Annotated in this window: 55 protein-coding genes and 1 pseudogene (1 of these 56 running past the window's edge); 24 read left to right on the top strand and 32 right to left on the bottom strand. The window is 64.6% G+C overall.

Annotation, left to right across the window (positions count from 1 at the left end; genetic code table 11):
* The 4 genes from HJ536_RS18695 to HJ536_RS18680 all read right to left on the bottom strand — a co-directional run.
* Positions 1-795 carry the 5' portion of a DUF1403 family protein gene (locus tag HJ536_RS18695; protein WP_177158953.1) on the bottom strand. 90 nt of this gene lie to the left of the window's left edge, so the window shows 795 of its 885 coding nt (coding positions 1-795); its start codon is at positions 793-795; the stop codon falls past the left edge of the window.
* Positions 796-940: 145 nt separating this feature from the next.
* Positions 941-1,933, bottom strand: coding sequence for a TniQ family protein (locus HJ536_RS18690; RefSeq protein WP_265575610.1), 993 nt, complete (start codon positions 1,931-1,933; stop codon positions 941-943).
* 62 nt (positions 1,934-1,995) lie between these two features.
* Positions 1,996-2,934: a TniB family NTP-binding protein gene (locus tag HJ536_RS18685; protein ID WP_177158925.1), complete on the bottom strand. Its 939-nt coding sequence runs from the start codon at positions 2,932-2,934 to the stop codon at positions 1,996-1,998.
* Positions 2,925-4,571: a Mu transposase C-terminal domain-containing protein gene (locus tag HJ536_RS18680; RefSeq protein WP_177158924.1), complete on the bottom strand. Its 1,647-nt coding sequence runs from the start codon at positions 4,569-4,571 to the stop codon at positions 2,925-2,927. The genes HJ536_RS18685 and HJ536_RS18680 overlap by 10 nt, the downstream gene beginning before the upstream one ends.
* A 151-nt stretch (positions 4,572-4,722) precedes the next feature.
* On the opposite strand from HJ536_RS18680, the gene HJ536_RS18675 reads away from it, so the two are divergent.
* Positions 4,723-5,838 carry a tyrosine-type recombinase/integrase gene (locus HJ536_RS18675; RefSeq protein ID WP_177158923.1) on the top strand — a complete coding sequence of 372 codons (1,116 nt, stop codon included), beginning with the start codon at positions 4,723-4,725 and terminating at the stop codon, positions 5,836-5,838.
* An 11-nt stretch (positions 5,839-5,849) separates the two neighbouring features.
* On the opposite strand, the gene repC is transcribed toward HJ536_RS18675, so the two are convergent.
* From repC to HJ536_RS18640, 7 genes are all read right to left on the bottom strand, one after another.
* Complete coding sequence (gene repC, locus HJ536_RS18670; protein ID WP_177158922.1) at positions 5,850-7,142, bottom strand: plasmid replication protein RepC; 1,293 nt, start codon at positions 7,140-7,142, stop codon at positions 5,850-5,852.
* A 241-nt stretch (positions 7,143-7,383) separates the two neighbouring features.
* Entirely contained in the window at positions 7,384-8,331 is a 948-nt protein-coding gene (repB, locus tag HJ536_RS18665) for a plasmid partitioning protein RepB (RefSeq protein WP_228028813.1), read from the bottom strand.
* Between the two features lie 23 nt (positions 8,332-8,354).
* Positions 8,355-9,539, bottom strand: a complete 1,185-nt coding sequence (repA, locus tag HJ536_RS18660) for a plasmid partitioning protein RepA (RefSeq protein WP_177158920.1) — start codon at positions 9,537-9,539, stop codon at positions 8,355-8,357.
* A 119-nt stretch (positions 9,540-9,658) separates the two neighbouring features.
* The gene (locus HJ536_RS18655) at positions 9,659-10,078 is read right to left on the bottom strand and encodes a DUF736 family protein (protein ID WP_228028812.1); all 420 of its coding nucleotides are present in this window, start codon (positions 10,076-10,078) and stop codon (positions 9,659-9,661) included.
* 352 nt (positions 10,079-10,430) lie between these two features.
* The gene (locus HJ536_RS18650; RefSeq protein WP_177158919.1) at positions 10,431-11,003 is read right to left on the bottom strand and encodes a hypothetical protein; all 573 of its coding nucleotides are present in this window, start codon (positions 11,001-11,003) and stop codon (positions 10,431-10,433) included.
* A 105-nt stretch (positions 11,004-11,108) separates the two neighbouring features.
* Positions 11,109-11,567, bottom strand: a complete 459-nt coding sequence (locus HJ536_RS18645; protein ID WP_177158918.1) for a hypothetical protein — start codon at positions 11,565-11,567, stop codon at positions 11,109-11,111.
* A gap of 55 nt (positions 11,568-11,622) precedes the next feature.
* Complete coding sequence (locus HJ536_RS18640; RefSeq protein ID WP_177158952.1) at positions 11,623-12,768, bottom strand: IS256 family transposase; 1,146 nt, start codon at positions 12,766-12,768, stop codon at positions 11,623-11,625.
* 182 nt (positions 12,769-12,950) lie between these two features.
* On the opposite strand from HJ536_RS18640, the pseudogene HJ536_RS18635 reads away from it, so the two are divergent.
* From HJ536_RS18635 to HJ536_RS18590, 10 genes and pseudogenes are all read left to right on the top strand, one after another.
* A pseudogene (locus HJ536_RS18635) lies at positions 12,951-13,738 on the top strand (IS5 family transposase); the annotation flags it as partial.
* Positions 13,739-13,847: 109 nt separating this feature from the next.
* Positions 13,848-14,225 (top strand): hypothetical protein, encoded by a 378-nt coding sequence (locus tag HJ536_RS18630; protein ID WP_177158917.1) that lies wholly within the window; start codon positions 13,848-13,850, stop codon positions 14,223-14,225.
* Between the two features lie 3 nt (positions 14,226-14,228).
* Positions 14,229-16,394 carry a NosR/NirI family protein gene (locus HJ536_RS18625; protein ID WP_177158916.1) on the top strand — a complete coding sequence of 722 codons (2,166 nt, stop codon included), beginning with the start codon at positions 14,229-14,231 and terminating at the stop codon, positions 16,392-16,394.
* A complete protein-coding gene (gene nosZ / locus HJ536_RS18620; RefSeq protein WP_177158915.1) occupies positions 16,387-18,306 on the top strand; it encodes a TAT-dependent nitrous-oxide reductase in 1,920 nt (639 codons plus the stop codon). Before HJ536_RS18625 ends, nosZ begins: the two co-directional genes overlap by 8 nt.
* Positions 18,306-19,622, top strand: coding sequence for a nitrous oxide reductase family maturation protein NosD (locus HJ536_RS18615; protein WP_177158914.1), 1,317 nt, complete (start codon positions 18,306-18,308; stop codon positions 19,620-19,622). Before nosZ ends, HJ536_RS18615 begins: the two co-directional genes overlap by 1 nt.
* Entirely contained in the window at positions 19,591-20,481 is an 891-nt protein-coding gene (locus HJ536_RS18610; RefSeq protein ID WP_177158913.1) for an ABC transporter ATP-binding protein, read from the top strand. The genes HJ536_RS18615 and HJ536_RS18610 overlap by 32 nt, the downstream gene beginning before the upstream one ends.
* On the top strand, positions 20,481-21,305 hold the full coding sequence (locus HJ536_RS18605) for an ABC transporter permease (protein ID WP_177158912.1): 825 nt from the start codon (positions 20,481-20,483) through the stop codon (positions 21,303-21,305). The genes HJ536_RS18610 and HJ536_RS18605 overlap by 1 nt, the downstream gene beginning before the upstream one ends.
* Positions 21,302-21,826 (top strand): nitrous oxide reductase accessory protein NosL, encoded by a 525-nt coding sequence (locus HJ536_RS18600; protein ID WP_177158911.1) that lies wholly within the window; start codon positions 21,302-21,304, stop codon positions 21,824-21,826. The genes HJ536_RS18605 and HJ536_RS18600 overlap by 4 nt, the downstream gene beginning before the upstream one ends.
* A 2-nt stretch (positions 21,827-21,828) precedes the next feature.
* Positions 21,829-22,710, top strand: coding sequence for an FAD:protein FMN transferase (locus tag HJ536_RS18595; protein ID WP_177158910.1), 882 nt, complete (start codon positions 21,829-21,831; stop codon positions 22,708-22,710).
* 11 nt (positions 22,711-22,721) lie between these two features.
* The gene (locus tag HJ536_RS18590; protein WP_177158909.1) at positions 22,722-23,132 is read left to right on the top strand and encodes a c-type cytochrome; all 411 of its coding nucleotides are present in this window, start codon (positions 22,722-22,724) and stop codon (positions 23,130-23,132) included.
* A gap of 39 nt (positions 23,133-23,171) precedes the next feature.
* Here the strand turns inward: HJ536_RS18590 and hemN are convergent, their stop codons facing one another.
* Positions 23,172-24,524, bottom strand: coding sequence for an oxygen-independent coproporphyrinogen III oxidase (hemN, locus tag HJ536_RS18585; RefSeq protein ID WP_177158908.1), 1,353 nt, complete (start codon positions 24,522-24,524; stop codon positions 23,172-23,174).
* A gap of 124 nt (positions 24,525-24,648) precedes the next feature.
* On the opposite strand from hemN, the gene HJ536_RS18580 reads away from it, so the two are divergent.
* The gene (locus HJ536_RS18580; protein ID WP_177158951.1) at positions 24,649-25,785 is read left to right on the top strand and encodes a cytochrome-c peroxidase; all 1,137 of its coding nucleotides are present in this window, start codon (positions 24,649-24,651) and stop codon (positions 25,783-25,785) included.
* Positions 25,786-25,792: 7 nt separating this feature from the next.
* Here the strand turns inward: HJ536_RS18580 and HJ536_RS18575 are convergent, their stop codons facing one another.
* From HJ536_RS18575 to HJ536_RS18525, 11 genes are all read right to left on the bottom strand, one after another.
* Positions 25,793-26,008 (bottom strand): hypothetical protein, encoded by a 216-nt coding sequence (locus HJ536_RS18575; RefSeq protein WP_177158907.1) that lies wholly within the window; start codon positions 26,006-26,008, stop codon positions 25,793-25,795.
* Entirely contained in the window at positions 26,005-26,718 is a 714-nt protein-coding gene (locus tag HJ536_RS18570; protein ID WP_177158906.1) for a CbiX/SirB N-terminal domain-containing protein, read from the bottom strand. Before HJ536_RS18570 ends, HJ536_RS18575 begins: the two co-directional genes overlap by 4 nt.
* Complete coding sequence (locus HJ536_RS18565; protein ID WP_177158905.1) at positions 26,702-28,261, bottom strand: cytochrome D1 domain-containing protein; 1,560 nt, start codon at positions 28,259-28,261, stop codon at positions 26,702-26,704. Before HJ536_RS18565 ends, HJ536_RS18570 begins: the two co-directional genes overlap by 17 nt.
* Complete coding sequence (gene nirJ, locus HJ536_RS18560) at positions 28,236-29,465, bottom strand: heme d1 biosynthesis radical SAM protein NirJ (RefSeq protein ID WP_177158904.1); 1,230 nt, start codon at positions 29,463-29,465, stop codon at positions 28,236-28,238. The genes HJ536_RS18565 and nirJ overlap by 26 nt, the downstream gene beginning before the upstream one ends.
* A 1-nt stretch (position 29,466) precedes the next feature.
* The gene (gene ahbB, locus HJ536_RS18555; RefSeq protein WP_177158903.1) at positions 29,467-29,949 is read right to left on the bottom strand and encodes a siroheme decarboxylase subunit beta; all 483 of its coding nucleotides are present in this window, start codon (positions 29,947-29,949) and stop codon (positions 29,467-29,469) included.
* A gap of 11 nt (positions 29,950-29,960) precedes the next feature.
* A complete protein-coding gene (locus HJ536_RS18550) occupies positions 29,961-30,434 on the bottom strand; it encodes an Lrp/AsnC family transcriptional regulator (RefSeq protein WP_177158950.1) in 474 nt (157 codons plus the stop codon).
* Positions 30,435-30,436: 2 nt separating this feature from the next.
* The gene (gene ahbB, locus HJ536_RS18545) at positions 30,437-31,423 is read right to left on the bottom strand and encodes a siroheme decarboxylase subunit beta (protein ID WP_177158902.1); all 987 of its coding nucleotides are present in this window, start codon (positions 31,421-31,423) and stop codon (positions 30,437-30,439) included.
* A 3-nt stretch (positions 31,424-31,426) separates the two neighbouring features.
* Positions 31,427-32,575 (bottom strand): cytochrome D1 domain-containing protein, encoded by a 1,149-nt coding sequence (locus tag HJ536_RS18540; RefSeq protein WP_177158901.1) that lies wholly within the window; start codon positions 32,573-32,575, stop codon positions 31,427-31,429.
* On the bottom strand, positions 32,575-32,895 hold the full coding sequence (locus HJ536_RS18535; RefSeq protein WP_177158900.1) for a c-type cytochrome: 321 nt from the start codon (positions 32,893-32,895) through the stop codon (positions 32,575-32,577). Before HJ536_RS18535 ends, HJ536_RS18540 begins: the two co-directional genes overlap by 1 nt.
* Entirely contained in the window at positions 32,888-33,658 is a 771-nt protein-coding gene (gene cobA, locus HJ536_RS18530) for a uroporphyrinogen-III C-methyltransferase (protein WP_177158899.1), read from the bottom strand. The genes HJ536_RS18535 and cobA overlap by 8 nt, the downstream gene beginning before the upstream one ends.
* Positions 33,659-33,719: 61 nt before the next feature.
* Positions 33,720-35,489: a cytochrome D1 domain-containing protein gene (locus tag HJ536_RS18525; protein WP_476699539.1), complete on the bottom strand. Its 1,770-nt coding sequence runs from the start codon at positions 35,487-35,489 to the stop codon at positions 33,720-33,722.
* Between the two features lie 137 nt (positions 35,490-35,626).
* Between HJ536_RS18525 and HJ536_RS18520 the strand changes: the two genes are divergently transcribed.
* The 10 genes from HJ536_RS18520 to HJ536_RS18475 all read left to right on the top strand — a co-directional run bounded on the left by HJ536_RS18520 (position 35,627) and on the right by HJ536_RS18475 (position 45,744).
* Positions 35,627-37,606 carry a NosR/NirI family protein gene (locus tag HJ536_RS18520; protein WP_177158898.1) on the top strand — a complete coding sequence of 660 codons (1,980 nt, stop codon included), beginning with the start codon at positions 35,627-35,629 and terminating at the stop codon, positions 37,604-37,606.
* Positions 37,607-37,617: 11 nt separating this feature from the next.
* Complete coding sequence (locus HJ536_RS18515) at positions 37,618-38,805, top strand: NnrS family protein (protein ID WP_177158897.1); 1,188 nt, start codon at positions 37,618-37,620, stop codon at positions 38,803-38,805.
* Positions 38,802-39,623, top strand: coding sequence for an FAD:protein FMN transferase (locus HJ536_RS18510; RefSeq protein WP_177158896.1), 822 nt, complete (start codon positions 38,802-38,804; stop codon positions 39,621-39,623). The genes HJ536_RS18515 and HJ536_RS18510 overlap by 4 nt, the downstream gene beginning before the upstream one ends.
* Positions 39,624-39,699: 76 nt before the next feature.
* Positions 39,700-40,152 (top strand): c-type cytochrome, encoded by a 453-nt coding sequence (locus HJ536_RS18505; RefSeq protein WP_177158895.1) that lies wholly within the window; start codon positions 39,700-39,702, stop codon positions 40,150-40,152.
* A gap of 12 nt (positions 40,153-40,164) precedes the next feature.
* Positions 40,165-41,529 carry a cbb3-type cytochrome c oxidase subunit I gene (locus HJ536_RS18500; RefSeq protein WP_177158894.1) on the top strand — a complete coding sequence of 455 codons (1,365 nt, stop codon included), beginning with the start codon at positions 40,165-40,167 and terminating at the stop codon, positions 41,527-41,529.
* 4 nt (positions 41,530-41,533) lie between these two features.
* A complete protein-coding gene (locus tag HJ536_RS18495; protein WP_177158893.1) occupies positions 41,534-42,349 on the top strand; it encodes a CbbQ/NirQ/NorQ/GpvN family protein in 816 nt (271 codons plus the stop codon).
* Positions 42,350-42,359: 10 nt separating this feature from the next.
* Entirely contained in the window at positions 42,360-44,297 is a 1,938-nt protein-coding gene (locus tag HJ536_RS18490) for a nitric oxide reductase activation protein NorD (protein ID WP_177158892.1), read from the top strand.
* Complete coding sequence (locus HJ536_RS18485; protein ID WP_228028810.1) at positions 44,294-44,830, top strand: cytochrome c oxidase subunit 3; 537 nt, start codon at positions 44,294-44,296, stop codon at positions 44,828-44,830. Before HJ536_RS18490 ends, HJ536_RS18485 begins: the two co-directional genes overlap by 4 nt.
* Entirely contained in the window at positions 44,827-45,066 is a 240-nt protein-coding gene (locus tag HJ536_RS18480) for a cytochrome C oxidase subunit IV family protein (RefSeq protein ID WP_177158891.1), read from the top strand. The genes HJ536_RS18485 and HJ536_RS18480 overlap by 4 nt, the downstream gene beginning before the upstream one ends.
* A 3-nt stretch (positions 45,067-45,069) precedes the next feature.
* Positions 45,070-45,744: an NnrU family protein gene (locus HJ536_RS18475; RefSeq protein WP_177158890.1), complete on the top strand. Its 675-nt coding sequence runs from the start codon at positions 45,070-45,072 to the stop codon at positions 45,742-45,744.
* Here HJ536_RS18475 and HJ536_RS18470 read toward each other — a convergent pair.
* Positions 45,741-46,439, bottom strand: a complete 699-nt coding sequence (locus HJ536_RS18470) for a Crp/Fnr family transcriptional regulator (protein ID WP_177158889.1) — start codon at positions 46,437-46,439, stop codon at positions 45,741-45,743. The genes HJ536_RS18475 and HJ536_RS18470 overlap by 4 nt on opposite strands.
* A 176-nt stretch (positions 46,440-46,615) precedes the next feature.
* Between HJ536_RS18470 and HJ536_RS18465 the strand changes: the two genes are divergently transcribed.
* The gene (locus HJ536_RS18465) at positions 46,616-47,902 is read left to right on the top strand and encodes a molybdopterin molybdotransferase MoeA (protein WP_177158888.1); all 1,287 of its coding nucleotides are present in this window, start codon (positions 46,616-46,618) and stop codon (positions 47,900-47,902) included.
* Position 47,903: 1 nt separating this feature from the next.
* On the top strand, positions 47,904-48,413 hold the full coding sequence (locus HJ536_RS18460) for a DUF2478 domain-containing protein (protein ID WP_228028809.1): 510 nt from the start codon (positions 47,904-47,906) through the stop codon (positions 48,411-48,413).
* 59 nt (positions 48,414-48,472) lie between these two features.
* Here the strand turns inward: HJ536_RS18460 and HJ536_RS18455 are convergent, their stop codons facing one another.
* Genes HJ536_RS18455 through napF form a run of 8 tightly spaced genes read right to left on the bottom strand, consistent with a single transcriptional unit; the run spans position 48,473 to position 54,834 of the window.
* Complete coding sequence (locus tag HJ536_RS18455; RefSeq protein WP_194245728.1) at positions 48,473-48,745, bottom strand: hypothetical protein; 273 nt, start codon at positions 48,743-48,745, stop codon at positions 48,473-48,475.
* A 10-nt stretch (positions 48,746-48,755) separates the two neighbouring features.
* The gene (locus HJ536_RS18450) at positions 48,756-49,439 is read right to left on the bottom strand and encodes a NapC/NirT family cytochrome c (RefSeq protein WP_177158887.1); all 684 of its coding nucleotides are present in this window, start codon (positions 49,437-49,439) and stop codon (positions 48,756-48,758) included.
* Positions 49,440-49,449: 10 nt separating this feature from the next.
* Positions 49,450-49,887, bottom strand: a complete 438-nt coding sequence (locus HJ536_RS18445) for a nitrate reductase cytochrome c-type subunit (protein WP_177158886.1) — start codon at positions 49,885-49,887, stop codon at positions 49,450-49,452.
* 18 nt (positions 49,888-49,905) lie between these two features.
* On the bottom strand, positions 49,906-50,805 hold the full coding sequence (napH, locus tag HJ536_RS18440) for a quinol dehydrogenase ferredoxin subunit NapH (protein WP_177158885.1): 900 nt from the start codon (positions 50,803-50,805) through the stop codon (positions 49,906-49,908).
* Positions 50,802-51,617: a ferredoxin-type protein NapG gene (gene napG / locus HJ536_RS18435; protein ID WP_228028808.1), complete on the bottom strand. Its 816-nt coding sequence runs from the start codon at positions 51,615-51,617 to the stop codon at positions 50,802-50,804. The genes napH and napG overlap by 4 nt, the downstream gene beginning before the upstream one ends.
* Positions 51,618-51,638: 21 nt before the next feature.
* Positions 51,639-54,131, bottom strand: coding sequence for a nitrate reductase catalytic subunit NapA (gene napA / locus HJ536_RS18430; protein ID WP_177158883.1), 2,493 nt, complete (start codon positions 54,129-54,131; stop codon positions 51,639-51,641).
* Positions 54,128-54,400 carry a chaperone NapD gene (locus HJ536_RS18425; RefSeq protein WP_177158882.1) on the bottom strand — a complete coding sequence of 91 codons (273 nt, stop codon included), beginning with the start codon at positions 54,398-54,400 and terminating at the stop codon, positions 54,128-54,130. Before HJ536_RS18425 ends, napA begins: the two co-directional genes overlap by 4 nt.
* Positions 54,397-54,834 (bottom strand): ferredoxin-type protein NapF, encoded by a 438-nt coding sequence (gene napF, locus HJ536_RS18420; RefSeq protein WP_228028807.1) that lies wholly within the window; start codon positions 54,832-54,834, stop codon positions 54,397-54,399. The genes HJ536_RS18425 and napF overlap by 4 nt, the downstream gene beginning before the upstream one ends.
* Between the last annotated feature and the right edge of the window lie 692 nt (positions 54,835-55,526).

Raw genomic sequence — 55,526 nt, 5'->3', positions numbered from 1 at the left:
GCGATCCGGCATCGGCAAGACCGCGGGGGCGACCGCATCGCGGGTCAGAAACATCTCGACCGCCTCGGCGGCTGCTTTGGCTCGGAGTTTCGGGGCAACGGATTTTAGGTGCGCGGCCCGTCGCGTGACCTCCTTAGCCAGCCGGACGGCCTCAATGGTCGACGCTACGACCGCGCGATGACAGGCTAGGCGCAGGTCCTCACCTTGCTTCTTCAGATCGGCGCGTTTCAGGCCGGCAGCGAGCAAGGGCAAGAGGCACTCCCAGCCAAGGGCCTGCGACAGGGCCCCATCGGCAAGGATCAGCGCTGGCCCCTCGGCCCGCGGCGCGTCCGCTAGCACGGCCTCCAGCACCATCGCAGCCCGTGTCATCGCTGCACCCTGCCCTGCATCGAGCCACGGGGCAATCTGGTCTGCATCTATTGCTGGCAATGCCCGCCCTAAGGCTTTGACCGATACCGGCCGCTCCACCGCGCGGCGCCAGGCAAGGTAGGTTTCGCCTGCGGGTCCTGGCAGATCGCCGGGACGCATGAGATGCACCGCATCGCGCAAATCCCCTGCCCGCTCCGGACGTCCAGAAAAGACCATGCAGGCCTCCGCCGCGCGCAGCGCCAATCGATCCCGCAAGAGAGCCTGTGGAACGTCCTTGCGTTCCAGCACACCCTGTAAGTGACTCAATGCTGCGCCGGAAAGAAATGCCGCATCTTCAATGTTTTCCGCACGTTCAACGGTTGCCCAGATCGGTAGTCTGGGGAGTAAATCTGGGTCACTGAGAAGATCAGAGCGGTGGTAAGGCATAGGTATATCGTAACCCATGGCGGCGCTTAAATCCAGAAATATGCACAATAAGCGCCCCAGCTTGTCAAACTCATTTATGTCCAATAAGTTTACATTATCGGACACGAAAAGACGTGACAGAGAAACATGGTCTGTCGTTTTAGTTTCATGGGTGGATTCGGCCGAAATCGCCTCTCTCGTCGAGGAAATTTCCATTTAACCGGTGGACTGGCCTCTTGCTCAATCTGTGGACTCGCGCTGATCCAGCGTCAATCGCGCGCTTTCCTTTGCCGTTCCGTAGATCCCGCCCATCGGTGAGCCACGGCAATGGGGCGGCGCGCCGGAATAGGACAAGGGCGGCCTCCGGCAGGACCGCACCGGGCACCAGATCTGCTCCAAAGAGATCATGCAGTATCACCAGCGTCAGAGCCCGCCAGCGCACTGATAGGTGCTGAAGAGGTGCGGACCGACCGACGGCCGCACGAGCCTCGTAGGGACAATTCCAACCCGGTTCGTCGTACCAGAGCGCGAGGACGGGCCGGGCCGCCCCGTCGCGGTCGAGCGGCGCCCACAGAGTGCGAATTGCATACTCGAGTCGATCGAGATGGCCAGTGTCCCCTCTGACGATTTCGCTGATCTGGCGTTGGAGATCGAGGACACCTGCGGCGAAATCCAACTTAAAAGGGTCCTCTGCCTCCCCTCCCCCACCAGTCAGAACGGCGTCGCACTTGCGGCAGAAGGGACGCAGCAGGCCATTCAACATGCGAAGGGAAAGCCTCAGGTGACCGCGACAAGTGGGGCAGCGATCCAGGAGCATGGTCCGGTGTACCGGGCAAACCACCTGCTCCGTCAATCGCCAATGCCCTCGCAGATAGGCATCGCGACCGGCAGCAACATCCGCATCGAAGCAGGCAAGGCAGACCAGCACTGTCTCGGTCAGACACCAATCCCGCGGCTGAGCAGGATATCGGGACGCCAGCGACCTGCGACGAAGCCGTTCCGGATCGATCCTGCAGGCCTTCGCCCAAAGCATGAGCAGCCCCATATCCGGCGCCACATCGTCAACCTGCCGCGCGCCTGCGTCCCTCCCCCCCTGCCCCGCCAGGTACACCATCAGCTCAAGGGGCTCCGCCCCGTAGCGCGCGGCAACCCGCGCCATCCAGGACGAGAGCAGTTCGTCCCGGAACGGACGCGGCGCGACGGGCAGTCGGGCCGAAACCATCATGCCCCGACCCGTTGTTGCACGGGCTTGCCCCGCCGCCGAGCAGTCTGGGTCATCGAAACCAGCGGCAGCACCAGATTGTCGCCGAAACTTTCCGCGTCGAGGCGCTCCTTGCCCGACCGGACCGCATCTTCCGCCGCCGTCTCGATCAGGCGGAAGATGCGCGCCGTCACGCCGGAGGTCAGCTTGTGAATCCGCCCTCGGGCCTCTCCGCTGATCAGATCGGAGGGCTCGCGCAAGGGCAGGATGCGTTCGAAGCTTTTCAGGAGTCCCGCGAAGGCGACATCGTTCTGCCAGGGCTTGAGATGGAACGCCTCGAAGCGCTCGGCCAGTTGTGCATCGGTCAGCAGTGCCTGCCGTGCCAGATCCGTGCCGGCACACACCAGTGGAATTCGAAGGTCATTGGCCAGAAACCGGATCGCATTGAGAAAAATCCGCTGTTGCCGGAAGGTGCCGGCCAGCATGCCGTTCACCTCGTCAAGAATGATCATCTTCGCCCCCACGGTTCGCAGCAGCGACCGGCAGATATCCTTCTCACGGGCGAGCGTGCCGCCTGTCATCGCCGGTGCGCCCATGCTGGCCAGAAGTTCGCGGTAAAGATCGCGCTCGATGGGTTCGGATGGCACCCGCGCGACAACTACCGGGCGGTGGTCAACGCCGGTGATCTGGCTGAACTTCGGCGGGTGGTCACGTTCAAACTTGCGGACGATCTTGGTTTTACCCATGCCGGTGTCACCGTAGATCAGCAGGCATGGCATCCGGTCACGCGGTGGATAGGTCAGCAGGTTCTCCAGACGTGCCAGAGCGGCCCCTGACTGATCGAAACCGATCCAGCGGTCAGCGCGGATCCAGGCGATGCGCTCATCATCAGGCAGCGCCGCGAACCGGCGGTAGGCCTGATCGACATGTGCAAATGCGCTGTCCTCAGTCACGACCATTCCTCAACTTCGAACCCCGGGTGGTCCCGGAGCACATTCTCGCTTTCCTTAGGCTCGGGGTCGGCATCCTCAGTCTCGTAGGCTCCTACCCCATCAAGCGCTCGGTTCCGTCGCTCGGAAAACCGCCTGGCTTCCCGTGTCCTGATGCTGGCAGCATCAACCAGGGCGCGCTGCTCCTCGATCACCGCGAATATGAGGTCTTCGTCCTCGAGCGCGCGCCCACGCTCGCGCAAGATCGCCTGCGCACGACGATGCTCCGCAAGGGTGATCGACGGATGGCGAAGGTCCGCAAACCGCACAGCATAGCGCTGACCCTGAGGGCTCCGGACAAAGACCATGGAGAGGTCGCGAGGATCGTAGGAAACGCGCAATTGCCGGTCCTGCCTACCAGCCCAGAGGCTCAGGACATCGTCCCAATACCGCAGGCCGAAGAGATGGATGCCATCGCGGCGTACCATGCGTTCCGTGCTCGGCAGGAAGTCGATCCGGAACCCCTCGGGATCGTAAGGCCGGCGCAATGGTGCCTCACGCCACCTATAGGCCTCGTTCCAGGCCGCGACTGGCGGAATGCCGAGCGAGCGGTGCCGTTCGGCATGATAACGGGTGATTTCCAGCGCCAACCAGTGCTCCAGCTCGTCGAGCGTCATCGCCGACTTGCCCACGGAATCATAGTCGCCGCGGTCCTTGATGCTGCTGAAGGTCGATCCCGGCAGCAGGTGGACCGCCCCCATCATCGTGCCGATCAGCCGCTCGATGTGACCGCCGTAATGTGGCGCCCCTATCGGCCGATACTGCAACGAAATCCCGTGCTCCTCGGCGCCCCGCTTCATCGCTTTTGAGCGGAACTCCTTGGCATTGTCGACGTGAATGGTCTCCGGCAATCCCTCGGCGGGCCAGTCTGCGTCGATCCCCAAGCTCTCCAGCCAGTCGAATTTGGGCTGCACTAAGTGCTGAATGGCCAGTGCAACCGACAAGGCTGATGGCGGCTCCAGCGTCAGATAGAACCCTGCCACCATGCGGCTGGCGACGTCGATAGCAAGGGTCAGCCAGGGCCGTTGCAAAGGCTTCCGATGAACCCGGTCCACGACGATGACATCCATCAACGTGTGGTCGATCTGAACCACCTCATAGGCCCGTTCGACATGATAGCTGCCTGACACCGGGTGATGGCGCTGGCGAGAGGCCTTAGCGCCCTCACGCGCCGCCATGAGTTCCGCCGGATCTATCGCCGCCACACGGTCCCGCAGCGTGGTCCAGCACGGGGGACGCAAACCCCTCTGACTGCACCGCCTGCGCACCTCCTTTTGCAGGGCGTTGATGCTCGGCTTCTGGAGGGACTTGTAGAACTCCTCGATCGCCCCCGAAATCACCGCTTCGATCTCGTCAGGCAGCCGGCGGCTGCCCGTCGGTGTCCCAACCTGAGCCGCCAGCAACGAACTGGCGACCGGGCGCGCCTTGTACGCTGAGATCAATTCGTACAGGCGAGAGCGCTTGAGACCAAGATCGCGGCAGGCCTTTAGGAATTCGGCACGGTTCGGTGGCGCCTTGCTTGCAAGGCGACGGATCACAGCTTCCCGCGCAACCGCCTGTTCCCACGCAGCATCGTCGACGGCGTTGATGTCTGCTCGATCCACCATGGCCAAACCCGGAAAATAAGTGTCTTATGTCCGATAATGAAACTATAATCCGGGAATGAAACAAGAACATGAACGTAATGATATCAATACGTTAGTGTCCACTCATGGAACAAGAACGACATCAATTTGATTGCCGGATTCAGTGGAAAAAATGCCCTCAGAGACCGAGAAATCGACGCCAGCGCCCACTGAGGAGCTGAAAGAAGCTCACAAAAACGAGAGAGCCGAAGTGGAAAGCGATGGCATCACCATTCCCTCTCATGTCGCTGGCTCCGGGACGCTCGATCGCTTGATCGACACTGCACGCGACTATGCGCTCGCAGCTGCCTCTGACAACACGCTGAAGGCCTATGCCAAGGATTGGGCGCACTTCGCGCGCTGGTGCCGGCTGAAAGGGACGGCCCCCCTGCCCCCATCGCCAGAAATAATCGGGCTCTATCTCGCGGACCTGGCGTCGGGGTCGGGCCCCTCCCCTTCGCAGTCGGCGTCCCGATCCCTATCCGTCACAACCATCGATCGCCGCCTCTCCGGTCTCGCCTGGAACTATGCGCAACGGGGTTTCGCACTTGATCGCACGAACCGGCATATCGCAACAGTACTGTCAGGGATCAAGCGTAAGCATGGCCGTCCGCCAGTGCAGAAGGAAGCCATTTTGGCCAAGGACATCCTCGCGATGGTTTCCACGCTGCCGCATGACCTGCGCGGGCTACGAGATCGTGCGATCCTGTTGCTCGGCTACGCAGGAGGCCTCCGCCGCTCGGAAATCGTGAGCCTCGATGTACATAAAGATGACACGCCAGATTCCGGCGGATGGATTGAGATCATGAAGAAAGGCGCCCTCCTGACCCTCAATGCGAAGACAGGTTGGCGCGAGGTCGAGATCGGCCGCGGCTCTAAGGATCAGACCTGCCCAGTGCATGCTCTCGAGCAATGGCTGCACTTTGCAAAGATCAGTTTCGGCCCCGTCTTTGTAGGGACCTCGCGCGATGGCAAGCGCGCCCTCGATACACGGCTCAACGACAAGCATGTGGCCCGGCTGATCAAGCGCACAGTCCTAGACGCCGGCATCCGCTCCGAACTGCCCGAAAAGGAACGTCTGGCGCTGTTCTCTGGCCACTCGCTGCGTGCCGGCCTGGCCAGTTCCGCTGAGGTCGATGAACGCTATGTTCAGAAACAACTTGGTCATGCCTCAGCCGAGATGACCCGCCGCTACCAGCGCCGGCGCGATCGGTTCCGGGTGAACCTGACCAAAGCTGCCGGTCTCTGACCCCTGCCCCATCACGCCGCCTGCCCGCTGAGCCTGCCATAGAAGCTGCGCTCGAGATGCAGCTCCCCTGCCCCGGCCTTTTCTACCATGCCGCGCAGATAGCCGCCCGGCGACGCAACCTCGCCCGCGCAATGCTTCTCGAAGACAAGCGCTAGCGCTGCTGTCGCCACCTGTTTGCCCAAACGGTCCTGCGCGACGTTCCAGGCATGGTCGGACACCCCGATCATCGGCCTGAGTTGACCCGCAACACGATGCAGATCGCCCCAATCCTTCAGGAACCCGCCCATATTGCGCGCCCAGGATGCGAATTCAGGGCAGGCCTGCATCACGGTGGGCAGATCCAGCGCAGCGCGCTTCTTGCGCACATCGGCAACCCATTCTTCCAACTCCCTATCAACTTGGTCCTCGGGTTGAGAATTGGGTACCACGGCCGCGACTTCCTCATTTTCTGAGGAATTACGAGTTACAGGATTAAGTTGGTTTGTAATTAGTATATGAGGGTCAGAAATGACCTTCCTGGGGTTCATTTTTTGAGTCTCCTTGGTAACTTGCTCCTTGGTTTCCGGCGTGTTTTCCACAGATTGAACAACCTCTGTTGCCTTGAGATAGGCAGCCTCGACGCGCTCCTGAAGCTCCTTGAACCAAGTCAAGAGTCGTGCAAGCTGCTCTGAGGCTTCGTGACGGCGCGGAAGCCGTTCCAGAAGCTCCTCGAAGAGACCCGTGAATTGCGTCCAGGGGCCGCGCAGCGCACTGCTGACGGCCGCCTCGATCCGAGCGCGGATCATACGGCGTGCCACGGTGATCTGACGCTTCAGGCGCTGACATAGCTCGCGCTCGACCTGCAAATCGGCATGGAGCTCCTCGAACTCCTCGACACGCGCCGACAGCGGCGACAAATCGAAGCCGTAGGCCTCGACAATGCGCCCTTCGGCGTCCCTACGGCCCCATCGCTTGCCGTTCGGGCTGTCTTGGAAGGAAATCACGCCGATCTCGGCCAGTCGCCGTGCGTGGCGCTTGAGTGCAGAGAGCGAAAACCCCGTCTGCTCCATCAGATAGGCATTCGATGCCCAGACGATCGGGCGCTGCCCCTCCTCCCAGTCCTGGGCCTGCGTAAAGGCCCCAAGCGTATCGAGGAGCATCATGTCTCCGGCCTTGAGGCCGATGTAGGCCCCCACCCGCTTGACGGCCACGAAGGCCCGCGTTTTGGGTACAGCCATCTGTTCACCGGCATGGGCAAGCTGCTCTGCGGCAGCGAGGCCCGCGGAGGCTCTACGCCAGCCTGAGGGTTGCCATGCGATGGGCATATTTCTCTCGTGCTGAGGCATACCTGCCTCAGTCGCTCCAGACGGAGCATCACTGAATTTTTCCATGTTTTGTCAGCAGACAAAGAAATCCCGTTCGCTCAGAAGCGTTTTCTCTTGTGTGGCGATTCGGTGGCTGCTAGATTCTAGGTGTCTAATCTAAGAACTGCGCTCTGCGCAGCAGCCCTCGAAGCTTCGGTTTCGGGGGTTTTCTTTGTTTACCTTTCCTCCTTTCTGCTCGTCCTCACTTGTCATCCTCCGAGTTTACATCTGTAAATTCGGCGTAGGATCTCTTGATGATGTCCGCGAGATTGCTCTCAAGCCAGTTTGCGAACTCGGCACTTGTGCCGGACTTCTTCACCGAAAGAGATACGCTCCCTCGGCCTGCTTTGATGACGACACCGTCCATCGGCGTAATCTCACGAGGACCGCTGGACGCTTTCGTTCCGCGCTTGCTTGCTTGCTTGATCAGCGCTTCCAACCGCTCATCAGACGTCAATGAGGCGCTGATCTTGGCCAGCAGGTCGAGTGCGACTTTCTCGGAGAGCTTCCGTTCGAGGAATAGCTCGGCAAGGTCTGTCCACCTCGGCCTGCCGGATTTGGGTGCTGCACCTATCAGGTCGCCAACTCTGGACGGGACATTCTGCGTCACCTTCGTCAGGTGTGAATGCCCTGAGGCGGAAAGATTCAGAACCTGGCGCACTGTCGCGCTTTCGTGACCCGCTGCTTGAATAGCCTCGGCAAAACGCGCCTTCTCGTAGAACGAGAGGTTTCGACGTGCTGCATTTTCCAGCCCTTTAGCCAACAACGCCGTGGCGTCATCGACATCCTGAACGTTTGCACGCACCTTGATGCCTAGCTCTCGGCACGCTTTCAGACGGCGGCGGCCATAGATCGCTTCAAAGCGCCCGTCGGCAGCCTTGGAGCGCCGAACGAGGATTGGGACCTGCTGACCGCCTTCGCGGATGCTATTCTTTAGCGCCTCAAAACCCTCATCGTCATCCTCGGCGTTTACAGCTGTAAACTCATCCAATCGATCCTTCGGCCCCCAATCATCGATCAGACCGGGATCAATCTCACGGATAGACGCCAGTGACCCCTGAAGAGCTCCTAATGCTGGTGCACTTGTCTTGGGAGGCTTCTCAGTCGAAGTGCTGCTGGAACGCGCGATAGTGTTCGCGATCCCCGACATATCTCGAAGTGATTTCCTTGCCATTACTTACGCCCCCATGATTGGTGGATCATGAATTCCACTTCGTGGCCGACGGCATCCATCGAACCTTTTGCGCGATCGTAGGTCGCGCGTGTCATCTCGGAGCGCACGACTTCATAGATGGATTGTTTGAGCATGGTCGCATCACTGATGGCTGTGCTCTTGAGAGCGGTCGCCGACATAACGCGATCTTGGAAAAGCGCACGCATAAATGAGGTCAGCTGTTGTGAGGGCACATCCGTTGGCTCGTCCCGCGTGATCAGGAACTTGAAGTGATCATACTGTAGAGTCGCGCCAGCGTCCTCGATCACCCCCATGTAGGCACCGGCGAGTTCGAGGAACTGTGCGGTCGACGAAACATCCAACATCGAAGGCGTCAACGGGACGATCAGCGAACTTGCCGCGGCCATTCCAGCAATGGTCAAAAAGCCCAGCTGTGGTGGGCTGTCCATCAGGACGAGGTCGAAATCACCTTCGACCTGGGACAATGCGCTTCGGATGCGTGTAAAGAACGGCTGGTCGGGGTTCGAATGGACGGCAGATTCAGTCTCGAATTCCGACAGCATGAGGCGCGACGGCGCGATCGAAAGCCCGGGGAAGTAGGTGGGAACCACGACATCGGCCATGCTTACTGGATCGTCGTAACGGATCGCGTCATAGACAGTCAGCCCATCAAACTCGATTTCCGGGCTGATGCCGCACATGGATGTGAGAGACCCCTGGGGATCCAGATCAACGACCAACACTCGGTAGCCGCGAAGCGCAAAATAATGCGAAAGATGGATGCTCGTGGTGCTCTTGCTCGACCCGCCCTTGAAGTTCATCAACTGCCAAACTTGCAGTTTCTCTTCACCTGACCGTCGAGGCAGATAGCGCCCTTTCTTGCGTGACGACTTCTCTAGAATCTCGCGTGCATCCCATATCTCTTGCGCCGTGTAGAAGCGCCGCCCTCCACGAACATCTTCGGGCTCTGGGATGGTTCCCTCTGAGTGCAGCTTTCGCATGAACTGACCGGAGACCCCGAGGAGTTCTGCAGCCTCAGGTGCGGAAAAAGACCGTAGCGCTTTTGTGCTATCTGGGGCGAAAGCTGAAAGAAGATGCTCCCGGATAGCAGCATTCAACCGCTCGGAAATATCTGTCGCGAGTGCTGAAGGCTTCTCGTTTGCCAGTGGTGTCACAGGAATCATCTAGTTGCCTCAAATTCGAAAATATGGCCTTTTTCGCGCCACTTGAGGATAAGAGCGGTGATTCACAGCGCTAAGTCAAGATTTTTCCTCTATATAGTGCCTATTGAGGTGGGAAGAGACTATATGCGCAAACAGCGCTGGCTTCGAAATTTACAGCTGTAAACGGGCTGGCAGAGGAGAACCGCTGCCAGCCGTTGGTTCACCCGGCGTCTTTCGGCCCCCAAAGGGACAGCGGCCTGCAGGGGCAGCTCGTCCTGGTTCGCGGCCTTACCGAGGTTGGTGTTGAAGCCGTGGTCGCGGATCGTCAGCGTGTAGTAGTCGGCGCCGGTCTCCGTATTCTGCTTATTCCAGATGCAGCCACATTCGACCAGCTTGCCGCGCAGTGAGCGGCCGAGGACACGGTGCGTGGGGGCCATCGAGTTCGCGCTCGCGACGGGTTCGACCTTGCTGTCGAGATCGAAGATCAGAGTCGAGACGGAGCCGACGCCCTTGGCGGTTTCGATGCCGGTGCAGGTGAATATGATGCAGTTCGAGGTCATTGCTCTTCGCCTAATTTGCGTTGCAATGATGGTCACCTTGCAGCTGGCCAAGGCCCGGGAGGCGAAGCGCAGCGGAGAGGGGCAGGCGCCGGTTTTTTTGCCTCGCGAGGAATGACCCGCAGGGTCAGGGGAAAATGATCAGCGACAACCTTTGAGAACGGAACGCAAGCTGCGACCAGCATGTCATGCAAATCAGATAAAGGGCGAATTGCGATGGCCGCGAATGGATTTGGGTGAACAGTCGAGGTGGGTTCCAGAGAGCGAAAGTTGATGCGTGGATCATAGCTAGAGCAGGCATTTTGATATCTACGACAATTGCCTGTTACCCGACTCAATGAGAAAGAAGTGGTAGCTATGCCTTCTGCCCATGATAACCACGTGCCTCGAACTCCAGTCGGCCAAGTTCGGAAAGCAAAGCGACCTCAGGGGACTGGTTACCGTACGACCGCTTCCTATTCATCAGCATTTCAATTGTGTTCACACGCGTTTGCAATCCGGTTGGACTGACGGCCATCTTTAGTCGACTCAGCGCGGCTTGGTCACGGTCTTTCTCAAAGGCTGTCAGCGCATCGAGGATCTCCTCACCTCTGCTTCTTGGCCGATCAGAAAAGTCAGGATTGCTATCTCGGCCAAGCATAGGATCTGCCGCAGCTGCGACCAGCCCCTTGTCGATGGCGCTCGTGATTTCTTCAATCAATTCGCGCCTATAACCTTGGGACCCAGAAAAGTGGGCATTGCCGACAAATAGGTTCGGAAATCGAAAGTGCCTTGCAACAAGTCCAGGAAGCATCTCTTGAATATGAATGACACCGGACAGCAACTGATGCGTGCTCTCTGCATAGCTGTCTGAGCGCCAAGTTCCAAATCCTTCCAGTTTCTGAAGAATGCTGTCGACGACGACATCCCCAGTGTTCCAGTATTTCATAGTTACCTCACCACGGGGGGATGAAGCCGCCCCTACCGTTTTCCATTTTCGTCCTGCGGCGAACAGTAACGCGTTATCTCAAAGCAACCCGAACAACTGCGCGGCCTAGACCGCAATCACCGCTTGGGCTGCAATGAGTGCTTCAACTGCAGCCTGAACCTCCGCATAAAGCTCCGCTTCGAGCTCGCCTGCATCGATCTCGACAATCAGCGCATAGCGCACAGATGGCAAACCTTCGTACAGAAGCTTTTTCGACTTCCACCATCCGGTGACAGGGTGAACAGCCAGCAAGTTGCGCCGCGCTAGATCTGAAGCCTTACACGTCAACTGATCTATATGGAGGGAGCCAACATGGCGCCGATTGCTACCGAAGTCCCAAAGATCATCCTCGTCGCTTGCAGGACCATCGGGTTGTTCGGCTGCCTTGCTGATCCGAGCCAAGAATTGGGCTTCGTTCTCGCCAGCGCGATTGAGTTGGAAACGTAAGTTGTGGGACGCGTAGCGGTACCGAACGCCGCGCGAGGCTTCGGACGGGTTTGGAGCGATAAAGCTGCTGAGTGCCACCCGCAGATAGCGTCCGTCAATGAGGTGTAATTTCCCGGGTGGCCTGAGGGCATGATCAGGCGGCTTTCGTGGTAATGCTGAGAATGGGGTCGATCTCCTCCTTGTCGATCTGGGCGAAGGCTTCGACCATCATGTAGCGGCTGGCGGTCTGCCATTCGTCGTTCTGTTCGAAGAGGACGGCGCCGATCAGGCGCGTAATGGACGCTTCGTTGGGGAAAATACCCACGACATCGGCGCGGCGCTTCACCTCTTTGTTCAACCGCTCGATGGGGTTAGTCGAGTGCAGCTTCGTCCGGTGCTGCCGGGGAAAGGACATATAGGCCAGGACATCGTGCTCGCTGGCGTCCATGAGGTCAGCGAGCTTGGACCAGCGGGGGCGCAATTGCTCCGCGACCTTGTGCCAGATCTCGCCAGCGTGGGTGCGATCAGGTTGGTCGAAAGCCTGCCGGATCGCGGCGGCCACGACGGTATGCTGGCCGCGGGAAACATGCGCCAGGGCGTTCCGCATCCAATGAACGCGGCACCGCTGCCACGTTGCCTCGAACACCCGCGAGATTGCCGCCCTGAGCCCTGTGTGCGCGTCGCTGATGACCAGCCGCACACCACCGAGGCCCCGGGCCTTCAGGGACCGCAGAAACTCGGTCCAGAACGTCTCGGCCTCGGAGGGTCCAATGCCAAGGCCGATGATCTCCCTCCGGCCCTCGGTGTTGGCGGCGACAGCGATTATGGCCGCGACCGGCACGATGCGACCGCCTTGGCGAACCTTGAGGTAGGTCGCGTCGAGCCAAACGTAGGGCCATTCGCCGGTCAGAGGGCGGTTCAGGAACTCGCCGACCCGCTCGTCTATGTCCTTGCAAAGCTTCGACACGGTGCTCTTCGAGATGCCAGACAGGCCCATGGCCTGCACCAGTTCATCGACGCGGCGGGTGGAGACGCCGCCGATCCATGCCTCCTGGATGACAGCCACCAGCGCCTGTTCCGAGGTCTTCCTGGCCTCGAGGAAGCCGGGGAAATAGCTGCCCTGCCGCAGCTTCGGCACGCGCAGGTTCAGCGTGCCCAGGCGGGTGTCGAGCGCGCGATCGCGGTAGCCGTTCCTCCATGTGGTCCGTTCGCCGCTGCGTTCGTGCCGCCCGGCACCGATCAGGCCATCCACGTCGGCCTCCATGATCAGTTGCAGTACCGCCTCGGCGATGCTGCGCAGTAAATCGCCCTAGTCATGCTTGGCCATGAGCTCGGACAGGTCCATGTTGGTCTTGGTCATCGGGGTCTCCGTATGGTTCAGGTTGAAGCGTCGAAACTCCACCTCAATCCTACACCTCGATGGCCACCCGGGGTCACACCGTCGGCGGCGTCGAAATTACACCAACACCTCGGACACTATCGCAGGCATACAGCGACGCGACGATCCAGGCCTGTCTTACCATCAAGGTGTTGCTCGGCCTGCCACTCCGGCAAACGACTGGATTCGTGGCGAGCCTACTGGAGCTGTCCGGACTCGGATGGGCCGTGCCGGACTTCAGCACCCTGTCCCGGCGGCAGAAGACCTTGGACGTGACTATCCCATATCGCGGCTCCAAGGGGCGATTCACCTGCTCGTCGATAGCACCGGCATCAAGGTGGAAGGTGAAGGCGAGTGGCACGCGCGCAAGCATGGCGGCTCCAAGCGGCGCGTATGGCGCAAGATCCACCTTGGAATTGATGAGGAAACGCTGGAGATCTGGGCGGTCGAGGTCACCTCAAGCAATGTCGGCGACGCCCCGATGCTGCCGAACCTTCTCGCCCAGATCTCGGCGAACGAGGACATCGCCACTGTCACGGCTGACGGTGCCTACGACACACGCGCCTGCCACGATGCCATTGCGGCCCGTGGAGCAGCAGCGATCATTCCACCCCGTCGAAATGCCCGGCCTTGGAAGCCGGACACGGCAGGAACTCGCGCACGCAACGAGAACCTGCGAGCATCGAAGCACTTGGGCCGGGCACTCTGGCGGAACTGGAGCGGGTACCACCGGCGCAGCAGGGTCGAGACGAAAATGAACTGCGTGAAGCTGCTCGGCCAGCGGCTGATGTCCCGGGAATTCGACCGCCAGGTGGCGGAGGTCCGGATCCGGGTGGCGGTCCTCAACCGCTTCACGGCACTCGGCATCCCGATGACCGTGGCCGCAGGATAGGTGTGCCCGGGGAAAGGGGGATTGCGCTCGCCAGCTGATTTATCCAACAGAGCCGGTCCGCATGACTTTCGTCAAGGCTGCGCGAGTCGCCCGCGATTAACCAAATCGCATGACACGTTGTTCGTCCCTCCTGTTGTCCCTGGTCCTCGTCCTGAGCCTCATGCTTGGGGCGGGGGTTGGCGGCTACCTGCGGACCGCGCACGAGATCGCGGCGGCGGGGCAGGTGACGCTCGTCATCTGTGGCAAAAGCGGTGCGGAAACGCTGACGCTGGACCGCGATGGCAATGCCGTCGACCCGCAGGGCCGGACCTGCGCGCATTGCGGGGCTTGCCTGGGCGTGGCGGATGTCTCCCTGCCCGGACAGGTGCAGGACCGGGTTCCCTTCGCGCACGCGCGCCGGGTCCGCCCGATGGCGCTGCACCTGCCTCCGTCCCATCAACGCGAGATCCAGTCTGCGCGTGACCCTCCAGTGGCCCGGAGGGCCTGACACATGCTGCTTCGCACCCTTGCCCGATTGCTGAATGCCCTCACCCTTGCGCTGTTGCTGCCGATGGCGGCCCTCGCGCAAGATGCGCCGCTGCTGGCGCAATTCCTGCCCAAGGCCGCACCCGAGACACTTGTGCCCGGTGCGGATGGTTTCGGGGCGATCCGGCCCGACATTCCCGTGGCCCCGGTGCTGAGGCAGGGCGAAGTGGTGGGGCAGATCTTCCTGACCTCCGATTTCGTCAGCACCACCGGCTATTCCGGCAAGCCGATTCACACGCTGGTGGCGCTTGGCCCCGATGCCACCGTGCTGGGCGTTCAGCTGGTCAAGCATTCCGAACCCATCGTCCTGATCGGCATCCCCGAGAAGAAGATCACCGAGATGATGGCGGTCTATCGTGGCCTCTCGCTGGTCGAGGCGGCGCAGGGCGCGGCGCATGACCTGGAGATCATTTCGGGCGCGACCGTCACGGTCATGGTGATCGACGATTCGATCCTGCGCAGCGCTTTGAAGGTCGCGCGGGCGCTGGGGCTGGGCGGGCTGGCGCCCGAGGTTGACAGCGGGCCGCAGTTCGTGCTGGCCGACGGGGTGGCTGCCCCTGACGGCTGGATGGCGATGGAAGGCGACGGCACCGTCCGGCGGCTGTCGCTGGACGTGGGGCAGGTCAACGCGGCCTTTGCAGGAATGGACGACCCCCGCGCGGCGAAACGCGCGCTGAAGGAGCCGCCCGAAACGTCCTTCATCGACATGTATGTCGCGCCGGTGTCGGTTCCTGCCATCGGGCAGGCGCTGCTGGGCGTCGAAGATGCAAACCTGCGCGACTGGCTGGGCGAGGGCGATCACGCCATCGCGGTGCTGGGGCGGGGGCTCTATTCCTTCAAGGGCTCGGGCTACGTGCGCGGCGGGATATTCGACCGGATCGTGCTGGTGCAGGACGACGTCTCGGTGCGCTTTCATGACCGCGATCACCGCCGCATGGGGCCTGTCGCATTGGAGGACGCGCCCGAGTTCACCGAGCGCGACCTGTTCCGCATCCCCGCCGACAGCGGCTTTGACCCGACGAAACCCTTCCGCCTGCAACTGCTGGTGCAGCGCGAGGTCGCGGCGATCGAGAAGGTCTTTCTGAGTTTCGACCTTGGCTACCAACTGCCGCCGGGTTTCATGAATCCCGTGACGGTCGCAGCCGCGCCGGAGGTCAGCGAGGCGGACGCGCAAAGCGCACTTTGGCAGAAGATCTGGCAGGACAAGCGGCCTGAGATCGCCGTGGTTGCCGCCATGCTGGCGGTTCTGACGCTGGCGTTCTTCTTTCAGGGTTGGCTGACGCGCTCGGCCGCGCGGACTAAGTGGTTCCGTTACGGATTTTTGACGCTGACGCTGGTGTTCCTTGGCTGGGTCACCAATGCGCAGCTCAGCATCGTCAACCTGATGGCGCTGTTCGGGGCGCTGACCACGGGGTTCAGCTGGCAGGCGTTCCTGCTGGACCCGCTGACCTTCATCCTGTGGTTCTCCGTCGCGGCGGCGCTGCTGTTCTGGGGCCGGGGGGCCTATTGCGGCTGGCTCTGCCCGTTCGGTGCCTTGCAGGAGCTGACCAACCACGCCGCGCGCCGCCTCGGCGTGCCACAGGTGACACTGCCCTGGGGGCTGCACGAACGGCTCTGGGCGGTGAAATACATGATCTTCCTCGGGCTCTTCGGCGTCTCGCTGTGGTCGATCGAACAAGCGGAACACCTGGCCGAGGCTGAACCCTTCAAGACGGCGATCATCCTCAAGTTTATGCGCGCCTGGCCTTTCGTCGCCTATGCCGCGGCGCTGCTGATCGCCGGACTTTTCGTGGAACGGTTCTACTGCCGCTACCTGTGCCCCTTGGGCGCGGCGCTGGCGATCCCGGCGCGGCTGCGGATGTTCGACTGGCTGAAGCGCTACAAGGACTGTGGCAGCCCCTGCCAGACCTGTAGCAACGAATGCATGGTGCAGGCCATCCACCCGACGGGCGAGATCAACCCGAACGAGTGCCTGAACTGCCTGCACTGCCAGGTTCTGTACCAATCCGAGCAGAAATGTCCCGTCGTCATCCGCCAGCTGAAGCGGCGCGCGGCGGTGTCTCAACCCGACCTGCCTGCGAGGGCGGTCAACCATCCCAATACGTTGAAGAAGGAGAGTGGACATGTCTGAAGGTTTGAGCCGTCGTGGCTTCATGGGGGCCACCGCCACCGGTGCGGCGTTGCTGGGCAGCGCGGGGGGCCGAGTGGGCCTGATGGGCGGCACCGCCGCGCTGACACTGGCGGCCTCCGAGGCCAAGGCGCAAGCCCACGCCACGCCCGCACCGGGCGAGCTGGACGAGTATTACGGCTTCTGGTCCTCGGGCCAGACCGGCGAGATGCGCATCCTCGGCATCCCGTCCATGCGCGAACTGATGCGCGTGCCGGTGTTCAACCGCTGCTCGGCCACCGGCTGGGGCTCGACCAACGAGTCGCTGAAGATCCTGACGCAGGACATGATGCCCCAGACGAAGGAATACCTCGCAGCGCAGGGCAAGAAGGTCCACGACAACGGCGATTTGCACCACGTCCACATGTCCTTTACCGAGGGCAAGTACGACGGGCGCTTCCTGTTCATGAACGACAAGGCCAATACGCGGGTGGCGCGGGTGCGTTGCGACGTGATGAAGGCCGACCGGATCATCGACATTCCCAATGCCAAGGCCATCCACGGTCTGCGCCCGCAGAAATGGCCGCGCACCAATTACGTGTTCGCCAATGGCGAAGACGAGGTGCCGATGGTCAACGATGGCAAGGTGCTGGACGATCCGTCGCAGTATGTGAACTTCTACACCGCGATCAATGCCGATGACATGACGATTGCATGGCAGGTCATGGTGTCGGGCAACCTCGACAATACCGATTGCGATTACGATGGGAAATACGCGTTCTCGACCTCCTACAACTCGGAAATGGGCATGAACCTGGCCGAGATGATGGAGAACGACATGGACCATGTCGTCGTCTTCAACCTCAAGGAAATCGAGGCGGGGATTGCTGCTCGCGACTTCATCGAGTTGAACGGGGTGAAGGTGATCGACGGCCGCAAGGGCCAGAACAAGAAGTATACACGTTATATACCGATCCCCAACTCGCCGCACGGCGTGAACATGGCGCCCGACAAGGTCCACCTCTGCATCAACGGCAAGCTGTCTCCGACCGTGTCGGTGATCGACGTGCGCAAGCTGGATGCGCTGTTCGACAGCGACATCGACCCGCGCTCGGCGGTCGTGGCGGAGCCGGAACTGGGCCTCGGCCCGCTCCACACCTGCTTTGACGGCAAGGGCAACGCGCTGACCACGCTGTTCCTCGACAGCCAGGTGGTGATGTGGAACATCGAGAAGGCGGTGCAGGCCTATGGCGGCGCCGATGTCGACCCAATCATCACCAAGCACGACGTGCAGTACCAGCCGGGCCACAACTCGACCTCGATGGGCGAGACGCTGGACGCGGATGGCAAGTTCTACATCTCGATGAACAAGTTCTCGAAGGACCGCTTCCTTAACGTCGGCCCCCTGAAGCCCGAGAATGAGCAACTCTTTGCCATCGACGGCGAGACGCTGACCCTGATGCATGACGGCCCGACCTTTGCCGAGCCGCATGACAGCATCGTGGTGCATCGCTCGGTGGTGAACCCGCTCTCGGTGTGGAACCGCAACGACCCGATGTGGGCCGACACGCGGGCGCAGGCCGAGGCCGACGGCGTCGACATCGACGACGTGCATGACGCGGTGATCCGCGACGGCAACAAGGTGCGCGTCTACATGTCCTCCATGGCCCCGGCCTTCAGCTTGGAATCCTTTACAGTGCAACAGGATGACGAGGTCACGGTCATCATCACCAACCTCGATGACATCGACGACCTGACCCATGGTTTCACGCTGAACAATCACGGCGTGGCGATGGAGGTCGCGCCGCAGGCAACGGCCTCCGTCACCTTCACGGCGGCGAAACCGGGGGTCTACTGGTACTATTGCCAGTGGTTCTGCCACGCGCTGCACATGGAGATGCGCGGCCGCATGTTCGTCGAGCCGAGAGCGATCTGATGCGCTTTGTCCTTCTCTTTTGCCTGCTGGCCGCGCCTGTCTGGGCAGAGCGTGTGTCGGTTCCCGCGACGCCCGGTGCGCTGGTACGCGCGGTGGCCGAGGCGCAGGAGGGGGACGTCCTGATCCTTGCCCCGGGCCGTCACGACGGCCCGGTGGTGCTGAACGTTCCGCTCACGCTGGAGGGTGAAACCGGTGCCGTGGTGGACGGTCACGGGCTGGGGTCGGTCATCACCGTCGATGCGGCGGGGGTGACAGTCCGAGGCGTGGGCGTCACGAATTCCGGCCGTTCACATGACGCAATCGACGCCGGGGTGAAGCTGACGAAACGGGCGCGTGGCGCGCGCGTGCTGGACAATACCCTGACCGGCAACCTTGTCGGTGTGGAAGTGCATGGCGCGCGGGATGCGCTGGTGAAGGGCAACCAGATCGAAGGCTTGCGGCTGGCGCGGATGAACGACCGCGGCAACGGCATCTATGTCTGGAACGCGCCGGGCTCGGTGGTCGAGGGCAATACCGTGCGTTATGGGCGCGACGGGATTTTCTCGAACTCTTCAAAGAAGAATGTCTACCGGGACAACCTGTTCCGCGACCTGCGTTTCGCTGTGCATTACATGTATACAAATGATTCCGAAGTGTCGGGGAATGTCTCCATCGGCAATCACCTTGGCTTTGCCATGATGTATTCCGACAGGATCGTGGCGCGGGACAATATCTCGGTCAATGACCGCGACCATGGGGTGATGCTGAATTTCACGAACCAGTCGGACATCTTCGGGAACCTCGTGACGGGGGGGACCGAGAAATGCGCCTTTGTCTACAATTCCCACCGGAACCTGCTGGCCGAGAATGTCTTTGACGGCTGCGAAATCGGTGTGCATTTCACCGCCGGGTCCGAGAGGAACACGATCACCGGCAATGCCTTTGTCGGAAACCGCACGCAGGTGAAATACGTCGGTACGAAGGACGTGGAATGGTCCTTTGAAGGGCGGGGGAATTACTGGTCGGATCACGCGGCCTTTGACCTCGATGGCGATGCGCGGGCGGATTCCGCCTACAGGCCGAATGACTTGATGGACCATATCCTGTGGTCGCAACCGGCGGCGAAATTGCTGATGGGCGCGCCTGCGGTGCAATTGGTGCGCTGGAGCCAGGCGCAATTCCCGGCGGCGCGCACCGGCGGCGTGGTGGACAGTCACCCGCTGGTGACCGCCCCCTCCCGCAGCCTGCCGGAACCGTTTCAACTTTATGCCCAGGCAGTGCCGCTCTGGACGAAGGGAGGCGAGGATGACGATCCTGATGCTTTGCAATCTCACTAAGCGCTATGACGGTCGGGCGGCGCTGGACGACGTGTCCTTCCGCGTTGCGGCGGGCGAGCGCGTCGCGTTGTTGGGCCACAATGGCGCGGGGAAATCCACGCTGATGAAGACCGTCCTCGGCCTGCTCATGCCCGACGGCGGCTCGGTCGACGTGGCGGGGCATGCCCCCGGCAGCGCGGTGGCGCGGGCGGTCACGGCCTACCTGCCGGAGAACGCGGCCTTTCACCCCGCGCTGACCGGGCGCGAGATGCTGCGCCATTGCCTGCGGCTGCGCGGGCAACCGGCGCATCAGGCAGACGCGCTGTTGGAAAAGGTCGGGCTGGCGGATGCGGCGGACCGCCGGTTCGGCAGCTATTCCAAGGGGATGCGGCAGAGGGTTGGCCTTGCACAGGCCCTGATCGGCGCGCCGCGCCTGATGATCCTGGACGAGCCGACATCGGGGCTCGACCCCATTTCGCGGCGCGATTTCTACGCGCTGCTGGACGAGTTGGCCGGGCAGGGGACTGCGGTGCTCATGTCCTCGCACGCGCTGTCTGAGCTGGAGGCGCGCACCGACCGGCTTCTGGTGCTGTCCAAGGGGCGGCTGGTGGCCGAGGGCACGCTTGCACAGCTGCGCGCCGAGGCGCAGCTGCCGCTGGAGGTGCGGATCACGCCGCGCCGTGACGTCGATGGAACGGTGCGCGCGCTGTTCCCCGAGGCCAGCGGCGAGGGCGTCCTGCGCTTTCCCTGCGCACTCAGGGACAAGCTGGACGCGCTGAGCCGGATCGCGCAGGCGCGCGACTTGATCGTTGATTTCGACATCCACGCGCCGGGTCTGGACGACCTGTACGCGCGGATCAGCCAGAGGGGGGCGGCGTGATGCTGAACCGGATCCTGTCTACGGCGGAGATCGAATTCCGCATCGCGCTGCGCAACCGCTGGGTGGCCATGGGCGCAGCGATGATGGTGCTGTTCTCGCTGGTGCTGTCGGCGGCGGGGACGGGGGCCACCGGGGTGGCCGCCGATCCGCTCTCGGTGATCGTGGCGAGCCTCGTGTCGCTGGCCGTCTACCTCGTGCCTCTGATCGCGCTGCTGGTGTCCTTCGACGCCGTGGCCGGAGAGGCGGAGCGCGGCACGCTGGCGCTGACGCTGGCATATCCGCTGTCGCGGGGCAGCCTGCTGGCGGGGAAACTCGTGGCGCAGACCGTGGTGTTGGCGCTGGCGATCCTCGCGGGCTGCGGGGCGGCGGCACTCATGGGCTTCGCCATGGGCGGGAGGGAGGCCGTGCAGGGACTTGGTGCGCTGGGACGGCTGTTCTGGACCTCGCTCTTGCTGGGCATGGCGTTTCTGTCGCTGGGACACGCGCTGTCCTGCCTCGCGCGGAGGGCCTCGGGGGCGGCGGCCATGGCGATCGGGCTCTGGCTGGCGGTGATCGTGCTCTATGACCTCGGGCTGCTGGCCGCCGTGGTGGCGGATGACGGCGGCGCCTTCACGACCCGCGTGTTCCCCTATGCACTGGTGCTGAACCCTGCCGATGCCTTCCGCCTTTTCAACCTCGCCGCGTCGCAGTCGGTGGATGCGGCCTCGGGCCTGTCCGGCGCGGCGTCGAGCATCGCGGTGTGGAAGCCGCTTGCCGCGCTCCTTCTGTGGCCTGTTGTCGCCGCCCTTCTGGCGCGGCTGTCGTTCGAAAGGGTTCAGCCTTGAAACGCCTTTGCCTGATTCTGCTGTTGTCCGCCTGCAAGGAGGAGGCGCCCCTGCCGCTGCCCGTCGCCCTGACCGAGGAAAGCGCCGGGCATTACTGCCAGATGCTGCTGCTGGAACACGAAGGCCCGAAGGGGCAGGTCCACCTCGACGGCGCCCTCGCGCCGCTGTTCTTCAGTCAGGTGAGCGACACGCTGGCCTACCTCGCGATGCCGGAGCAGAGCCATGCCGTGACGGTCACCTACGTGCAGGACATGACCGGGGCCACATGGGCCGCGCCGGGGTCATGGATCGACGCGCGACAGGCGTTCTACGTCACCGGGTCCGATGCGACGGGCGGCATGGGCGCGCCCGAAATGGTTCCCTTTGCCACGCGCGCGGCGGCAGAGGGATTTGCCCTGGCACATGGCGGCAGGGTCGCGGTGCTGGATGATATCAAGGCGCTGGGGGAGGGTGCGCCCCTGCCAGCTGATGACGCCGACATGGCGCAGCGGATGCGCCGTCTTTCGGGTGGGGAGGGATGAGCATGGGATTGACACGACGTCGTTTCCTGCTGGCGGCCTGTGCTGGGGGGCTGGCAAGCGAACTGTCTGCGCAGGCCTTGCGCTGGCAGGGCACGGCACTTGGCGCGCGGGCGCAGATCCGCATGGTCCATCCGGAGGCGGATCGGCTGACCCGTCATGCCGTGGCAGAGATCTCCCGGCTGGAGCGGATCTTCAGCCTTTATGGCGACTCGGAACTGACCCGGCTGAACCGCGACGGTCGGCTGGTTGCGCCCTCCTTTGAACTGCTCGATTGCCTTGCCGTGGCGCGGCGGGCGCATGACGTCACGGGCGGCCTGTTCGATCCGACGGTGCAGCCGCTGTGGCTGGCGCTGGCCGAGGGCGGCGACGTGAACGCGGCGCGTGACGGGATCGGGTTCGACCGGGTGCGGTTCGACACCTCCGAGGTGCGGCTTGAGAGGGGGCAGGCGCTGACCCTCAACGGCATCGCACAGGGCTATGTCGCGGACCGCATCGCGGCGCTGTTGCGGGCCGAGGGCGTGGCGGATGTGCTGGTGGATACCGGCGAGATCTCCGCGCGTGGCAAGCCGCAGGCACAACCCGGCTGGCCCGTGCGGATTGCACGTACGGAGCGGAGATTGATGTTGCGCGACCGGGCGCTGGCGACCTCGGCCACGCTTGGTACCGTGCTGGATGCGGCGGGGCGGCAGGGACACATCCTGCACCCCACGGGCGCGCCGGTGCCGGACAGGCAGGTCAGCATCAGCGCCACCAGCGCCGCGATGGCGGATGCGCTGTCCACGGGGCTGTGCCTTGTCACCGGGGAGGCCGAGGTCCGCGCCTGTCTCGCCCGCGTCGAGGGTGCGCGGCTCGAAGCGATACTGAACGACCCAACCGAAACCTGAAGGAGTTCCACATGAGACTATTCACCATGACGCTGGCTGCGGCTCTGGCGTTGGCCGGGGCGGCGCAGGCCGCCGATCCGGCTGCGGGCGAGGCCGATTTCAAGAAGTGCAAGGCCTGCCATTCCATCGTGGCCGCTGACGGTACGGAGGTCGTGAAGGGCGGCAAGACCGGGCCGAACCTCTATGGCGTGATCGGGCGCACGATCGGCACCGCAGAGGGCTTCAAGTACGGGAATGACCTCGTGGCCGCGGGGGCCGATGGCTCGGTCTGGGACGAGGCTTCGCTGGCCGCCTACATCACCGACCCGAAGGGCTGGCTGAAGGAGAAGACCGGCAATCCGAAGGCGAAGACGACCATGAGCTACAAGCACAAGAAGGGTGCGGAAGACATGGCGGCGTGGCTGGCGACGTTGACCGACTGACGGGCTGCGGCCCCGGGTGATGCCGGGGGCCGGGTTCCCTCAGGACGCCTGGCTGTAGCGCGCGCCGGTGTCGGTGTAGGCGTCAAAGGCGCTGGCGATGATCCGCGTCAGGGCGCGGCCCTCGGGGTGGATCGCAAGGCGCGTGCCGTCGAGTGTCACGAGGTCGCCGTAGCGTTGCGCCACCTCGGCCATCACCGGGAGCAGCGCCTGCGCGGCAGGACCGAAGGGCGCAAGCGCCGCGAGGTCCAGCGCGAAATCGCACATGATGCGCTCGATGGCGGCGGCGCGCAGGAGGTCGTCGTCGCTCATGACATGGCCGCGCCCCCCGGCCAGTTCCCCGGCTTCGATGCGCTGCACGTAGGCGGGGGTGGCGCTGGCGTTCTGGATGTAGCCGGTGGGCAGGCGCGAGATCGACGAGGCCCCGAGGCCGATCCGCGTCGGGCATGTGTCGTCGACATAGCCCTGGAAGTTGCGGCGCAGATGGCCGGTGTGGGCGGCTTCGGCCAGCCCGTCGGCGGGTCGCGCGAAATGGTCGATGCCGATGGCGTCAAAGCCCGCCGCGCGGAACCGCGCACCCGCCTGCGCCGCCAGCGCGTGGCGGTCCTTGTCCCCGGGCAAGACGGATTGGTCGATCAGCTTCTGGCGCTTGGCCATCCACGGCACATGGGCGTAGCCGAACAGCGCGATGCGGTCGGGCGCGAGGTCGAGCACTTTGGACACGGTATCGTCAAGCCGCGCGGCGTCTTGGTGGGGTAAGCCGTAGACAAGGTCTGCGTTCAGCGAGCCGATCCCGGCGGCGCGCAGCATGTCGACGCATTTGCGTGTGTCTTCAAACGGTTGCGGGCGGCCGATGGCCTGCTGCACGAGGGGATCGAAGTCCTGGATGCCGATGCTTGCGCGGGTCATGCCTTCGGTCGCCAAGGCGGCGATCTTCTCCGCGTCCACCATCATCGGGTCGATCTCGACCGAGAATTCGTAGCCCTCGACGGGGGGAATGACCGCCTTCACGGCGCGGGCGAGGCGGTGGATCAACGCGGGCGGCAGGATCGTCGGCGTGCCTCCACCCCAGTGCATCCGGCCCATGCGCAACCCCTTGGGCAGGACATCGGCCAGCAGCGTCAACTCGCGTTCGAGCGTGGCGATATAGGCCTCGACCGGGGCGAGGGTCTGGGTGCCTTGGGTGCGGCAGGCGCAGAACCAGCAGAGCCGTTCGCAAAAGGGAATGTGGAAATAGACCGACACTGGGTCCGCCGGATCGAGTTCGGCGAGCGCCTGCGCCTGCTGCGTGGCCCCGACCGCAGGCGAGAACACCGGCGCGGTGGGATAGGAGGTGTAGCGGGGCACCCGGGCGTCGTAGAGGCCGAGGGACTCGAGGCGGTCGATCTGTTTCATGCGAGGGATATGCGCTTTTTCGCAGGGGCGCGACTTGACAGATGTCAAAGTGCGAGACGGTAAAGTCCGACAAAAGGCATCAGGATTGCAGCCCGCCCTGAGAGTTCGCCCGAAAGATCCCGCCATGAACCCCCTGCCAGCCTGCCTGGGTCTTGCCGTTCTGTTCGCGGCTTTCACCTGTCCTGCGACCGTCGCGCAACCGCTGGACCGGGACGCGGAGCGTGCCGCGCTTGGCGAGCGGCTGTTCTTTGACGTGAACCTGTCGCGGAACCGCAGCCAGTCCTGCGCCACCTGCCACGATCCCGCCCGTGGCTTCAGCGATCCGCGCGGCGCGGGCTCGCCGGGGGATGGCGCGGACACGCTGGGGGATCGCAACGCGCCGGGCATTCCCTATGCCGGGTTGGTGCCGCCGCTCGCGCGGCGTGCCGATGGCGAATGGCTGGGGGGCCTGTTCCAAGATGGGCGGGTATCTTCGCTGGCAGAGCAGGCGGGCGGGCCGATCCTGAACCCCATCGAGATGGGAATGCCCGACAAGGCCAGTGCCGTTGCGCGGCTGGCCGAGGACCCGGTCTATGCCGAAGCCTTTCCGCGGCTGTTCGGGATGGGCATCCTGCAAGACCCCGAGATGGGTTATGACGCCCTGACGCAGGCGCTGGCCGCCTACGAGGCGCGTCCGGAGATCAGTCCCTTTGACAGCAAGTACGACCGTTTCCTGCGCGGCGAGGCCGAGTTGACCCGCGAGGAGGAGCTTGGGCGGCTGCTGTTCTTCTCGGAGCAGTTCACCAATTGCAACCAGTGCCACCAGCTGTCGCAAAGCGCCATGGACCCGCGCGAGACCTTTACCGATCACCGCTACCACAACATCGGCGTGCCCGAGAACACGGAGCTGCGGGCGCGCAACGGGGTGGCGACGGGGACGCAGGACATGGGGCTTGCGGCGACGATCGACGATCCGGAGCAGGCGGGCAAGTTCCGCACGCCGACGCTGCGCAACGTCGCCGTGACCGGGCCCTACATGCACAACGGGGTCTTTGCCGACCTGCGCACGGTGATCCTGTTCTACAACCGTTACAACTCACGCGATCCAAAGCGCTGGACGAACCCCGAAACCGGGGAGCCGTTCGGGGTGCCGCAGGTGCCGCAGACGCTGGCCGTCACGGAGCTGACGCATGGTCCCGCGCTCGATGACCAGCGGATCGACGCGCTGGTGGCCTTTCTCGAGACCCTGACCGACAGCCGTTACGAGCCGCAGGACGACTGAGACAGGCTCACGGCTCCCCGGCTTCTGCAAGCAGTTGCCGGACCCAGCGGACCGCCAGCGCGGTGGCGGGAACCCCCAGCGGGATCGCGGCGAGAAGGGCGGCGAGGGGTGGCAAGGCGGGCAGGCCGACAGACTGGCTCAGAAGACCGGCCATGAAGAGGTTGATGGCCACCGCGGCGGCGACGAACGGGTATAGCGCCAGCGCCAGCCGGGAACACGTCATGGGGTCCCCTCCAGCTTCGGTATCGACCCGGCCCCCCGGGCAGCGGAGCGGTGCGACTCGATCTGGGCCGCGATCAGGCCCGGAGTCTCGGGCCAGGCGATGGCTGGCTGCAGAACACGGCCCGTGAAGCCAGCTTGGTGCAGGGCTTGAGGCAGGTCGATGCTGACATGCCCGGAGGCGAGCGCGAAGAGCGGCAGGCAGGCGGACCCTTCGGGCATATGCCGCGCCACCTCCGCGACATGCGGCGCCTCCTCGAGAAATCCCACCCGCAGGGGCGGACAGCCGGGGTGGGTCCGCAGGCGCTCTGCAAACAGCGCCGTGGCTTCCGCAGACCCGGTCGACCGTGCGCTGCCATGCGCGGCGAGCAGCAGGGACGTCTGGCTGGAAAGCCGTCGCAGGAGCATGGCCGGAAGGGCCGGGTCCATCCCGAAGGGGGCAAGCTGGCGCAAGGCACCGGCGCGACGCGGCAGGGCGTGTTGCGTGAACCAGCCCCGGGCCATGAAGAACGGCAAGATCAGCGGGTGTCCCAGCCCTGCGCAGGCGCGTTCGAAACATCCCTCGGCCGCCAGCGTTGCCGAGCCGATGCGCCAGCCAGGCAGGTGGCGTCCAACCTTGGCGGCAAGTGCCGCAAGCGCAGCCTCCTGCCCGTCCGGGTCGGAGGGACTGCCATGCGCGACGATCAGCGCCGCCTGCTCAGTGGCTCGTGCCATCGGAAAAGGTGATCTTGTTCCAGACATTGTACTTCCCCGAGGGCTTGCGCATCGGCAGGCGTCTGACCTCCTTCAGCGTCATCGCGTCGTAGACGATCACCGCGCCGTCATCTTCCCAGAGCGACACCAGCGCGTGGCTGCCATCCTTCGTGAACTCGATATGCGCCACGGTCTTGCCCGGCGCGGGGTCAAGCGTCTTCACGATCTCCAGCCTGTCCTTGTCGAGGATGTGCATCTTGTCCTTGTTCGGGCCAAAGAACACGTCCGCCCAGACGTAAGGCGAATTCTCGTGGCTGCGCAGGAAGAAGCCGGGGCCGAGCGTGTCCACCGTCTTCACCACCGACCAGTCGTCGGTGTCGATCACGGTCAGGCGGCCTTCCTTCAGGTGCGGCGTGGCCATGACGCGGCGTCCTTCGCTGATCCAGCTGATGCCGGAACCCAGATGCGGCATGCCCGGCAAGGGCAGTTCCGCGATCTGCCGCCCCACCTCGAGGTTCACCACCACGCCGCGTTCCCCGTCGCGGCTGGCACCGACCAGGTTGCGATACCCGGGATCGAAGAAGAAATCGTCGAGCGGCTCCTCCACCTTGATCCGACGCCGCGCGAAGAGGCCCTTCTCGGCGGCAAGCGACTCCTCCATACCCTTCTCATAGCTATGCACGAAACTGTCATGGAACGGCCCTGCCACCTCTGACAGCGCGATCTCCCAGATCTCCGGCGCGTCCTTCAGCGCGAGGATGAAGGAATTGCGTTGTGGCGCCTGGTAGACGGCGGAAACGCGGCTCTCGGAACCGTCCGCCGCAACGATCCGTCGCACCTGCACCGGTCTCAGGTCCGCATCAAGGATGGTCAGCGTGTGCGGCAAATAGTTCGCGACGGCGACCCACTGGCCATCCGGAGACAGGGCGATATTACGGGCATTGATCGCGGCGCGGGTCCGGGCGACCTCCTGCAGGGACCAGATGTCGTATTTCTGCACCCAGCCATCACGGGACATGATGGTAACGAAATGCCCATCGGGCGAGAACTTCGGCCCACCATGCACGGCAAAGGGGGTCGGGAAACGGTCGAGGACCTCGAAAGTGTCACCGTCCAGCACGCTGACGTGATGGTCGCCGGTCTCCACCACCAGCGTAATGTTCATGGGATCGGCGTCAAACACCGGCTTATCCGATGGCCTGTAGTCCGGGTTCGGCGTGTAGCTTTCGGCAATGTCTTCGGCAGTCCAGTCGGGGATCTCCGCAAGCGGCTGCGAGACATACTCCGCCACGGCGGCGATCTCTGTCGGGCCGAGCGTCCCGGCAAAGGCGGGCATCTGCGTTGCGGCGCGGCCATGGGCGATGACCTGCTCCAGTGAGGCACCGCGCAGGCGGGCCAGCGCCTCGGGGATCAGCGCCGGGCCGATGGCCCCCAGACGCGCCTCGCCATGGCAGGAGGCGCAGAGGTCGGCGTAGATCGCGCCCCCGTCCTGCGCTTGCGCGCCCGTCGCGACGACCAGAGACAAGGCGCTGACGAGGTTAGAAAAACTGGTGCGCGGGGTCACGGGTCTTGCCTCTGAAAGGGGTAACTTCAAGCCGGTCAGCTTCTGCGAGGCCGATCTCGGCGTTGGAGAGATAGCAGGCCGGGTCTTCAGCCCAGGGGTCGCCGGTGATCTGCAACGCCCGGATGCGGGTGTTGCCACCACAGACCTCCTTGAACGCACAGTCGCCGCAGCGGCCCTTCAGCGGGCGCGGCCTCTGGCGCAGGGTCGCGAGCATCGGGTCGTCCCCGGTCCAGAGTCGCGAAAAGGGAGTCAGTTTAACGTTTCCTATGGTGTAGTCAGACCAGTAGGTATCCGGATGTACCGTGCCCATGGGCGCAATGTTCGCTACACCCAGTCCGCTGGAATTTCCGCCCCAGGCGCGCAGGTGATCCTCCACATGCGCCACCTTCTCCTGCGAGAAATGCCGCCGCGCCCAGTTCAGGAAATAGACCGCGTCGGCGTCGTTGTTGCCAGTGACGATCTCCAGCGGCTGGTCCTCCGCCACGGCGACCCAAGCCCGCTCAATGAGCTGGTCCATGGCCCGCCGGGTATGGCTGCGCCCGGTATCATCGCCGCGGTTCTTGTCGCCACGCCCGGCATAGACCAGATGCGAGAGGTAGAACTTGTCCACCCCCTCGCCGTCGCAGAGGTCGAGCATGTCGTCCAGCATATGCGCGTTCTGCTCGGTCAGGGTAAAGCGCAGGCCGACCTTGATCCCGCGCTTGCGGCATTCCCGCACCCCGGTCAGCGCCGCGTCGAAGGCACCGCTCAGACCCCGAAACGCATCGTTCACCGCACCGATACCGTCGAGAGAAATCCCGACGTAGTCAAAGCCGATTTCCGCGATCCGGTCGGCATTCTCGGCGGTGATCTTCGTGCCATTTGTCGACAGCGCCAGATGGCGGAATTTCAACTCGGCCGCCCGCTCGGCGATCTCGAAGAAGTTCGGCCGCGACATCGGCTCGCCTCCCGACAGGATCAGCGCCGGGATGCCGAAGGCTTGGAGGTCGTCCAGCACCCGCATGGTCTGCCCGTCGTTCAACTCCCCCGGAAAGGGCACATCCGCCGAGACGGTATAGCAATGCCGGCAACGCAGGTTGCAGCGGCGGGTCAGGTTCCAGATCACCACCGGTTTGACCTGTCCAGTGCCGGAGCCGCTGCCGCGCCGCGTCTTGACCGGCGAAGGCGCGACCAGTTCGTTCATGTATTGTGTCAGGCGGAACATCTCAGCCGTCTCCCTGCAGGCGCATTCCAGTCTTCTTCAGGATACGCGTGGAATAGAGGTTGTCGTCGCTACGAAGCGCATCGCCCAGGATCGCGCGAATATCAGCCCGATGCGCCTCCACCTCGGCCCGGTCAGAACCGTGAATCATGGCAAACAGGTTGTAGGGCCACTGCGGCAGGGCGCGCGGGCGCAGATAACTATGAGTGACAAAGGGCAGCGCGCCCACCTGTTCGCCCAAGGTTTCGGCAGTGTCATCCGCCACGTCCCAGACGCTCATTCCGTTGGCCACCATTCCGAGCGCGTAGTGATTGGGGGCCACGGCGATGCGCCGGATCACGCCCGTCTCCTGCATCGCAGACAGGCGGCGTGTCACCTCCTCCGGCGCGAGGCCCAGCCATTTGGCCACCTCGGCATAGGGCTGCGGCACCAGCGGCAGCCCGCCCTGCGTGGCCTTGAGGATCTTGCGGTCGATGGCGTCCAGCATCTGTCCCTCTCTCAGGCGGTCACGCGGAAGCCGATGAAGAACTCCCGCAGTTTCGGAAAGCGCAGAACGGCCAGCCCCGTCTCCGCCTCGATCGCGTCGGCTTCGGCGGTGATCCGTTCCGGCCTGTCGCAGGCGAGGACGAACCACATGTTGAGCGCGTGATCGCGTTGATAATTATGTGCCACGGCGTCATGCGCATTGACCAAAGTCACGACCTCCTCGAAACGCTCCTCCGGCACCGCCATCGCACAAAGGCAGAAGGCTCCGCCCATGGCCGCCGCATCGAGGAACGGACCGAAACGCGTGATCGCGCCGAGGTCGCGCAGGCGCATCACCGTGTCGATGACCTCCTGTTCGGTCAGGCCCAGCTCCGCTCCGACCGTGGCAAAGGGTTGATCGTCCAGCGGGAACCCGTCCTGAAGGCGGTTCAGAACGGCGCGGTCTGTGGGGCCGAGCACCCCGGCGGCCAGCGGTTGGCGGCGCATCATCATGCGGCTTTCTCCTCTGCCAGCCGCGCGCCCGTCTGCTTGAAGCAGCGCAGCGAGAACAGCGGCAGGTGGTCGACACCGGCCAGTTCCGGCAGGGCGGCGGCACGGGCCAGCACCTCGAGCGCCTCGCCGCGCGACCTTGCGTGGATCATGGAATACAGGCCGTAGGGCCAGAGCCCGGCGACGGTGCGGCGCTGGTAACACAGGGTCACGCCCGGCACCTGCGCCAGCGCCGTGCCCGCCGCGACCATGCGATCCTCGGGCACCTCCCAGACCACCATGGCATTCGATGTCCAGCCCACGGCGCGGTGCCGCACGATCACGCCAAGCCGCGTCAGGATGCCCGCCGCCAGCAGCGCGTCGATCCGGGTCAGCACGCAGCCTTCGGACCAGCCAAGGATCGCGGCGACCTGCGCATAGGGGCGTGGGTCAAGCGGCAGGCCTTGGCTCAGCAGGTGCAAGAGGGGCCGGTCACTCTCGCGCAGCGCGCCTTGGTCCACTTCCGCCCGCGTGGTCATACAGCGCCGCTCACCAGCAAGCGGAAAGCCGAGGTCGATGTTGAAGGGCCGCACCAGCCGCAAGTCCAGCACCGGCAAACCGGTATCGGCTTCGATCCGCGCGAGGTCTTCTGCCAGCGCGTCGCTCGAGGGCGCGGCAGCAACGAACCAGAGGTTCCAGTCATGCTCGCGAAGATAGGAGTGGTTGACCGCGGGCCGGCGGCTGACCTGCGCCGCCACCTGTTCGATCCGCTCCTCGGGGATCGCCATGGCGGCAAGGGTCGAGGCCCCCGCCGTGTTGGGCCGTACCGTGGCACCGACGCGGGCAATCCGCCCGTCCGCTTGCATCGCGCTCAAATGCGCCAGCACGGTGTCCTCGTCGGTCCCGAGGTTTTCGGCCAGTACCGCAAAGGGGCGCGGGGTCAAGGGAAAATCCCGCTGGAAATCGTCCAGCAGACGTTGGTCGAGCGTGTCGAAACGGTCCAGCATGGTTTACAGCCCCGGTTGATGCGCGCGCGCGGTGAAGAAGATGCCGGACGGGGACTGCGCCTCGATCCGGGCTTTCTGGGCAAAGGTGTGGGTGTCGTAGACAAGGATGGCGTTGTCATCGCGGGACGAAATCCACGCCTCGGCCCCGCGTGGGGCGAATTCCATGTGCAGGATCGCCTTGCCCGGGTTCAGGGTTTTCACCACCTCGTGGGTGCGGCTGTCCACCACCTGCACCACGTCATTGAGCGGCGTGGCGAAGTTCACCCAGACATACGGCGAGGCAGGCTGCGCGATGATGAAGACGGGTTGGCCATGCACCGGGGTGCGGCCTGTCTCGACCAGCGTGTCGCGGTCCACCCATAGCAGTTCATGCTGGCCCACGGCAGGCAGGACGAATTGTCCCTGCGCAAAGGCCCAGCCTTGCAGGTGGGGCATCTTGTAGACCGGCATGTCGTCCTCGGTCTTGCCGTAGTTTTCGAGGAATTTCCGGGGCTTGGGCGTGTCGTCCCAAAGGTCGATGGCACTGACGCCCTTTTCCCCGAAGAGGCCGACCAGGTACGTATGCGCGTCATCGGTGACCACCGCGTCAAAGGGGTTCTCGCCCACTTTGCCAAGATCGGTGATGACGGGTTCCGGGCCGGAGAAGTCGCCGACGAAGGCATGGCCCGTGTCCCAGACCGCCCAGGCAAAGCGGCGTCCGGGCAGGTCGGCAAGGCCGATGGTCTTGCCCTCGGCGGGGATGTCGGCGACCAGCGCCAAGGTCTCGGCGTCGAAGACCTTCACCCCGCCCGGGGTGTAGTTCGACACGGCGACGAGCCGGCCATCGTCGGAGATCGCGCCGCCGATGGAATTCCCCGCCTGGATGGTCCGGGCGACCACCTGCCGCGACAGCATGTCGACCTTCGACAAACCGCCGTCGCGGCCAAAGACATAGGCGAAGCGCTCGTCCGGCGAGTAGGTCATCGACGCGTGCGACAGGTCGCCCAACCCCTCGATCCGCCCCAGGGCCGCATGCTCGGAGCGGTCCAGCAACAGCAGCGACCCGGTGGCGCGTTCGACGACCAGCCCGAGGTCTCCCGTGGCAAAGGCATCCTCGGCCAGGGCGGCAAAGGGCGAGAGCGACAGCAGCGCAGCCCAAAGATACGATTTCATCACTTCACCTCCAGCAGGTAATCGGCGATCCAGCGCGCCTCGGGTTCACTCAGCAGCGGCCGCCAGGGCGGCATCGCGGTGCCCGGCACGCCGTCGAGGATGATCGCCTGAAGGGTTTCGGGATCGGCCCCGTCGAGCGCCTCGCGGGTCAGCGGCGCGCCGAGCCCGCCCTTGAGCGTCAGCCCGTGACAGGAGCCGCAATCCTGGATCACCATGTGTTCGAGCTCGGCGGCCCGCGCGGACGCGACCTCCGCCCGCACCGCGCCGGCGCAGAGCGCCAGCACGATCACGAGGCCGAGGGGGATCACACCGTCAGGCATAGGCGGCCTCCGCGAGGGACGCGGCCTCCGCCGGGTAGAGCGTGACGACATGGCCGATGATGAACAGCACGGGGGCGTTCATGCCTGCATCCGCCATGTCGACGGAGAGGGTGCAAAGTGTTGACAACAGGCGCTTTTCGCGCGGGGTGGTGGCAGAGGCCACGGCCATGACGGGCAGCACGGGCGGCATGCCGTGGGCCATCAGGTTGTGCGAGATCTCGGCGATGTTCATCGTGCCCATGTAGACGACGAGGGTGGTGTCGGTATCTGCGAGACTTTCCCAGTCGAGGTCCAGCGCCGCGTCGCGGGCCCGGTGGCCGGTGACGTAGCGCACGCCGGTGGCAAGGCCGCGATGGGTCAGCGGCACCTTGGTCGCGCAGGACGCGCCCTGCGCCGAGGTGATGCCGGGGACGTAATCGTAGTCGATGCCTGCGGCCGCGAGGTCAAGTGCCTCTTCGCTGCCCCTCCCGAAGATCAATGGATCGCCGCCCTTGAGGCGCACGACGCGCTGGCCCTGGCGGGCGAGTTTCACGAGGATGTCGTTGATCTGCTCCTGCGGAACCTTGTGGCATGTCGGCAGCTTGCCCACGTCGATCCGGTCCACGCGTGCCGGGATCAGGGCCATGATCTCGGGCGAGACGAGGCGGTCGTAGACCACGACGTCGGCCTCGGTCAGCAGGCGCAGGGCGCGGACCGTCAGCAGGTCGGGGTCGCCGGGGCCTGCGCCCACGAGGGAGACTTTGCCGCAGGAGAGGTCTTTCATGGCTCGGTGTCCTGTCAGGAGGTGCGGGGAGGGGGGCCGATGTGCTCGGCCCCCCTTGGGGTCAGTAGACGTCGGCGCGGGTGTTCAGGACGTTGAACTTGCCGGTCGGCGTGATCAGGCGCTCGTCCTTGATCACGTGCTTCAGCTCCAGCGTCTTGTCGTCGACCACGACGATGGCCGATTCCTTGTCCTTGGCGTTCCAGACGGAGAACCAGACCTCGGTGCCCTCCTTGTTGAACTCGGGCTGCACCACGCGCGGCTGGCCGTCGGTGATGCCCGCCCATTCCACGATCGGCAGGACGGTGTACTCGGGCTCGGCCCCGGCGGTCATCTTCGAGATGTCGAAAACGGCGACCGACCCGGTGATCTCGGCCTCGGGGTTCAGCGGCGCATCGACGTAAAGATGCGTCGAGGTGGGGTGCGTCTTGATGAAGAGCGACCCGCCGCCAAGCGCCTCGAAGCTCTGCACCATCTTCCAGGCTTGGTCAGGGTGCCCTTCGGGGTCGGTGCCGATCAGCGCGACCGTCTCGTCACCAAGGTGCGAGGTGGCCCAGACCGGGCCCAGCTCCGGGTGGACGAAGTTCGCGCCACGGCCCGGGTGCGGCGTGGCCCCTTCGGTTTCCACCAGCGCGGTCAGCTCACCTTCCTTGGTGTCGACCACCGCGACCTTGCCACGGGCATTCGCCGCCACGAGGAAATAGCGGTGCGTGCTGTCGAACCCGCCGTCATGCAGGAAGCGCTCGGCCTCGATCTCCGTCACCTTCAGGTTCTTGATGTCGGAGTAATCGACCAGCAGGATCTTGCCCGTCTCCTTCACGTTCACGATGAACTCGGGCTTGAAGTGCGAAGCCACGATCGACGCCACGCGCGGTTCCGGGTGGTAGGTCTGCTCGTCGTAGATCATCCCGCGCGTGGATTCGATCTTCAGCGGCTCCAGCGTGTCGCCGTCCATGATGACGTATTGCGGCGGCCAGTAGCTGCCCGCGATGGCGTACTTGTCCTCGAAGCCCTCGAATTTCGAGGTCTCGATGGACCGCGCCTCGGAGCCGACCTTGATCTGGGCGACGGTGGCGGGGGTTTCCATCCAGAGGTCGACCATGTTCACCAGCGCGTCGCGGCCGATGACAAAGAGGTAACGACCGGAGGCGGAGATGCGCGAGATGTGAACGGCGTACCCGGTGTCGATCACGGCGTGGATCTCGTAGGTCGCGCCGTCGATCAACGCCACCTGGCCGCTGTCACGCAGCGTCACCGACATCAAGTTGTCGATGTCGATATCGTTCATCTTCTCGGTCGGACGATCCGCCGGGGCGACGATGAGCTTCCAGCTCTCGCGCATCTTGTCCATGCCGAACTCCGGCGGGGCGGGCGGGTCGAGCAGCAGGTAACGGGCCATCAGGTTGACCTCGTCCTCGGACAGCTCCCCGGAGGTCCCCCAGTTCGGCATCCCCGCGGGCGAGCCATAGGTGATGAACGCTTCCAGGGCGTCATAACCACGGTCGCGGGTGATGTCGGTGGTCAGCGGCTTGCCGGTCGCGCCCTTGCGCAACACGCCGTGGCAGCCCGCGCAGCGTTGGAAATAGATCTCGCTGGCGTGCTGGAATTCGTCCTGCGTCATCACCGGGTCATCGGGCTTGCGGCCCGGGATCTCGACCTGGATTTGTGACAGCGTGGTCATCGAGGGTTCATATTGTGCAGCAGGCGAGGAGCCGTGCTCGGCGGCAGGCTTATCCTCGGCAAAGGCGGCGCCAGCGGCCAGCGCCATGGCAACCGTCGTCAGCAGCACGTGCCGGACGGTCTTGAGCGGGCCGGGTTGGGTTCGGGCAGTCATCGAATGTCTCCGTTTCCGAAGGTGAGGCAGGGGTTGTTTCGCGCATACCGCGACTCCGGTCCTTGACTTCGGTTAAGGTGACCTTTCGCGATCCCGGGCAATTTGATCCGTGAAGCGAATGAAAACAGGCATTTGCAATGCGCCTTCTTTCCCGTCTGCTGGGTCTCTGGCTCGGCCTCCTTGCATCCGCCGCGTGTGCCCTGACTGCGGACGAGGCGGTTGCCCTGCTGGATCTGACCGGCCCCGCGACGCTGGAACGCGTCGGGGAGGGCGTACCCGGCTGGCTGGTGCGGCAGGACGGCCGGGTCGTGGGACATGTCGCCTCCACCTGGGAGGTGGCGGAAACGGTGGGCTACTCGGGGAGGCCGCTCGACGTGCTGCTGGCCCTGACGCCCGAGGCGACCATCGCGGGCGCCCGCCTCGTCAGCCATTCCGAACCGGTGCTGACGCTGGGCATCGCCGAGGCGGATATCCAAAGTTATGTCGCGGGCTTCGAGGGTTACGACTTGCACGCGCCGGTGCCCGACGATTCGCCCGACGCATTGCCGGAGGTCATCAGCCGCGCCACCGTGTCGACGGGCGTGATCCGGGACGGCATCCTGCGCACGGCGCGCGCGCTGGCCGCCGCGCGCGGGCTGATCGAAACGGGCGGCGGGGTGGATCGGCTCAGCTACAGCCGCAGCGACTGGGCAGGGCTCGTGGCCATGGGCGCGATCTCCGAGGTCCGCGTCAGCATGACCGAAGCGGCGCACGCTCTGGAAGGGGCCAAGGTGCCGGTGCCCCCTGGGAGCGGCGATTTCCTGCATCTCTGGACCGGGTTGATCGACCCGCCGAGCGTGGGCCAGACGCTGCTCGGCCAGCAGGGATTCACCGCCGCCGTCGGGTCCCTGGCGGCGGGCGAGACCGTGCTCTTCCTCGCCTCCGTCGGTGCGCAATCGCATCGCGGCACCGACTGGCGCAAAACAGGGGTCTTTGATCGCGTAAGCGTGGTGCAGGGCGATACGCGCTGGCAACCAACGGAGGACCGCTACATCCGCGTCGACCGATTACGGGCCGACGGTGCGCCGGAGATCAGGGAAATCAGCCTCTTCCGCCTGCCGCCGGATTTCGATCCGCTGCAATCGCTCAAGGTGGAGGTGCTGGCCGAACGGCCCACCGCCACGGGCCGCGTCACCCTCACCATCCCGGTCAACTACAGCCTGCCCGAAGCCTTTCGCCGCGCCCCGCCGCCCGAACCTGAACCGCTCTGGCGCAGCGCCTGGCGTGAGGACCGCCCAGCCATCTTCTTCACCGGCGCAATGCTGGCCGTGCTTGCGCTGGCCTTCCTCGGGCAGGAAGCGCTGACGCATCGCCCGAGACTCTGGCGCAGCTTCCGCCTCGGCTATCTCGCCTGCACGCTCGTGATCCTCGGCTGGGGCCTCGGCGGGCAACTCAGCGTGGTGCAGGTCATTGCCTTCCTGCACGCCCTCCTGAACGGTTTCCGCTGGGAGACCTTCCTCGTCGACCCCGTGATCTTCCTGCTCTGGGGCTTCGTGGCGCTGGGGCTGCTGTTCTGGGGCAGGGGCGTGTACTGCGGCTGGCTCTGCGCCTTCGGCGCGCTGCAGGAACTGCTGAACAATGCCGCCGTCCGTCTGGGCGTGCAACAGGTCGAAGTCCCACAAGCGCTGCATGAACGGCTCTGGATCATCAAGTACACGCTGTTTGTCGTCCTCGTCGCGCTGTCGTTCCACTCCATGACCGACGCGGTCCTGCTCGCCGAGGCCGAACCGTTCAAGACCGCGATAACGCTGCGTTTCCTGCGTGCCTGGCCGTTTGTCCTCTACGTCCTGCTCCTGCTCGGCGCGGGCCTTTTCATCGAGCGCTTCTTCTGCCGCTACCTCTGCCCGCTCGGCGCCGGCCTCGGCATACCCGCAAAGCTGAAGGTCTTCGACTGGCTGCACCGTCGCCCGCAATGTGGCCGGGAATGCCGCCTCTGCCAGGCGAAATGCACCGTCGGCGCCATCGACGGCGTCGGCCGGATCAACCCAAACGAATGTGTCCTGTGCCTGCGCTGCCAGGTCATCATGAACGATTGCGCCACCTGCCCGGTGCTGAAACGCCGGGCGCGCGCCGCATGAGGAGAGTGTCCATGTTCGAGCCCGGAAAGCGTTTGATATCGGCGGGTTACCGCGTTTTCTTCTTCCTCGCGGGGGCTTGGGCCGTGGCTGCCATGCTCCTCTGGGAGCTCTGGCTGGCGGGCCTTAGACCGGAACCCTACGCCATGGCTGCCTCCGAATGGCACGCGCACGAGTTGATCTTCGGCTACGGCTCGGCGGCGCTGGCGGGGTTCCTACTGACCGCCGCACCGAACTGGACCAAGGCGCGGGACGCCTCCACAGCATTTTTCGCCGTGGTGTCGGGCCTGTGGCTGGCGGGGCGTCTGGCGATGTGGGTCTCGAGCGCGCTGCCGCTCGGGCTGGTGGCCTTGATCGACCTCACGGTGTTGCCGGTGGTGGCGGGCAAGGTGCTGGCAATGCTGCTCAAGCGCCCAAAGCCGCCGCAGATGCTGATCCTCGCCGCCATCGCGCTGATCTGGGTCGCGGACCTCTTCATGCATCTCGACTGGCTCGGGCTGATGCCGGGGGCCGCCTTCACCGGCGCGCGGGCCGGGCTGCTCGGGTTGGCGGCGCTGATCGTCATCCTCGGCGGTCGGGTGACGCCTGCCTTCACCCGCAACGCCATGATCCGGACAGGCCGCGAAGACCGCCTGCCGCGCAATCCCATGCCCCTTGCCGCTGTCAGCATCGCGCCCGCGCTGCTCGCCGCCCCGGCCTTGCTTTTCGGGTTCGACAGCCTCGCCGCCGGGCTTGCCCTGCTGGCTGGCGCGATCGCACTGCTCCGGGTGGCGCTCTGGCGCGGCGGCTGGACGCTGGGTCAGCCGATCCTCTGGGTTCTGCACCTCTCCTATGCGCTGAACGCGCTGGGGCTGGTTCTGTGGGGGTTGTCGGGTCTGGGCGTCGAGCCAGAAATCGTTCCGGAGATCGCCGCGCTGCACCTCCTCGCCATTGGCGGGATCGGCGGCATGACTCTGGCAGTGATGAGTCGCGCCGCTCTCGGCCATTCGGGCCGCGCGCTGGTCGCGCCGAGGCCGGTGGCGCTGGCCTATGGACTCGTGCCGCTGGCGGCGCTTTTGCGGATGCTTGGTGCGCTGGTGCCCGGACTGTATCTCCCGGCGCTGCTGGCCGCAGGGGCGCTCTGGACGCTTGGATTCCTCCTCTACACGCTGGCGCTCACGCCGGTGTTCTGGGGGGCGAAGGTCAGCGCGGCAAAGGCATGAACCGCCGCCGCTTCCTCGCGCTTTCTGCCTGCGCCTTGGCCACGCCCGCCGGGGCCGCGCCGCTGCGCTGGACGACGAGGGCCATGGGGGCCGAAGTTTCGGTGACCCTTACAGGGCTGGATGCCGCGCGCGCCCGCAGGGTCTGGCGCAGGGTCGCCCGCGCGCTGGCGCGCATCGAGGCGGCCGCTTCCCTGCATCGCGCCTCCGACCTGGTGCGGCTGAATCGGACAGGCGTTCTGGTCAATCCCGGCAGGGTGCTGCGCGACCTCGTGGCGCTCTCCGATCGGGTGCATCAGGCAACGGGCGGCGCATTCAGCCCTTGCGTGCAGTCATACTGGGCCGACTCGAAGAATATCGTGACGGGCTGGGAGCTTGCGGACTTGTCAGTTGGCAACTTTTGTCTGCCGCCCGGCATGGCGCTGACCTTCAATGGCGTGGCGCAAGGCTATGCGGCGGACCAGCTGGCGGAGATCGTGAGGGCCGAAGGGCTGACGGACGTGCTGATCGACGCGGGCGAGATCATGGCGCTCGGTGCGCATCCGGTGGGCATCGCCGCCGCTGACGGAACGGTGCTCAAGCGCCTCGCCTTGCAGGACCGCGCGCTGGCCACCTCCTCGCCCTGGGCCACCCTTCTGGCCGATGGCAGGCCGCATATCCTGCACCCCGAGCGCAGCGTGTTGCACGACACCGTCAGCGTCTCAGCCCCTTCGGCGGCTTTGGCCGATGCGCTGTCCACCGCCTTCTGCCTGATGACCCAAGCCGAGATTGACCGCGCCTTGATGCAATTCCCCGAAGCGCGCGTCGAATCCGTCGCCTGATTGACTTTCGTTAAGGATGAATCACCCGCGCCCCGGCACAACGGACCCAGTGCAAGGAAAGGGAAGGATCGGCGCAATGCGCGAAGTCATGACGAAGAGCATGGCCCGCAATATCTTCTACGGCGGCTCACTGTTCTTCATTCTCATCTTCATCGGGCTCACCGCCCAATCGCACCGTTACATCACAACGTCGTCCACCGATGTCGCTGCGCTGTCTGACAGCGTCGTGCACGGCAAGCGGCTGTGGGAGGAAAACGGTTGCATCAACTGCCACACGATTCTGGGCGAGGGTGCCTATTTTGCCCCGGAACTGGCCAATGTCATGACCCGCTGGGGCGTGCAGGATGACCCCGAAGGGGCCTTCGACATGCTCAAGGGCTGGATGGACTCCATGCCCACGGGGATCGAGGGGCGGCGGCAGATGCCGCATTTCGACCTGACCGACGAGGAATACCGCGCGCTGTCGGACTTCCTTTTGTGGACGGACAGCATCCGCGCGCAGGACTGGCCGCCGAACGATGCGGGCTGAGGGAGTTTCGCCATGAAATATCAAACGCAAAAGATCGCACTGGCCTATTTTGTCGTGGCCATGGCGCTGTTCGCGGTGCAGGTCATCGTCGGCCTGACCATGGGCTGGGTCTATGTCGACGGGAATTTCCTGTCCGGCCTCCTGCCCTTCAACATCCTTCGGATGCTGCATTCCAACAGCCTGATCGTCTGGCTGCTGCTCGGCTTCTTCGGCGCGGCCTACTACCTCGTGCCGGAGGAATCGGAACGCGAGATCCACTCGCCCACCTTGGCTTACCTGCAACTGGCGATCTTCGTGCTGGGCACGCTGGGCGTGGTGCTGACCTACACGTTCAACCTCTTCGAAGGCAACTGGCTGCTGGGCAAGGAGGGGCGCGAGTTCCTCGAACAGCCCAAGTGGGTGAAGGCGGGCATCGTGGTCGCGGCGCTGATCTTTCTCTTCAACATCTCGATGACAGTGCTGAAGGGGCGCAAGACCGCGATCACCAACATCCTGCTGCTCGGCCTCTGGGGGCTCGCGCTGCTGTTCCTCTTCGCCTTCGTCAACCCGGCGAACCTGGCGCTGGACAAGATGTACTGGTGGTATGTCGTGCACCTCTGGGTTGAAGGGACCTGGGAGCTGGTGATGGCCTCGATCCTTGCCTTCCTGATGCTGAAGCTGACGGGGGTGGACCGCGAGGTCGTGGAGAAGTGGCTCTACGTGATTGCCGCCCTCGCCCTGTTCTCGGGGATCCTCGGCACCGGGCACCATTACTACTGGATCGGCACGCCGGGGTACTGGCAGTGGATCGGCTCGATCTTCTCGTCGCTCGAGGTGGTGCCGTTCTTTGCCATGATGGCCTTCGCCTTTGTCATGGTGTGGAAGGGGCGCAGGGATCACCCGAACAAGGCTGCGCTCCTGTGGAGCCTGGGCTGTGCCACGCTGGCGTTCTTCGGCGCGGGCGTCTGGGGCTTCCTGCACACGTTGCACGGGGTGAACTTCTACACCCACGGCACGCAGATCACCGCCGCGCATGGGCACCTTGCCTTCTACGGCGCTTACGTGGCGCTGAACCTCGCGATCATCACTTACGCGATGCCGTCCCTGCTGGGCCGGGACGTGTTCAACCAGGTGCTGAACATGGCGAGCTTCTGGCTGATGTCCGGCGGCGTGGTCTTCATGACCTTTACACTGACCTTTGCGGGCACCGTGCAGACGCACCTGCAACGGGTGAACGGCGAGGCCTACATGGACGTTCAGGACCAACTGTGGATCTTCTACGTGATGCGGTTCGGGTCTGGCGTAGCGGTGGTGCTGGGCGCGGTGCTCTTCATCTACGCGGTCATGGTGCCCCGGCGTGAGGTGATCACGCCCGGCCATGCCGAACCGGCGGAGTGAGGCGATGAACGCGATCACACAGGTGGGGGCGGCAAGCGCCCCCACAGACGCCCCCTTCTATCTCCCGCAAGGGGATGAGGTTTCGATTTTCGAGGCGGCAGCGGCGCAGGACCTGCCGCTGCTGCTCAAGGGGCCGACGGGCTGCGGCAAGACCCGCTTCGTCGCCCATATGGCCGCAAGGTTGGGGCGGCCGCTCTACACAGTCGCCTGCCATGACGACCTGTCAGCCGCCGACCTGATCGGGCGCTACCTGCTCAAGGGTGGAGAGACGGTCTGGGTCGATGGTCCGCTGACGCGAGCGGTGCGCGAAGGCGCGATCTGCTACCTCGACGAGGTGGTGGAGGCGCGCAAGGATGTCACCGTCGTCCTGCACCCGCTGACCGACGACCGGCGCATTCTGCCGATCGACCGCACCGGCGAGGAACTGGAGGCCGCGAAGGGCTTCATGCTGGTGGCGTCGTATAACCCCGGCTACCAGAACATCCTGAAAACATTGAAGCCGTCCACGCGGCAGCGGTTCCTGTCGGTGGAGTTCGACTTCCCCCGGCCGGAACATGAAACTCCTGTGGTGGTGGCCGAATCCGGCCTGTCGGAGGAGCGCGTCAAGCCGCTGGTGCGTCTTGCGAACAAGCTGCGCGAGTTGAAGGGGCAGGACCTGGAGGAAGGGGTTTCGACCCGCCTCGTGATCTATGCCGCGACGCTCATTGCCGGGGGAATGCCGGTCGAACGCGCCATAAACGCCGCGATGATAGAGCCGCTTACGGATGACGCGGACGTGAAACACGGGCTTCGCGATCTTGTCACCGCCATCTTCGGGTGAGGCACATGCGATGACACGGATCGAGATCGAGCCATGGGAACCCGAAGAGACGGTCGGGAAACTGTGGCACGCCTATGCCAGCCGCCTGGACGCGCCACGCGTCCACGACGGAGCCCGCGTCGACCTTTCCGAGGTCGGCGGGTGGCTGGCAATCCTTTTCCGCGGCCTTGGGGGCGACCCCGCCGTGGAGGTGAAGCCGGTGGCGGAGGAGACCTCGCGCCATCGGCTGTCGCTGAAACGCATGTTGGGGACATGGGCCGAAGAGATGCCGAGGGCCTCGTTTGACGGTGCGGCGCTGCGGCTGCCTGCCTCGCTCGCGGTGTTCCCGGTGCGCGAGGCCAACGCGGCGCTGTATGTCTGGCTGGCGGCGGTGGCGTCGCAGGCCCGCGCCGGGGATATGCCGGATGATCCGGTGCAGGCGGATGCGCTGGCGCTGCACCGGGCGTTGCAGATGGTCGAACGCGCCCTTGAGGAGGCGCCGGGTTTTCGAGCGCTGTATCGGGATTTGTGCGCGGCGCTGTTGGCGGTTCGTCGGACGCCGGTTTTGCCGGGCGTTGAGCAGGACGTCGAAGACGTCATCCTCTGGATGTTGGGCGGTCCGCGCGTGGAGTCGGAGCTGATGCAGGCCGTGGAAACGGGCGATGTGGCGGCGCTGAAGGCGCCCCGTCGCTATCGGCCTTTCCGGCCCGTGCCCTTGTGGCCCGAGGTGCGCGCGCTGGCGCGGTCGGACGGGTCGGCGGTGGAGAGCCGCGAGACGGAAGGGCAGGCGGAGGTCAGCGACGATGGCCCGGCGCGGAAGGCGCGACGGCGGAAGTCCGATCAGGTGGAGCGCAAGGACAGCTTCATCCTGCACAAGTTCGAGGCGATCCTCAGCTTTGCCGAGTTCGTCAACCTCAACCGCCGGATCGAGGAGGACGACAACGAGGACGCAAAGAAAGCGGCGGATGACCAGGACGAAATCGGGTTGGGGCAGGTGTCCAAAGCGCCTGCCACGAAACTGAAACTGCACCTCGACCTTGCGCCGGAGGACGTGGACCGGGAGGCTTTGTCTTCTGAGCATACCTACCCGGAATGGGACGTGCGGACGGGTGCCTACCTGCCCAGTCATGCCCGCGTTCTCGCCTCGCGCCTGCCCGAGGGGGAGGCGGCGTTTCAGCATGACCCGAAGGCGCAGCGGCGCATCACGGCGGTGAAACGCCAGTTCGAGGCGCTGCGTCCGGGGCGCATCTGGACCCCCGGCCACCCGGACGGGGATGAATTGGACATGGAGCGCGCGGTCAGGGCCACGGTCGAGCTGCGCGCCACCGGGCAGGGGTCGGACCGGGTATGGATGCAGTCGCGCCCGCAGCAGAGGAACCTCGCCGTGTCCTTGTTGTTGGACGTGTCGCGGTCGACCGAGGCGGCGATTCCGGGCCATGGCCATGACGGGCGGTCGGTGATCGACGTCGAACGCGAGGCCTTGGCGGCCATGGCCTGGGGACTGGAAGCCTGCGGCGATGATTTTGCCATCCACGCGTTTTCCTCGCTGAAGCGGAGCCGCGTCTACGTGCAGGAGGCCAAAGGGTTCGGAGAGCCGATGACGCGGGCGGTCGAGGCGCGGATTGCCGCCTTGAAACCCGGGTTCTACACGCGGCTTGGCGCGGCCATGCGGCACGTCTCGGCGGACCTGTCGCGGCAGGCCAAGAAGCGGCGGCTGTTGCTGGTCATCACAGATGGCAAGCCCAATGACCTTGACCATTACGAGGGGCGGCACGGGATCGAGGACAGCCGCAAGGCGGTGTTGGAGGCGCGGCGCGCGGGGCACGCGGTGTTCGGCATCACGGTGGATCGGCAGGCCAAGGCTTGGTTCCCGAGGATCTTCGGGCAGGGCGGCTATGCGCTGGTGCCGAATGCGGATCGGCTGACGCAGGCGCTGCCGGAGATCTACCGGCAGTTGGTGGCGGGATGAGCCGCGCCCAAGCCTCTGGCCAGTTGCCCGGCGAGGTGATGATGTGGGTGCTGATCCTGTCGGAGCTGGCGGTGTTCGGCGCGGGGCTTGTCGCCCTGCGGGCGGCCTGGCTGACCGATCCGGAGGGGTTTGACGCGGCGCAGTCTCATCTGAACGCGGCGGGGGCGGCGGTGAATACCGTGGTGCTGGTGAGTTCCGGCTGGCTCGCGGCCTTGGCCGTCGAGGCGCGAGAGGCTGTCCGGGCGCGTTGGCTACTGATCGGGGCCAGTGTGCTGGGGCTGGTGTTCCTGTTCATCAAGGGGGCGGAGTATGCGGCGAAGGCGGCGGAGGGGATCAGTTTCGAGACCCATCCGTTCTGGATGTTCTACTACCTGCTGACGGGCTTTCACGTGGCGCATGTGGTGGCCGGGGTGGTGATTTTGGGCTTCGTCGCCGTGCGACCCGCGCCTGCGACGACCGAGGCGGGGGCGCAGTTCTGGCACATGGTGGACCTCGTCTGGGTGCTGCTGTTCCCGGTGGTGTACCTGTTATGAGCGTGACGAAGGCATGGCTGGTTCTGGTGGCGCTGTCGCTGGCGAGCACGGGGATGGCGGCTATGGGGCAGGGGCGGCTGTTCGTCGTCGTGGTGCTGCTGCTGGCCTGGGCGAAGGCGCGGGTGGTGCTGGACGTCTACCTTGGTTTGCAGCACGTGCCCGGATGGCGACGGGGGTTTTCGCTGGGGCTTGGCGCGTTCATGGTGGCGCTGATCGGGTTGAGCGTGGTGGGATAACGCATGGGTTGGCTGGAATTCGCTTTGGCGATGGGGGTGTTCCTGGCCTCGCATCGGCTGCCGCCGATGCTTGGGGTGAAAGACGCGCTGGTCGCGCGGCTGGGGCTGCGGGGCTACATGGTGGTGTTCAGCGTTGTGTCGCTGGGGTTGCTCTGGTGGGTGATCGCGGCGGCGGGTCGCGCACCTTATGTCGAGTTGTGGGAGCAGACGCGGGCGGCGCGTTGGGGGGTGAATGTCGTCATGCCCTTGGCGGGGCTGCTGACGGTGCTGGGCGTGGGGGCAGTGAACCCGTTTGCCTTCGAGGGCCGAAGCGCGGGGTTCGATCCGGAGCGGCCCGGGATTGCCGGGGTGACGCGGCAGCCGTTGTTGTGGGCGCTGCTGCTGTGGTCGGGGGCGCACCTGTGGGCGAATGGCGATGTCGCGCATGTGGTGCTGTTCGGGGTGTTCGCCGTGTTCTCGCTGGCGGGGATGGCGATTGTCGAGCGGCGGCGGCGGAAAGTGCTGGGCGAGGCGGGGTGGCAGGCCTTGACGCGGCACACCTCCTTGGTGCCGTTTGGCGCGCTGCCGGATGTGCGCTTTGGTCCGCTGCCTTGGGCGCGGATCGTGGGGGCACTGGTCGGCTGGGCGGTGCTGTGGCAGCTGCATGGGCCGGTGATCGGGGTGGTTCCCGTTCCTTAGCGTGTCCAGGCGGCGGCGGGGTCGTCCTCGGCATAGTCGCGCAGGGCGGCCAGGTCGTCGATCGTGGCGTTGTTCTGCCGGATGGTGACGCCGTGGTGTTTCAACTTGGCGAAGGCGCGGGAGAGGCTCTCGGGCTTCATGCCCAGGCGTCCGGCGATGAGGACCTTGTCATAGGGCAGGGTGACGGTGCAGCCGCCCTCGCCGCAATCGGCGAGTTCACAGAGGAATTCCGCCACACGTTGCGCGCCGGTGCGGGCCTTCAGCCCTTCAACCTGCGCCACCAGCGAATGCAGGTGCGTGAAGGTCGCGGACAGGATCGCCGTGGCGAGGCCCGGAGTATGCTCGATCTGACGCAACATGCGCGCGGCCTCGATGCGGATCACTCGGCAGGGGGTCACGGCTTCCGCCGAAACCGGGTAGAGGTCGGAACGGAAGGCCACCGCCTCGCCGAAGCTGCGACCACGGGTGAAGACCCCCACCACGGCCTCTGCCCCCGAGGGTGCGATGCGGTATAGCTTCACCCAGCCCTCGACGACAATATAGATCGACCGCGCCTGCTCACCTTGAAGAAAGATCGTCCCGCCCCGGTCGAACTCCGTGACATGCGCCCCGTCGAGCAGGCGCTCGCGGCTGTCCTCGGGCAGGCCGGACAACAAGAGAGACTGACACGCGATGCGGCGGTCTTCGGGTAGCATGGTTTCCCCCGGGAGATTGTCGTGCATCCCGTCGCCGGGATGGTCGCATTGTTTATGGTTCACTCAGGGCACCGGATAAAGAGTTAACGCTGCCATGCCTTGTCATGAATCAAGTCGCCGCCGTGAAAGCCGGATTAATAGCAGAATCACGGAAACATCTTCGGGACGGGGCTGACATGAAGGACGACTTCCGGAACGCCGGTGCAAAGACCAATGACAGGGCTGGCGAGATGAACAGGCGCTGCGACTGCGGATGCGGCGGCTCGAAGGTCCTGTCGCTGGACGAGGCTCGGGCGCGCGTGGCCGCCGTGACCGTGCGGACCTACGGCATGGAACGCCTGCCCGTGGGTCAGGCGCTCGGGCGTGTCCTGTCAGAGCCGCTTTGCGCGGTGCAGGCGGTCCCCGCCTTCGACAACGCGGCGATGGACGGCTACGCGGTCAGCCTCGACGCGCTGAAGGGCACAGGGCCTTGGCAGGTGCGGCTGACCGGGCGTGTTCCGGCGGGCGGCCGTGGTGCGCGGTCGAACGGCGGCGCGGTGCGGATCTTTACCGGCGCGCCGATCCCGGAGGGCACGGATGCGGTGATCATGCAGGAGGAGGTTCACCACGCGGCCGGCTGGATCACCATCGTCCGGCGTCCCGCCCCGGGGGAAAACGTCCGCCGCAAGGGCGAGGAGGTCGAGCCCGGCGCAGAGGTGTTGCCTGCGGGGCTGCGCATGACACCGCGCGCGCTGGCGGCGGCGGTTTCGGTCGGCCATGCGACGGTGCCGGTCCGCAAGCGGTTGCGGGTCGCGGTGGTGACCTCGGGAGACGAGCTGCGTCCGGCCGGGGTAGTGCTGTCGCCGGGCGAAATCACGGATGTGAACGGGCCGCTGCTGGCAGCCCTGATGCTGCGTCCGGATGTACACCTCGTGTCGCACGTCTGCATCGAGGACACCCACGCCGCCCATGTCGCAGCGCTGGCAGAGGCGGCGGCGCGGGCCGACCTCGTGATCACCACCGGCGGGCTGTCGGTGGGCGGGGAAGACCACATGCGCGCGGCAATCGCCGATCTGGGCGGCGAGATCACCATCCCGGGTGTCGCTGTGAAACCGGGCAAGCCGGTGTCGCTGGGCCATTTCGGCACGGCGCACTGGCTGGGGTTGCCGGGCAACCCGATGGCGGCCTTCGTCACCTTTACCCTGCTTGGCCTGCCATTGATCGATCGGCTGGCCGGTGCGGCCCCGGCGCCCCTGCAACGCCTGCCGCTGGCCGCGCCGGTGACCCACCGTCCGGGAAGGCTCGAGGCGCGCCCGGCACGACGTGACCGCTCTGGCAGCCAACTCATTCTGGGCGATGCCGTGCACTCCGCGCGGATGACGCCCCTCATTGCGGCGGACGGGCTTGCGCTCATCCCCGCGGAGGTCGAAGCTCTGGACGAGGGGGACCTCGTTGATTTCCTGCCCTTTCCCGATGGAGTCTGACATGAGCCGTCTCGGATATATCCTGTCGCTGGAGCGCGGCAGCACCGATCCGCTGCTGAGCGGCCTCGCGGCGCGGCTGACCGCCGAGGGGCGCGTCGTGGCGGGCATCGTCCAGAGCCGCGCTCCGAAAGGCAAGGATCATCCCTGCGACATGGACCTCGCCGTGCTGCCGCAGGGTCCGGAAATCGCCATCGCGCAGAAGCTCGGGACGGGGTCGCGCGGATGCCGGCTTGATCCCGCCTCGCTGGAGGATGCCGCCGCCTGGGTGATGCGGGCGCTGGAGACGGGCGCCGATGCGCTGATCGTGAACAAGTTCGGCGCGCAGGAATGCCAGGGAAGGGGGCTGTGTGAAGCCTTCGGGCTGGCGATGGAGCGCGGCGTGCCGGTGCTGACGGCGGTCAACCGGCTGAACCACGAGGGTTTCCTGTCCTGGGCCGGAGGGATGGCCACGCAGCTCGAGCCGGACGACAAAATGCTGCACGGCTGGCTGACGGAGCGCGTGCCTGCCTGAGTTCCCGCGACCGGATCACTGCGCCCGCCGCAAGGCCGGGCGCAGTGTGTTTCCGTTGTTCAGACCGTCGCGCCCTTGCGGCGGATGGCGCAGCCGACGAGTCCCGCCAGAGCGCCGATGACCAGCGCCACGCCGTATTCCAGCGGCGTGATGGCGACATGGGTCGAATGTGATCCGCCCAGTACCAGCGGTGACACCACGCCGACCATGGCGGCGAGCAGCCCCGCCACCAGCGGGTTGCGCGTGGTCATGCCGAGGGCCACGCCGAGGATGCCGGGAAGCCCCAGCGCCGCCGCGCCGATGGTGCCGAGAAGGTCGAGAATGCTCAACATGGGTCTGTCCTCACTCCGCTTTCGTGCCGAGGAACGCCTTGATCCCGGCCACGTCGATGTCGGCATCATGCTCCTTCGCCGCCAGCTTCTGCACCACGTGGTTGTATTCCTCGAGGTAGCCGGGCGCGAGGTCATGGGCGATGCCCTGGTGGCAGTCGATGCAGGTCATGCCGGTATCGATGGCCTTCTGGTGGTTCTGCGCGGCGCGCGTTTCCTGGATGGTGAAATCCATGTACTCGAAGGCGTGGCAGTTGCGGCATTCACGACTGTCGCTGGCCTTCATCTTGGTCCAGACCGCAGAGGCCATCTCCAGCCGCCGTTCCTCGTATTTCTCGGGGGTGGAGATCGTCCCGCGCAGCTCGTGGTAGACGTCCTTCACGGCCATGATCTTGGCCTTCATCTTGTATTGCCATTCATGCGGGACGTGGCAGTCGGAGCAGATCGCCCGCACGCCGGAGTGGTTGTTGTAGTGGATGGTCTCGCGGTACTCACCGAGGTTGGTCTCCATCGTGTGGCAGGAGGTGCAGAATTCCTCGGTGTTGGTCAGTTCCAGCGACCAGTTGAAGCCGCCCCAGAAGACGATCCCGGCGATGAAGCCCGCGATCAGCAGGAACCCGGTGGAGAGGACGGCGGCCGGGCTCCAGAAGCCCTCCCAGAGGCGGCGCAGGAGGCCGCGCTTGTTCGTGTCGGACATGTCGGCCCCCTCAGTTCGACGATGGCTTGAAAGTGTTGCCCACCAGCGCGGGGGCATCGGCCTGCGGCACGTGGCACTGGTTGCAGAACCAGCGGGTGCCCGCGACGGTGTCGAGCTGGTTGCCCTGCCGGTCCATGTAATGGGTCATCGACAGGGTCGGCGCGCCGCGATCCCCGGCGACGGTCCAGTCGTGGCAGCTCAGGCACTGGTTGGTGCGCAGGTCTATCTGGTACTGGTCGATCGAGTGCGGCACGATGGGCGGCTGCTGGCGGTAGTTGCGCGGCTCGCGACCCTCGTCCTGGTGATAGGTGTCCTCGATGGCATTGGTCTCGTCGATGGCGGCATTACGCAGCGAGGTCACGCCGCCCGACTGCTGCGCACCCACGAAGCCCGCGAAGGTCAGGGTGGCGGCAAGGGCGGAGGCAACCGCAAGGACGTGAAGTTTCATGTTTGCTCTCCGTTTTGGTCAGGCAGCCTTGTTGGCAGCGTCGGGTGTGGCGACCGACATGCGGTCGTCGAAGCGATGGGTGAAGGTGAAGACATCGACGGAACAGACGTCAATGCAGCGCCCGCAATTAGTGCAATCGGGGGCGAGGATCAGGGGGGTATCACCGTCCTTGCCGCGCAGGGCCGGGGTGATGACGTGGTTCTCCGGGCAGACGGCAAAGCAGTCCATGCAGTCGTCGCAGGCGGCGCGGTTGGGGGCGGAGACGCGCAGCAGCGATTTCTGCCCGAGCAGACCGTAGAAGGCCCCGACCGGGCAGAGGTGCCCGCACCATCCGCGCCGTGATACGAAGAGGTCGAAGAGGAACACCGCGATGACGACGCCCCATGCAGCGCCCATGCCGAAGACGAGGCCGCGATGGAGCATGGCGATCGGGTTGATCACTTCCCAAGCAATGGTGCCTGTCAGGGCGGAGGTGACGAGCACCGTTGCCATCAGCCAAAGGCGGGTATGGCGCTTGGGCTGCCAGCCTTTCGGCATGTTGAGCCGGTCGTGAAGCCAGTGGGCGGCATCGGTGACGGGATTGATAGGGCAGACCCAGGAGCAATACATGCGCCCGCCGATCAGGGCATAGGCGGCGAGGACGATCAGCGCGCCAATCAGCGCCGTCAGTTCCGGCCAGTGTCCGGCGACGCTGCCTTGGAGAGTGATGAAGGGGTCGGTCAGCGGCAGGATGTTCAGGGTCCTGGACCCGGCCAAGGTGCCGTCCACGACGCGCCAGCCGAACCACGGCCCGACGAGGAACAACATCAGGAACGCGGTTTGCGACAGGCGTCGGGCGATCAGCCATTTATGCGCGCCAAGCCAGCCCTTTGCGGCGATGGCCTCGACCCCGACGGGGGATTTCGTCTTGGCGCTCATTGGCCCGCCCCCGGCAGTTTGAAAGCGGGTTCGTAACCACCCGGCGCGGCGAGGTTGTCCGTCCCCGGTCCGGGCAGGCGGTCGGGCAGGTCGATGATGCCGTCCAGCACCGGGCCGCCCTTTTCTGCCTGTTCCTCCCAGCCCTTGCGGTAGTGGTCGGCGCTTGTGGCTCGGGCGAGGCGGATCGGCAGGACCTTGATCGCCGCCTCGGGCAGGACGCAGGATTTCTCGCAGATGCCGCAGCCGGTGCATCTGTCGGCGGCCACGGTCGGCGCGAAAATGGCGTGGTGGCCGGAGCGGTCGTTGTGGCGGACCTCCAGCGTGATCGCCTCGTCGATCACCGGACAGACCCGGTAGCATACGTCGCACCTGAGCCCCAGGAAGTTCAGGCAATTCTCCTGATCGACCAGCACGGCGGTGCCCATCTTCGCATCGTCGATATTGGTCAGGGACTTGTCCAAAGCGCCGGTCGGGCAGGCGGCGACGCAGGGGATGTCCTCGCACATCTCGCAGGCGATCTCGCGCGCGGTGAAGAAGGGCGTGCCGGTGGCGGGGCCATCCATGCCCAGTTCGGCCAGTTTCAGCGTGTCATAGGGACAGTCGCGCACACACAGCCCGCAGCGGATGCAGGCCGAGAGGAAGTCGTCCTCGGGCAGGGCGCCCGGTGGGCGCAGCGCCTCGGCGGGCAGGGCGCGTGCATCGCTGGTGATGTAGGCGAGGCCCAGCCCCGCCACCGCGCAGCCGCCAGCCATGCGGGCGGTGTCCGTCAGGAACCTCCGGCGGGCGGGCGACATGGGGGAGGAGCTGGGCATTTTCATTATCCGTTCAATTGGTTACGCGCGCTCAACCTTGCAGGCGCATTTCTTGAAGTCGGTTTCCTTGGACAGCGGGCAGGTGGCGTCGAGCGTCAGCTTGTTGATCAGCTGGCCCTCGTCGAACCACGGCACGAAGACGAGGCCCTTGGGCGGCTTGTTGCGGCCGCGCGTCTCGACACGCGACAACATCTCGCCGCGACGGGTGGAGATCATGATCTCCTGCCCACGCCGCAGGCCCCGCGATTTGGCATCCTCGGGATGCATGAAAACCACTGCAGACGGGAAGGCCTTGTGCAGTTCCGGCACGCGGCGGGTCATCGACCCGGAATGCCAGTGCTCCAGCACCCGGCCGGTGCAGAGCCAGAGGTCGAACTCATCGTCAGGCACCTCGGCTGCGTCCTCGAAGGGGGCAAAGATGATGTTCGCGCGGCCATCGGGCTTGCCGTAGAACTGCACGCCCTTGCCGTCTTCGACGTAGGGGTCATAGCCCTCGCGGAAGCGGTAGAGCGTTTCCTTTCCGTCGACCACCGGCCAACGCATGCCGCGCGCCTGGTGGTACATGTCGAAGGGCGCGAGGTCGTGGCCATGGCCGCGCCCGAAATCGGCATATTCCTCGAACAATCCCTTCTGCACGTAGTAGCCGAAGTGCTGCGCCTCCTGGTTCTCGAAACCTTCGGCGGTCTCGGTGAGCGGGTAGGCGTTCACCTTGCCGTTCTCGAAGAGCACCTCGTAGAGCGTCTTGCCGCGCAGTTCCGGCTTGAGCGCCAGCAGCTCCTCGCCCCAGGCTTCCTCGACCGTGAAGCGTTTCGAGAATTCCATGAGCTGCCACAGGTCAGAGCGCGCCTCGCCCGGGGCGCTGACCTGCTGCCGCCAGAACTGCGTGCGGCGCTCGGCGTTGCCGTAGGCGCCTTCCTTCTCCACCCACATGGCGGTGGGCAGGATCAGATCGGCAGCCATGGCGGTGACGGTCGGATAGGGGTCCGACACCGTGATAAAATTGGCAGGGTTGCGATAGCCGGGGAAGCCTTCCTCGTTGATGTTGGGCGCGGCCTGCATGTTGTTGTTGCACTGCACCCAGTAGGCGTTGAGCTTGCCGTCCTTCAGCATCCGGTTCTGCAACACGGCGTGGAAGCCGGGCTTATCGGGGATGGTGCCTTCGGGCAGGCCCCAGACCTCCTCGCAATGGGCGCGGTGTTCGGGGTTCGTGACCACCATGTCGGCGGGCAGGCGGTGGGCGAAGGTGCCAACCTCGCGCGCGGTGCCGCAGGCCGAGGGCTGGCCGGTCAGAGAAAACGGCGAGTTTCCCGGTTCCGAGATCTTCCCGACCAGCAGATGGACGTTGTACATCAGCCCGTTGACCCAGGAGCCGCGTGTGTGCTGGTTGAAGCCCATGGTCCAGAGCGACATCACCTTGCGCTCCGGATCGGCATATTGCTGCGCCAGCCGTTCGAGCTGCGCCGCCGGCACGCCGGAAATCTCCGAGGCGCGCTCCACCGTATACTCGGCGACCGAGGCGGCATATTCGTCGAAGGTCATGTCCGAGAGCTTGCCGCTGTCGGGGTTGGCGGCGGCCTGCTGCAACTCGTGCTCGTCACGCAGACCGTAGCCGATGTCCGTATCGGTCTTCTTGAAGTTCACATGCGCGTTGACGAAATCCCAGTTCACCGCGTCGTTCTGGATGATGTAATTGGCGATGTAGTTCAGGATCGCGAGGTCGGACTGCGGGCGGAAGACCATGCCGTTGTCGGCCAGTTCAAATGAGCGGTGTTCGTAGGTCGAGAGCACATGCACCTCGGCACCGGGCTTGGTCAGGCGGGTGTCGGTCAGGCGCGACCACAGGATCGGGTGCATCTCCGCCATGTTCGACCCCCAGAGCACGAAGGTATCCGCGTGCTCGAAGTCGTCATAACACCCCATCGGCTCGTCGATCCCGAAGGCGCGGATGAAGCCCACCACGGCAGAGGCCATGCAATGCCGCGCGTTCGGGTCGATGTTGTTGGTACGGAAGCCCGCCTTCATCAGCTTGGCGGCGGCGTAACCTTCCCACACCGTCCACTGGCCCGAGCCGAACATGCCGACGGCGGTCGGGCCCTTCTCCTTCAGGGTTTCCTTCCACTTTGACGCCATGACGTCGAAGGCTTCGTCCCAGCTGACCGGCTCGAACTCGCCGTTCTTGTCATAGACGCCGTTGGTCTTGCGCAGCAATGGCGTGGTCAGCCGGTCCTGGCCGTACATGATCTTCGACAGGAAGTAGCCCTTGATGCAGTTGAGGCCGCGGTTCACCGGCGCGTCGGGATCGCCCTGGGTGGCCACGACGCGGCCTTCCTTGGTGCCGACGAGCACGGAACAGCCGGTGCCGCAGAAACGGCAGGGCGCCTTGTCCCAGCGGATGCCGGCATTGCCCGCCTGCTGGGCCTGCGCGTCCACGGGCAGGGTCAGCCCGGCAGCGGCGGCGGTCGATGCGGCGGCGGAGGCCTTGAGGAAGGCGCGGCGGGATTGGGAAACGGTCATGCGGTCAACTCCGGCTCGAGTTCGGATTGGGGTTCGGAAAGGTCTTCGAAACTGTGATAAGTCAACGAAAGTGACACGACGCCCGGCACCTGGTGCAGCGCCATGATGGTCTCGGAGGCGCGGGCGGTGTCGGTGTCCTCGACAGTGACGACGAAGCGGCCATCCTCCGTCTCGGCATGGATCTCGACGCCGGGATGGCCCGCGATGGCATCCCGCGCGCTGTCGCGGAAGGCCGGGGCAAGGTGGACAAGGCATCCACAGATGTTCATTGCAGGGTCTCCCTCTCCGAAGCTTCAACCAGCTTGAAGCGGATCGCTTCAGCCGGACAGGTGAATGCGCATTCCCCGCAACCGGTGCATTGACTTTGGTCAAGCACGGGGGCGGATCGTCCACCGGTCATCAGGCGAAACCGGATGGCCCGCAGGTCGCAGGCGTCTTCGCATGCGCGGCAGGCGATGCCGTTCAGCGAAAGGCAATTGTCGATGATCACGCCGCGCCATGGCCAGTCGGAGAGGCGTTCGGGCTCGAGGGCATCTGTGGGACAGGCGGCGATGCACTCACCGCAAAAGGTGCAGGCGCCACGGTCGAAATCGACTGTGGGGACCTTGCCCTTTACGATGATCCCCGCAGAACAGGCATCGGCGCAGGCGCCGCAGCCATCACACAGACGTAGGAAATCGCCGCCGGAGCCGGGCGGTGTCATGGCCGGTAACTCGGGGGTAACCTGGCCCGTCAGAAAAGCGCGTCTGTGAACGCCGCAACGCATAAGGTGAATCCAATCAGGTGCTTTCCAGCGTGGATAGAATCCACATTTTATTCCGACCTTGATCTGAATCATGGTAGATAACGCATTCAAGTATATGAATAATAATCATGGCCCGTCAAACGCCTGCAACAGTCGAAGAAGCGTATCCAAGAGAAATGGCCAACAGTCCTCGATGACTGCAGAGCCGGATCGCGTTGATTTGGAATTCCACGTCTTTCCACAATGTGACGGCCCCAAGGACCACTTCATGGATCGGCTTACATTCAAAGTGCCTACCGCCGAGCAATCGGCAACATAGCCGTCGTAAGCAATTTCAGATGCAGACCGCTCCGAAAACGCTGGAAAGCCCCCGAATAATACATAATCTTGGCTATGGGCCGATCGGGCGTGTAGCGGTGGCTTCACATCCGAAGTGCAAATTCTTTATCGAAACAGAGAGTTATCTAATGGAGAGATGCTGCAATGGAAGCCGTTTACAATCAGCTTAGCATCTAAAAACGTGTGCTCATCGAGCGTTGGAGGCTTGCAAAGATCCCTGATGGGGAAATGGCCCGCGTGCTGAAATGATCCACGATCCACGATCCACGATCCACGATCCACGATCCACGATCCACGATCCACGATCCACG

The sequence above is a fragment of the Donghicola mangrovi genome (assembly GCF_013377535.1).
GTDB lineage: Bacteria > Pseudomonadota > Alphaproteobacteria > Rhodobacterales > Rhodobacteraceae > Donghicola > Donghicola mangrovi.
Note: the sequence above shows the minus strand (reverse complement) of the source record. Positions and strands in the feature narration are given on the sequence as shown.

Excerpts from the sequence above, each read along its gene's own strand:
- HJ536_RS18690 (WP_265575610.1), bottom strand. The coding sequence starts at position 1,933 with ATGGCGCGGGTTGCCGCGCGCTACGGGGCGGAGCCCCTTGAGCTGATG.
- HJ536_RS18685 (WP_177158925.1), bottom strand. The coding sequence starts at position 2,934 with ATGGTCGTGACTGAGGACAGCGCATTTGCACATGTCGATCAGGCCTAC.
- HJ536_RS18680 (WP_177158924.1), bottom strand. The coding sequence starts at position 4,571 with ATGGTGGATCGAGCAGACATCAACGCCGTCGACGATGCTGCGTGGGAA.
- HJ536_RS18675 (WP_177158923.1), top strand. The coding sequence starts at position 4,723 with ATGCCCTCAGAGACCGAGAAATCGACGCCAGCGCCCACTGAGGAGCTG.
- repC (WP_177158922.1), bottom strand. The coding sequence starts at position 7,142 with ATGCCCATCGCATGGCAACCCTCAGGCTGGCGTAGAGCCTCCGCGGGC.
- repB (WP_228028813.1), bottom strand. The coding sequence starts at position 8,331 with ATGTCGGGGATCGCGAACACTATCGCGCGTTCCAGCAGCACTTCGACT.
- repA (WP_177158920.1), bottom strand. The coding sequence starts at position 9,539 with ATGATTCCTGTGACACCACTGGCAAACGAGAAGCCTTCAGCACTCGCG.
- HJ536_RS18655 (WP_228028812.1), bottom strand. The coding sequence starts at position 10,078 with ATGACCTCGAACTGCATCATATTCACCTGCACCGGCATCGAAACCGCC.
- HJ536_RS18650 (WP_177158919.1), bottom strand. The coding sequence starts at position 11,003 with ATGAAATACTGGAACACTGGGGATGTCGTCGTCGACAGCATTCTTCAG.
- HJ536_RS18630 (WP_177158917.1), top strand. The coding sequence starts at position 13,848 with ATGACACGTTGTTCGTCCCTCCTGTTGTCCCTGGTCCTCGTCCTGAGC.
- HJ536_RS18625 (WP_177158916.1), top strand. The coding sequence starts at position 14,229 with ATGCTGCTTCGCACCCTTGCCCGATTGCTGAATGCCCTCACCCTTGCG.
- nosZ (WP_177158915.1), top strand. The coding sequence starts at position 16,387 with ATGTCTGAAGGTTTGAGCCGTCGTGGCTTCATGGGGGCCACCGCCACC.
- HJ536_RS18615 (WP_177158914.1), top strand. The coding sequence starts at position 18,306 with ATGCGCTTTGTCCTTCTCTTTTGCCTGCTGGCCGCGCCTGTCTGGGCA.
- HJ536_RS18610 (WP_177158913.1), top strand. The coding sequence starts at position 19,591 with ATGACGATCCTGATGCTTTGCAATCTCACTAAGCGCTATGACGGTCGG.
- HJ536_RS18605 (WP_177158912.1), top strand. The coding sequence starts at position 20,481 with ATGCTGAACCGGATCCTGTCTACGGCGGAGATCGAATTCCGCATCGCG.
- HJ536_RS18595 (WP_177158910.1), top strand. The coding sequence starts at position 21,829 with ATGGGATTGACACGACGTCGTTTCCTGCTGGCGGCCTGTGCTGGGGGG.
- HJ536_RS18590 (WP_177158909.1), top strand. The coding sequence starts at position 22,722 with ATGAGACTATTCACCATGACGCTGGCTGCGGCTCTGGCGTTGGCCGGG.
- hemN (WP_177158908.1), bottom strand. The coding sequence starts at position 24,524 with ATGAAACAGATCGACCGCCTCGAGTCCCTCGGCCTCTACGACGCCCGG.
- HJ536_RS18580 (WP_177158951.1), top strand. The coding sequence starts at position 24,649 with ATGAACCCCCTGCCAGCCTGCCTGGGTCTTGCCGTTCTGTTCGCGGCT.
- HJ536_RS18575 (WP_177158907.1), bottom strand. The coding sequence starts at position 26,008 with ATGACGTGTTCCCGGCTGGCGCTGGCGCTATACCCGTTCGTCGCCGCC.
- HJ536_RS18570 (WP_177158906.1), bottom strand. The coding sequence starts at position 26,718 with ATGGCACGAGCCACTGAGCAGGCGGCGCTGATCGTCGCGCATGGCAGT.
- nirJ (WP_177158904.1), bottom strand. The coding sequence starts at position 29,465 with ATGTTCCGCCTGACACAATACATGAACGAACTGGTCGCGCCTTCGCCG.
- ahbB (WP_177158903.1), bottom strand. The coding sequence starts at position 29,949 with ATGCTGGACGCCATCGACCGCAAGATCCTCAAGGCCACGCAGGGCGGG.
- HJ536_RS18550 (WP_177158950.1), bottom strand. The coding sequence starts at position 30,434 with ATGCGCCGCCAACCGCTGGCCGCCGGGGTGCTCGGCCCCACAGACCGC.
- ahbB (WP_177158902.1), bottom strand. The coding sequence starts at position 31,423 with ATGCTGGACCGTTTCGACACGCTCGACCAACGTCTGCTGGACGATTTC.
- HJ536_RS18540 (WP_177158901.1), bottom strand. The coding sequence starts at position 32,575 with ATGAAATCGTATCTTTGGGCTGCGCTGCTGTCGCTCTCGCCCTTTGCC.
- HJ536_RS18535 (WP_177158900.1), bottom strand. The coding sequence starts at position 32,895 with ATGCCTGACGGTGTGATCCCCCTCGGCCTCGTGATCGTGCTGGCGCTC.
- cobA (WP_177158899.1), bottom strand. The coding sequence starts at position 33,658 with ATGAAAGACCTCTCCTGCGGCAAAGTCTCCCTCGTGGGCGCAGGCCCC.
- HJ536_RS18525 (WP_476699539.1), bottom strand. The coding sequence starts at position 35,489 with ATGACTGCCCGAACCCAACCCGGCCCGCTCAAGACCGTCCGGCACGTG.
- HJ536_RS18520 (WP_177158898.1), top strand. The coding sequence starts at position 35,627 with ATGCGCCTTCTTTCCCGTCTGCTGGGTCTCTGGCTCGGCCTCCTTGCA.
- HJ536_RS18515 (WP_177158897.1), top strand. The coding sequence starts at position 37,618 with ATGTTCGAGCCCGGAAAGCGTTTGATATCGGCGGGTTACCGCGTTTTC.
- HJ536_RS18510 (WP_177158896.1), top strand. The coding sequence starts at position 38,802 with ATGAACCGCCGCCGCTTCCTCGCGCTTTCTGCCTGCGCCTTGGCCACG.
- HJ536_RS18505 (WP_177158895.1), top strand. The coding sequence starts at position 39,700 with ATGCGCGAAGTCATGACGAAGAGCATGGCCCGCAATATCTTCTACGGC.
- HJ536_RS18500 (WP_177158894.1), top strand. The coding sequence starts at position 40,165 with ATGAAATATCAAACGCAAAAGATCGCACTGGCCTATTTTGTCGTGGCC.
- HJ536_RS18495 (WP_177158893.1), top strand. The coding sequence starts at position 41,534 with ATGAACGCGATCACACAGGTGGGGGCGGCAAGCGCCCCCACAGACGCC.
- HJ536_RS18490 (WP_177158892.1), top strand. The coding sequence starts at position 42,360 with ATGACACGGATCGAGATCGAGCCATGGGAACCCGAAGAGACGGTCGGG.
- HJ536_RS18485 (WP_228028810.1), top strand. The coding sequence starts at position 44,294 with ATGAGCCGCGCCCAAGCCTCTGGCCAGTTGCCCGGCGAGGTGATGATG.
- HJ536_RS18480 (WP_177158891.1), top strand. The coding sequence starts at position 44,827 with ATGAGCGTGACGAAGGCATGGCTGGTTCTGGTGGCGCTGTCGCTGGCG.
- HJ536_RS18475 (WP_177158890.1), top strand. The coding sequence starts at position 45,070 with ATGGGTTGGCTGGAATTCGCTTTGGCGATGGGGGTGTTCCTGGCCTCG.
- HJ536_RS18470 (WP_177158889.1), bottom strand. The coding sequence starts at position 46,439 with ATGCTACCCGAAGACCGCCGCATCGCGTGTCAGTCTCTCTTGTTGTCC.
- HJ536_RS18465 (WP_177158888.1), top strand. The coding sequence starts at position 46,616 with ATGAAGGACGACTTCCGGAACGCCGGTGCAAAGACCAATGACAGGGCT.
- HJ536_RS18460 (WP_228028809.1), top strand. The coding sequence starts at position 47,904 with ATGAGCCGTCTCGGATATATCCTGTCGCTGGAGCGCGGCAGCACCGAT.
- HJ536_RS18455 (WP_194245728.1), bottom strand. The coding sequence starts at position 48,745 with ATGTTGAGCATTCTCGACCTTCTCGGCACCATCGGCGCGGCGGCGCTG.
- HJ536_RS18450 (WP_177158887.1), bottom strand. The coding sequence starts at position 49,439 with ATGTCCGACACGAACAAGCGCGGCCTCCTGCGCCGCCTCTGGGAGGGC.
- HJ536_RS18445 (WP_177158886.1), bottom strand. The coding sequence starts at position 49,887 with ATGAAACTTCACGTCCTTGCGGTTGCCTCCGCCCTTGCCGCCACCCTG.
- napH (WP_177158885.1), bottom strand. The coding sequence starts at position 50,805 with ATGAGCGCCAAGACGAAATCCCCCGTCGGGGTCGAGGCCATCGCCGCA.
- napG (WP_228028808.1), bottom strand. The coding sequence starts at position 51,617 with ATGCCCAGCTCCTCCCCCATGTCGCCCGCCCGCCGGAGGTTCCTGACG.
- napA (WP_177158883.1), bottom strand. The coding sequence starts at position 54,131 with ATGACCGTTTCCCAATCCCGCCGCGCCTTCCTCAAGGCCTCCGCCGCC.
- HJ536_RS18425 (WP_177158882.1), bottom strand. The coding sequence starts at position 54,400 with ATGAACATCTGTGGATGCCTTGTCCACCTTGCCCCGGCCTTCCGCGAC.
- napF (WP_228028807.1), bottom strand. The coding sequence starts at position 54,834 with ATGACACCGCCCGGCTCCGGCGGCGATTTCCTACGTCTGTGTGATGGC.